The organism is Anaerosolibacter carboniphilus, from assembly GCF_014205875.1.
In the GTDB taxonomy this organism is placed as follows: domain Bacteria; phylum Bacillota; class Clostridia; order Peptostreptococcales; family Thermotaleaceae; genus Anaerosolibacter; species Anaerosolibacter carboniphilus.
Window position 1 is genome coordinate 1 of the sequence record NZ_JACHEN010000016.1, and the last position, 57,671, is coordinate 57,671.

Below are 57,671 nucleotides of genomic sequence, written 5' to 3' on the forward strand. Positions count from 1 at the left end.
CTGCACTTTTATTATACTGAAAGAGACGTGTAAGAGTAACATCCATAGGATTGAATTTAGTCTTACAAACTGGAATTTAGTCTTTCACTTTACCTACCGTATTTTTTATGCCTTTACACAGAACGTATGTTCTGGTGAGATAAAGAAAAATATTCGTTAAAAGGTGATCTAATGTGATTGACAAAGACAGAATTCATTTCTGTCTTAAGGGATTAAATGAATCTTCAACAAGCAAAGTATAGACCAATACTTGAATATTCTTTTAATGATATTGTTCTTCAATATGGATTCTTTACCTTTATATAGAGATTTATTATACTAGAACGATGTAATTTTGCGAGATTGCTTTGGCATATAATAATGTAGCTGAAGGAGGGGAGATTCTTGAAACGATGGATATCATGGATAATTATATACATTACCTGCATATCAGTACTATTAAGTCTAGGTTTTTCTTTCAATATTAAGAATAAGTTAGCCAATGGATGTAGTCCTATAAATGTTTTTAAAAATATTGAGTACATAAGCTGGGAAGAAAAAAAGATGAGAGAAAATCCAGATTATGATAATCTATCAATTTTCATTGACATAAATGCTAAAACCTTAGAACTAATCAATCTAGATGACAATAGCGTTCTAAAAAGATATCTAATAGCTAATGGAAAAGAATAAACGCCTTCTCCTATTGGAAACTGGACTATAATTGAGAAGTCCAAGTGGGGTAAGGGATTTGGAACAAGATGGATGGGATTAAACGTTCCATGGGGTAGGTATGGTATACATGGTACAAATAATCCAAGTTCAATAGGAAGATCAGCTTCCCATGGATGCATTCGAATGAGAAATAAAGATGTAGAGGATCTATATCGTTATATTAAAATTGATACTCCCGTAACGATCTGGGGTGGAATTTTTGGTCCGTTTGGAAATGGTTTTCGAATTTTGATACCTGGGGATCGGGGCGCTGATGTTTTTGAAGTTCAAAAACGGATGAAAAGAATGGGCTATTACCTAGGTTATATAGATGGCATATATGGAGAGGAAATGAAATACTATGTAATTAAATATCGTAAGGATAATAACTTGACATTGACGCATGATATTGACTTGGAATTTTATAAAGCATTGAACATACAATTATTTGAATAGATTTCTACATAATAAAACACTAAGAACCATCAACTAGCTCTCAGTGTTTTCAAGGTAGAGTGAATATTATTTTTACAAGGATTTATTCTGTAAAGTATTCTTTTAGTGTTCAAACTGCTTGTTTTCTAAAATTACAATTGTAGATGAATCTGTTTGTGCCTCGGCTTTAGTGGTTTCAACAAGTTTGACTATATCTTTATATGCTTCCTGGGAACCCCTAATAAGTAAAGGAACTCCAATAAAATCAATTTTGAGCCACCTAGAAAACAAGCCACCAAAAGTCATGGCAAGGGGAACTGTGGGAGACGTGTTTGAAAAGATAACTCTATCTCCAATTAGATCATTTTTATCGAGCATGGAAGCAAGATTAAATAGACCAGGAATCAATACTTTTGAACGTCCTCGTCCAATGACATAAACCCTGTTTCCATCCTCATCAAACCCATGGAAAAATAATTCTCCGCGATTTCCGTATACCAAAGTGTTAAAGTCTTTTAAATTTAAGATTTCTTCTTTTGTAGGCTCATGGGTCTCATCCAGAATTTTCAAGTGATATGCAGCTGCCAATACTGACGAATGAGTTCCACCGTAACAGTTATATATGTAAATCATACATGCATCCATCCAATCCCGTAGTTTCTAATTTGTTCATTATAGTAAGCTTGAACAAATTCTCCTACAATTTCTAAATCAGGAGCTTTTCCTAATTCTTGTAGTTCCCATACCTTTGCTCAATAGTGATACAATATTTGTTCTATCTCTACTGGAGTAGCCTCAAGTTCTCTCAACTTAAGTGTAAGTTTATTTTCAAGTGTAATGATCTCCATCATCAGCATCAATCGCCTTTCTCAGTCTTTTAAATATAGTTTATCCGAATTCCAGTTTTCTATAGGTAGTAAAATATTTCTATGCTTATTTTAGACTTGTCATTTCATGGGTGCGTAATGAGTTGAACAATAAAAAATCAGGCTGGAATAATCCTAGCCTGTCGTTATTTTTTCCTTGGTAGACTATCGAAACATTGATAGCATGATGGAAGAGATTAAGAGCAAGAATAATGTATGAGGTATATCTTCTAATTGATGCTATAATAAGTGCCCTATTTCAATAACAGAAAAGAACTGGGATAACCCAGTTCTTTTATTATGTTCTTGGTACAGTTCTTCTGAACATTTCCTCAATCTCATTAATAAACCCAGAAATCGGTCTTCCTCCTCTAATATCTTGTATATATCCTCTAAATCGCCCAACAACATCAATATCCGACGAGACATATACTGTTCTAACGGAAGTATCTACAGACTTAACTTTTGCAATTGCATCATCTTTGATAGTAATCGTTCTTGCAGACTCAATATTTGGGTCTAAGCCAAGACCAACATATGCAGTACTATCATTGGTTAGTACATAGGCATTTTGAACGCCATTGATTTTTTCTAACTCTGTGGCAATTCTTTCATCTCTTTCTGTTGTATTAGCTCTATTATCTACTCTATTAGGTGTTTCTGTTGTTCGCGGAGCTGGGGTTGTGATAGGGGTTCTCATGGTAGTATTTGGCTGGTTATTATTTTCTACTATTGGTCTTCTTGCTGGCGTACATCCTATAATTAGTACCGAGAATACCAGGAGTACGGTCAAAATAGTACTAAATAATTTGGAGTGCTTTAAATATTTCATAAATATTCTCCCTTCTTTATTGTATAAGTATTTTTTACTATGTATATCTTGTGTCATAGAAGAGTATTTAGCCTGTGTAAGATTTAGAAATAAAGTAAATTCTTACTAGATATAATACGATTTTTAAATATTGAAATTTATGAAAAGAACAAAGTTGAAAGCTATTAATCATATTGAAAATCCCTGTATTGTACAAGACCCTATTAGATTACTCTCATGTATGTCACTATAGGTAATGATCTACCTGTTTGAGATAGCCAATAAAAGCATTAAAAGCACATTATTAAGAATGTTTTATCTAACAATATTTAAATTCAGATTATAGGTACAAGATGCATACCCGTTGGATTTGAATATTATTATAGTGGAGTAAATGTTCAGTTTTTTTATAAAATAAGGGGGAAACTTGAATGAACAATAATATGCCATACATGGGTTGCATGCTACCTACTTCCTATAAAACGCTAACGGAAGCCTTGGCATTGGTAAAAGATGCTGCTCAAGGGGAGAGAGAAGATGAGCTATTCTATGATTATCTCATTTCCGTAGCTCCAACTAAGGAAGAGAAAGATATTATTGCAACAATCCGTGATGATGAAAGAAAACACAATAAAATGTTTAGACAGATCTATAGATACTTTACAGGTCAGGAAATTCCTCCTGCTAAAGATGAAGAATTTGAAAAGCCAAACTCTTATATTTATGGTGTTACAAAAGCACTATTTGGTGAACTAGCTGCAATGGAAAGATATCGAATTATCCGAGCCGGCATGCCCGATCGATACCATAGGGACATGGTCTTTGAAATCCTTACTGATGAAATGAAGCATGCAGATAAGTATAACTATATCTTAAATAAAAATGTTGGTAAGTCAACAATTGATAAGTCTATGAATAGAGATTCTAAATCAATACAGAAAACAAAGTTCACCAAAGAAGAAGCGGCACAGATCGCAATGCAGCTTGGTATAGATTTTAGTAAAGAAAGATTCGATCTTGAGCAGTTTTGGATGGGAGTAAATACAGAACTGGAACATGGATTAAAATATGGGCCGACAAATGTTACCGCGGACAATCCTATATTAACAGGAAAAATTGCCTATGCTCATTTGAGGGAGTTTCCAGATTACTATACAAGGCTCAAGAAGCTTGAAGAAGAAGCAAAAGCCTATTGGGAAAAGATGCCCGGGGAGCTATTTCGTAATGAAAAGATGGACTATTCGCCCGATGAATGGGTTACGTATATCGATCCATTGGTGAGAAGAGCACTAGCAGAATCAGAAGAAGGTATAAACATGACACATTTATTCCAGGAATTCATACTTTCAGGTGTCCTTGTAGGTAAGGGCATGACACCCCAAGAAGCCATTGAACAAGTTGAACATTGGGAGAAGTCAGGGGAATCTAAGCTTTTATAAGCTAGTAAAATGAAGAAATAAATATTAGATTGCTAAACCATTTTTATTATATTAATTGTTAATCACAATTCTAAAAGGCCTCTAGAGGAGCCTAGAGGACTTTTTACCCAAAACAAATCAAACGTCGGCTATAGGTTTATGAATTTGATTATTTCTTTGGTCAGGGTAATTTTTACTAAGGTTTATATAATCGACCGTGTAAGAATCAATGATGCGCTTAATGAATAAAACCTCTGGATCGCTTAAATTATAGTTAGTCTCTACAAGTACATCTTGCAATATATTTTGTAAGCTTTTGATATCTGAAAGAATATCATCTATTTTACACATAAAATGTCCCTCCCGGTATTATTCTATGAGTAAAACTCTGTAAGGTGCTAGATGAAGAAACTAAAGTAGGTCAAATGAGCATTTTATTGAGTTAACAAATTCCGGTATTTCCTATTAAATATATTTATGAAATGGAGAATACGAAATGAGAATTTCCAGTTATTTTTATACCTGCCCATTTTTGAATCATAGTTACTACACACCGTATTACTTGTCTATGAGAAGTTTACCACAGAATAACCCTATCTCTGTCACTACAAAGCGAATTGCATATCAAACACCAGCATTAATTACAGACTTACGTATACCTATATTACAAGGTATTAAAAATATCTCTGTACAGAATGCTATTAACAATTCTGTTAATGAAGATGCTTCAGAATTCAAACGAGAAATGGAAACAGCAGCCCAAGATTATGCTGATAAAGCTAGGCAGGAAGGAAAGCCAATTAAACCCTATGTTATTTCATCAATTTATGAGGTCCCATATAATAGAAATAACATAATAAGCATTGCCATGGTATACCACGAAAATATAGGAGGGAATAACAGTTATATTAAAGTACCCTATAACTTTAATCTTATAACAGGAAAAGCATTAGCTCTTGAAGATATTTTTCAACCAGGTATTAACTATAAAGCCCTCATAGATAGGGAGATAAGAAAACAAATATCTGCTCACCGAGAAAGCTATGCTCCAGGAACCCTAGAAAGATTTAAAGGAGTCGCAGCGGATCAACCGTTTTACCTAGAAAATGGTAACTTAGTTGTTTTCTTTGGATTTAATGAAATTGCGCCGACAGAACCACAAATCCCAGTATTCAAGATACCATTATCATCTTTTGGAAATGCTGTAAAACCAACAGTTCTGCGTTCAATATGAAATTTAAAAAATCTTGTATTTTTATGTTCACTATAAACCATTAAAATACGAGATTTTTATTTATTTATAACGTGTATGATAACTGGTTTGTGGTAATATGAGGCCATAAAAAAAGGCTATGCTAGATTCATTACTCAATTACCAAAACCGATATAAAAAGCAGGAGAATAATCCTCCTGCTTACAATTTCACATAAATTTGCAGATAGATAAATAATTTTCTCTTGTAGGACTCAATTGTTCTTTTTCCCAGCGTACAATCGTTTTTCTATGTACACCGATAATTGCTCCAAAGGCATGTTGAGTAAGCTTGTTTTTCTTTCTAATATTTTTAATTTTATTTCCAAAACTAGAAGAAATAAAAGCTAAATACTCATCATATATAAGATTTGGATCTATTCCTATGGTTTTAGCAATCTTATAGCAAAGCTCTAGGGAATGATTGAGCTGATTATTTTCATACCTTATAATAGTAGTACGATCAATTCCTGATTTATGAGATAGTTCTTCTTGGGAAAGTCCATTAAGCAATCGATAGTAGCGTATCCTGCCGCAAATAGTAGATAAGTCAGATGTATATTCTAACATAGAGGTGTTTTGAGTATGATAAAATGTTTCCGTAATGAGTGTATAGCAAATTCTATTATGACAAAAAGACAACCGCGAGGACTAAGTCAACATCAACTTAATATCCACCTTCTCTCCGTCCCATATAATCTTATCAACAATTGCTTTGATAAGGTTTCTTTTTTGTGAATAAGGAACATGATCAATCTCACCAATAAATCTAGCAACTGATTCATAAAATAAATCGATATTGAGAAGCTCCATTCTATCATCCGCAATGTCAAGTTTGGCTTCCAATTCATTGTTTTCTTTTTCAATTTTCTCCATCTCCGTAATCAGATATTTAGCAATCGTGCTGTTCTGATTTTGTGCAACCTGCTTTACCAGGTTCTCTATAGCTTGTTTGTTTGCATTCATTCGGCTTTGAATCTGCTTGTTTTTTTCCGACCTATCTAACAACTTAGTTTTATTTAGTTCAATCTTCTTAATGATGTCACCGCTCACTAGCATTTTGAGATTTTCAATTATCAAATGATCTGTTCTTTCTCCGTGAAGGTTAGGGCATTTGCACCGGGAACCACCAGATAAATCTTTTGCGCTGCATACATAATAAAAATGTCTTTCATTAGAATTCAATCTCTTCTGGCCATATTTAATTTTGATAAATGCACCGCATTGACCACATCTTATAAGCCCAGAAAGCATAGCAAATGTTGATGTACCTTGTCTTGGAGCCTTATCTTTATTATTCTTTAAAGTTTCTTGAACAAAGATCCAATCTTTCCCGGGGACAATGCCTTTATGCATACCAATAGCACATATCCATTCTGTCATATCCTTCGGCTTAACCGATCTGCCTTTTTTTACACTGTTTTTGTTGTAAACCATAATACCACTAGATCCATCAAATTCATCCTTCGTATTAGCTACCTGAACGCCATTCGCAACAAAATAATCATATATATACTCATCAGCTATAACGTATACGGGATTTGCTAGAATGAACCGAAGAGAAAACTTGTGAAAGTCACCATTCTTTTTTGTTTGGAGGTTATTTTTCAAACAATATTTTTCTAATTGAGATAAAGATTGAAATTCTATATATTTATCAAACAACTCTTTAACGAGTAATAATTCTTCTTCGATGGGAGAGAGTCTAAACATAGTTTTTTCTTTCAAATTATCATCAAAATATGTAATAGGCTCTGATTCAAAACCAGTAGGTGTATTACCGCCCAACCATCGCCCTGTACGGGCCAGCTGCATCATGTTGTCTCGAATACGCTCTGCAATGGTCTCTCGTTCCAATTGAGCAAATACAGAGGCTATATACATCATAGCACGCCCCATAGGAGTAGAGGTGTCAAATTGTTCACGCAGTGATATAAAAGCAATGTCATTTTCCTGGAGTAACTCAATGGTATCTGCAAAGTCTGCAATATTTCTACTAATACGATCCAACCGATAACACATCAATATATTGAACTTGCCTTTTCTAGCTTCCCTCATCATTTTTTGGTATTGTGGCCGATCAATGTTTCCACCGCTGAATCCCTCATCTTCAAAAACCATGAATTCTTCAACATTGAAATGTTTATTAGCATATTCTTTACATAACTCGATTTGATTCTGTGTTGATTCCCCAGAACCAGTAAATTTGGATTTTCTTGAATATATGGCAATTTTCATAATATCATCCTTATCTTTTCTGGTGTCATATTATTATATTTATGTTTATAGCAAAAAAGAAAAGATGTTGAAAAATACAAAAAATTTACAAAATAATACTTTTTTCTCATTTTTTAAGCGACATGTCGTGTTATAATGAAATTACTAAAGCAAATCTTCGGGCTAGAAGGTGGTGAAACATTGCAGAAATTAACACTCAGTGATGTAAAGCTAAAAACCCCCCAGCAGCAAGTAAAAGAAGCCATATTGGAGAAATACCAGACGACTGAAGAATTTGCGAACGCCATAGGGCTGTATCCTGAATCGGTTAAGGTTTATCTGCGAGATAAAAATATTGGATCAGACAAGTTTAAGATAAAACTCGTAAATGCCTTGGATAAGGGATACGACGAGATTGTCATAAGCTATAAGGAACAAATTTCTAGAATGGTTCAGACTATTTATAGGGATTGTAAAGAATATAAATCTGAAAATGATCTGCTAACAATGCGCAGGCTCAGAGAATTGTGTATTGAGTACAATCTGGATATCGAATCCATGAAAATGGATCGAGCGATGGCAATATATCATTTTTATAAAAGCGAATTTTTTAAATCAATCGAACTCCTTGAAATGGCCCTTGCAAAAGCAAGATCCTTAGAGGATAAAAGTTTCGAGGTAATGTTTTTATCTGATTTAGCCTCAATATATTACTCAAATCATAGATATAAGCGATCTTTAGAAATATTCAATCATGCGGAAAAGTTGATAGAGTTATCAGCTATAAAAGATGATGCTCTATTTAATTTCAATTACTTATTTGGTATTTTGCTGAACGATACGGGATACCATGAAAAAGCTCGAGAAAAGTTTCTTAAAGCGAGTAAATTGGCAAGCGGCAAAGTAGACAAGGGAAGGGCCATCATGAATATTGGGCTGTCCTATAAAAAACAAGGTGAGTACCAGACTGCGGTTGAGCATTATACAAAAGCCTTACAGTACACTAAGTCTAATGCGGAAAAACAGAGCGTCATCTACAATAATTTAGCAGAATTATATAAGGTCGTCGGCGATTATGATAGGGCGCTGAAATATATACAAAGATCGTTTGAGCTCCTCGATTATGACAATCAAAACTATTATTTTGTCACATTCCAAACCTATGCACAAATCAAAGCGTTGAGGGGCGAATTGAGGGATGTATTAGAACAATTATTTGAAATCATAATAGAGAGACAGAATGCATTTACGCACAAGTCATTCATGATCAAAGGCATAGAAACGGTAATTCAGTTGGCATATCAGGAGAGGAACACTGCAATTTTAAAAAAAATTGAATTGTTTTTGATTGAATCCTTTGATACAATCGGAACCAACAATGCTGAGTATGCTTCAGAGCTTGAACGTTGTCTCGGAAAAATTCTACGATGTTATAACAACAGGTTTGAAATATAAACGAATTATATAAAGGGGGTGAAAAAAGATGAAGAAAAAACTATTGGCTCTTATGTTAGTTTTAGTACTGTCATTATCATCAACAATGTTCGTATTTGCTACAGATAATCCAGATCTATCCATAGTTAGACCTACTACAGATAATCCAGATATGTAAACCTACTAAGGACAACCTGGATCCACATTAAAAGTAATACATATTATTAAGAAACTTGGCATATGCCAAGTTTCTTTTCATTTTAAGGATAAGAAAGTAAATAATATTTAAATAAATAATGGCTCAAATTTACAGCATTAACTGCATGAAATAATTAAAAATTACATACCAAAGATTAGCAGATTTTATCTGCTTATTTTTTAACACATATCTCGTTATATCGACGAGCTTTGACAATATGCACATAAGTTTTTTTCATAATCTTTAAATCAATCTAAATAATAGAAAAAAGCACAAGTAAACGTGTAAGGAAATTGTAAATAAATGTAAAATCATGAATTTGCTCTAATTTAAAATCCATATTAAAATATTTATAAATTGAATTCGACGGAAAATTGTGTAGAAGAAAACGATTAAATGTATATCTGATAAAACAATTGTCATTTCATTCTATATTACAGTCAGAAGGGAGAATTAGTGTGAGAAATGATTTTGATAAGCTGAACCAACATACTAACAAGAATAAGTTTATAGAGCATTCTGGAAAGTCGATGAGCAGCGATGATAATTGTTTAGATTATCATAAATTTATTGAAAAAATAAATATTATAAAATTAGAAATATCAAATTATAAAAAAGATATAAATGCACTGGACAGGGAAACTTTATTTAAGATTTCAAACATTTTAGATGAACTAATCTATACAATTTATAGTTAAAATATTAAACAGCTGTGTTAAATTTGATTATTGACATAAGAAACATCTGCATGTCTAAATGCCTTTTTAAGTTATTGATTACTTTTAAATCTGTCACAACGATCAAACGAATAGGTAGAGATAATGGGCATTGTTCATTTAAACAACACCTCCAATATTATTATGTTCATAGTACAATCTAGTTTTTTCATAGTATGTAGTGGGGGTGGTGATGTGAAAGAGATAAAAGTTGTAATTTCTGTAGGTGATGTAAATTTCTATGACTTACCAATAGCGCAGCAGGAAGAACATATAAAGAGAGTCTCAGATCAAATAGCTAAAGTTATAAGTAATCGCGTAAACGACATGATTGCCAAGGGCAAAAGCCAAGACGAAATATTAAGCTATGTTGCTGGGGTCAAAAAATTCTTAGATCTCAACTAGAAAGAGAATTATAAAATCATAAATGACATACTCTCTTTATGTATGGTCTACGCTATGCATGAAAATGACTACTCAGCAGCAACTGCATGAGTAGTCTGTAATAAAAAATACAAGTTATCCGTATTATATCAAATTTACTCTATTTTATTCAAGGGGAGATGTACTAAATGTAAATTAACCCACAAAAAATACTTTGGGCCCTCAAAACATATGAGAGCCCTATATGAAAAGGGGAAAATTTGCTGGAGGTATGCTAGCCCCTATAGACTTATTATAATAGTTAAATATTAAGAAAATATGAACAAAGTGTGAAGAATTATGAAAGTTTCCGAGGAAGCTACATACAACATAAATCTAAGTCTCTTTGCATGAACTCGGCAGGACAAAAGGCCAATGATATGTCTAACATCGTAGAAATTGCAAATGTGCCTAAAAAAAGGAAAGATGTGAGATAGCTCTGATTCAGGAGCTATCTTATTATTTTGCTGAAATCCATACTAAAGTAACAATACAGGAGGTATAGTATCCTCTCCTAGCAAACACATTTTTCGTAGTATATTTTTAAAGGCATAAAGGGAGTTGAGAGATAAGGAGGAATTTTCTGATTTTTTATACTGGATAATACTACTAATTAAAGAAAGGTATAATCTTGTGCAGAAATTACATTTAATGATTCTTCGAAAAATTAGGACTATAGTCATATCAAGTTTTTAGATATTATTAAAGCAAATTTTAATTTAAAATGGTATGATTATAAGGAATAAATTAACAGAAATAAAGTCACTATGACTTGACTGTGTAATCTGTTTACCATGAACATGGAAAAAATTAAGATGGAGGTACAACATGTTACTCGATAAAAAAACATATTTTGTGAAAGAACAAGTAGAACTAATGAAGCTTGCGGGAACCTATGATATTTATGATGCTGAAACAAATATTCAAGTAGGCATCGCAAAAGAAGAACCAGGTACGATGATTAAGTTCTTAAGGTTACTAGTGAATAAATCAATTTTGCCTAATCGAATCAATGTCTATGACAGTGAAAATCAAAGTTTAGTATTTTATATCCAGAAGCCGATGAGTTTTTTACGGTCAAAAGTATTCGTTTATAACAGTAATGGAGATCATATTGGATATTTTAAAGGAAAGATATTGACCATTGGGGGCGGTTTTTTTGTTTATGATTCCAATGAGCGAGAAGTAGCAGAGATTATTGGTGATTGGAAAGGGTGGAATTTTAGATTTGTAAACTCGCAAGAAAAGGAGATAGGGACTGTTACTAAAAAGTGGGCTGGGATTGGAAAAGAATTATTTACATCCGCTGACAACTACGTGATTTCCCTCAATGATGCTGCAGAATCCGAATCAGAACACAACAAGCTTTTATTAGCGGCTGGACTTGCTATAGATACTGTTTATAAAGAACATAAGTAAGATAGAATAGAAAAAATAGGTATACTAATTTTATAAATATTAGCTTAGCAATTATATGCAGCAGAAAATAGACATTTAATGATAAAAGAGTAGGCCGAGCCTACTCTTTTAAGACTTTCTGCATAGATACTATTCGTAAGATTAATATCTTGAAATTCGTATAATTGCATGCAGGAAATCTTTATTATTGAGCGAATTATTATTATGTTCAAGTTATTATTTTAACATTTGTAATATTAAAGGGGGATGGATGCATGAGTGATGAAATGTTAAAGGTTGAAGAGGATCTAAGATTACTCTGTATTCAAGCAATAGAGATACTTGATAAAGCGTGGGAACGGGGAATATTAAGTGAAGAAGAATATCTTGAGCATGTAAAGTTAAAAAGAGCTTTTTTAGAGAAAACACCTAGTGAGGTTCTGTGACGTATTGAATATACATTTTGCGATCCTGGATAGAATTAGATTCTATGCATTAAATGTTGAAGAAACGAAAAATGAATGAGTCGTCTTTTTGTAAGAATAGCAAATGAAATTTTGATGACCATTCGGTCTAGCAAGAAAACAAAAAGTGAAGTATCCCTTCAAGATCCGATTGGAGTTGACAAAGAAGGCAATGAATTGCCTTCTTTGAATTATCAACCTATTCCAATTCCTTAGGTAACTTTGGATAAAGAATCAATGTGAACTGATCGTCACGATGACGCTTATCTTTGTGATAAATACAATGGCTCAAAATAGATTTTAAAAATCTATTTTTTTTCTCTGGATTTTGGCATTGAAGGTATACATCGAGAAGCGTGCTAATTTCCATGGATGTAGAGGCTTCTACAGAATCCTTCAGTTTCTGAAATTCGATCCGCGCTGTAAAAAGTTTCTTTTCAAGCGCATGGATTCTTGCTGTAAGATAATCTACACGGCTAGTAAATGTTTCAACGTCATAGATTTGCTTTTCTAGCAGGTCATATATATTCTCTTTTTGGTTTCGTAAATCCCTTAAATTTCCTTCGATGGTTTTCATAATATTATTATGTAAATCTATTGTATTCTGTGAATGATCGCTCATCCCATTTATTCGATTCCACTGGAAAGGGTATTCGCTTAACCAAAGCCTTAAAGCCTCTATAAGGTGATGCTCTACGTATATAAATTTACTGCTTTTATTGTTGCAATGATTATAACACATCAACTGGGAATCTTTATTTTTATAGGTGCGCAGGATCATAGATGTACCGCATACACCACACCGAATTAAACCAGCCAGCGGATTCACAAGCTGATGATTGTCTGAAAATGGGGCATGTGTTCGACCTTTTAATATGCTCTGTGCCCTTTCAAACGTTTCTTTGGATACTAAAGGTGGATGCCGACCTTCTGCTATAAGCCAGTCATCCTTCAGTCTAAGCCTTGAATCTTTCTTTTTTCCTTGCTTTGTGGATTTCTTAATCTCCCTTTTCTTCCAAGTGATCTGACCAATGTAAATGGGATTTTTCAAGATGTTGAGAACAGCAGATGGAGACCAAGTCTTTCCTGTGCTGGTTTGATAACCAAATTCGGATAGTCTAGCAGCAATCTTATTGGCCCCGATCTGTAGATTGGTATACCAATCAAAGATGATTTTCACCACCAACGCCTGTTCCTCATTGGGCATAAGGCTTCTATATTTATCTCTATAGTGAATATCGTAGCCATAAGGGGGAACGGGAGATAAATAGTTGCCTTCCTCAATGGATCGTAATCTGCCACGCTGCAGACGTCTATTGATAATTTTTAACTCCTTTCGGGCCATAAAGGCCTCAAATTCGCTATATTCCTCGTCAAACTCATTCTGAAGATCGTAGACTTTTCGGGGAGTGATAATCTTCGTGGCCGATTTTTTGAAGGTGTCCAGAATCAGCCCCTGTTCCTGCATATTACCTCTGCCCAAACGATCCATGTCCATGCACAAAACTGCTTCATATTTTCCGGCTTCTACCTCTTGAAGTAATGCCAACATCTCTGGTCTATGGACAAGACTTTCACCAGATACGATCTCTTCCTTAATCTCTATGATATCTAGCTTTTTCTCTTGTGCAAACCTGATAAGGTATTGTCTGTGTTTTCTCAGTGTTTCACCTTCACCTCTAGTTTCAGCCTCAATATCAGCTCTAGATTTTCTTAAATATATGCATACTTTTTCCATAAATCCCTCCTCAAGCCCTGCACTAACTTATGCTTATTAAAAGGAAAAGCAAAATATGCATGATATTGTCTTACATATCCAAGTTTGGTACAATATTCAATATTGGTACAGAATTCATCAACACATTATGGGAGGAATCATTTTGCCTTTTGTACGAATGATCTTTTTTATTCTTGTTGCTTCTTCTTTGTACTTCGGATTGCATTATTATATCTATTGGAGTATTGTAAGAAGTATTGCGCTCTCCACTGCTGTGAAGACATTTATAAAAATTTGCATGATCCTTGGAGGACTAAGCTTTTTCTCAGGGGAATTCTTACGACGAAGAAGTGGCCTAGAATTTCTCATTTATGGAGGGTATATTTGGCTAGGGATGATTTCAATTAGCTTCACGATCTTTTTCTTTAAGGATATATTATCAATTTTTTTGCCAGAATACCGAAAAATACTAACCTATGCCAGTATGGTTGTCTCTATTGTTGCTATTAGTTTTGCCATTCTTCAGGTAAAGCAGCCTCCAATGCTAAAGGAAATCCAAATCCCTATGCCTAGGCTAGCCATTGAAAAGTCTGGCTTTAGAATCATTCATTTATCTGATATTCACATCAATCACTTTACATCAAAAGAGTGGATTGAGACTCTTGTTGAACACGTAAACCTTCAAAACCCTGATCTTATTTTGATCACAGGAGACGTGATTGACGATCATTTGGATAGAATTAAGGAATTTCCACCGTTGCTCCGCCAACTAAAAAGCAAGCATGGTGTTTATGTGGTATCAGGTAACCATGAATATTATGGTGGGATTCAGCATTTTGAAGAATTTTCTGCCCTTTCAAATTTCCACGTTTTAAATAATGAGGCCATCACCATTGATAATTGCCTGCATGTGGTAGGTATTCCCGATGATACGGCGTCTAGTTTTTCGTTGCCAGGTCCCGATCTGACAAAAGCCATGGCAAATATTCAAGATAATCAGCCTGTTATCCTGTTGTCCCATAAGCCAGTTGGCTTTCCTGAGGCAGTACAAAAAGGTGTTAGTCTCCAATTGTCTGGCCATACCCATAGAGGTCAGATTTTACCCTTAAATCTATTGGTGCCATTAACCTTTAAGTACTCCTATGGACTTTATGAACTAGATACATCCTATATTTATACCACATCAGGTACGGGTCTATGGGGTCCACCCATGCGCATTTTCACAAGCTCCGAGATCGTATCCATTGATTTAATTTCTAAATAATATAGAATAAGCCGCTCCAAGGAGCGGCTTATTCTATATTATTTTTACGGGTCTTCTTTTGCTGAGTGGTAGAAATAAATTTTGTAGAATCCCCCAGCTGTAACAGACGGATGGTATTATCGTAGGAAAGTCTTGCCCTATACTGAGATTCCTTTGATGACAAATGGAATTCTTCAAAGCTCTCCAAAGCTTCAGGCAGTGGAAGGATCTCAAAGACCCGTTTGCTTCCATCGATATATTTATGTACCCATGTAGGTTGATAGCTTACATTTGAAATATGAACGCTATTATTGACCATATCCTTCATGATTTTAACATGCACCAGCATGCCGTCTTCAGTGTAGCGATTCTTTAAAATCTCATATCTTTGATTGGAAAGAAAATTTCCAAGGGAATATACGACTAAGGTTTGATTGCCATATTTAGGGTGCTCCATCCATTCCATAGGCTGGAGTACATGGGGGTGGCTGCCAAGGATGATATCTACACCATAAGTATTTAAGACTTGGGCAATCAGCTTTTGATAATCATTGGGTTCACGCTGAAACTCTTCTCCCCAATGCAAATAAAAGACGATGATTTCAGCACCAGCTTCTCTCATGTCATCGATGGTAGATTTCATTTGAATCAAATCTTCCTCTAATCGATCGTATCGAAAGGAGTTGATCAAAGGCTCGAGGTTCGATGGCAGTATAAGGGAATTAATCGTTTTGTTCTTGCCATAGGCAGGTGTTTCATAAGTATAAGCTGTAATACCAATCTTTATTCCTTTTATGTTCTCAATCAAAAATCTGCTCTCCTTATGGGATTTCCTTGTACCTACGGTTTTTAACTTTTTTTCATGCAGTACATCCAAGGTTCGTAACACACCGTCCATACCTGTATCAATCGTGTGATTGTTGGCAGCCACAGCCACATCAAATCCTGCAGTCTGAAGGGCTTCTGCCAAAGAATCGGGACTATTGAAGCGCGGAAAACTAGAATACCCTTTGTCTTCACCAGCAAAGGTCGTCTCTAGATTGAAAAGAGCAAGGTCGGCATTTTCAACATAGGGCTTGATAAAATGGAAATTGTTATGGAAATCGAATTGGTCAGAAATCTTATTATACTGAGCCTTGAGCTGAGGTCCATGGACCATGATATCTCCGACAGCTGTAAGCTGAATCTCGATAGGAGCAGGAGGCTTCACGGGGCTAGTATCCTCTTTAATTGTATTTGGGGCGTCACTCATATTCATAGCAGGAGCCGCTTGTAAATGGGTAGAATTCGTACAGGAGGGCAAAAGAGCTACACATAAAAAAAGCATGGATATCCATTTTGTTCTCATCCAATCACCTTCATTCGTTCATCATAGATTACCATAATAAGGTAATCTATCTATGCACTTAGTCTAATAGATATTCCGAAATATTTCAATTGTTTATTTCAGGACATGGAATCACAAAAACAAAAATAAAATTTTGGAAAATTTACTCATTTTGTGAAACAAAAAGTAGGATATATACGTCTAAAATATAGGAAGAAGTTTTTTGGGGGTGCTAAGATGCAAATGAAGAGGAATAGGATAATTTTTTTGACTTGCTTTTTGATAACATATATTTTATCTGGTTTTGTATACACGGGATATACGACACCTTCAGAATGGGCCCAAGAAAGTATTACGATTCTATCGTTAAATAGCCTGCTGACGGAGAGCCTAATGGAAAATGAAAAATACCAGGATCCTATTACCAGGGAAGAATTTACCGAACTAGCATTAGGTATTTATATCAAGGCAAAGGGTACTTCTTTGGAAGAAATTGATGATACCCACCCATTTCTCGATACCTCTAATCCAAACATCGGTAGGGCCTATAATCTCGGTATCATCAGGGGAATCAGTAACCGAAGGTTTGCACCAAAAAAAGAAATCACTCGTCAGGAAATCGCCACAATTTTGTGGAGACAGATAAATATGATGGGTATTACCACAGAACCGCATAAGACTGCAGATTTTAGTGATATGTTTAGGGTATCAAAATGGGCAAAAGAGGCTATTTCATTTTGTTGGCAGGAAGGCCTCATGACGGGCATCGGAAACAACCGTATAGCCCCCAGTGAAAATACAACCAGAGAGCAAGCTATGGTGTTACTTGCAAACGCGGGAAAAAAGTACGGATGGTTAAATCCCTATAAAACCACCAAAGATTTTGAAACCTTAGAAAACGGATATCTCATTCCAAATAAAACAGATTTACTGATTCGTATGAATGAAGCTACAAAGCTCCATCTCCAGCTCATAACAGACCCGTATGGTCCAAAAGAGCACCTTCCTTCTGACATGGAGGAAATATTGGCCACCCTGAGAATAAATAAAATTTCAGAAAACGTGGTGTTGAAGCTAAAACAAAAGATTCAAGACAGCTGGCATGAAGCCTACAATGCGCCTGTTTTGGAGAATTCGTATATTATTGATTTAGATGATGGTAGGAGAGTGGAACTACGATGCGATAAAGGAATAGATATATCCATTTACACGCCTCTCTTTCATGACAATGCTTCTCGGGCCATCAATGCCGCAAAATTTGAACAGCTATCTAACGGGTACTATGTACCAAAGGAATCTACCCTTTTTGTACAATCTGATGATGAACGGGGCATACGATTAAACATTCTAACACATAGTAGTGCTACTGGCGTAGATATCCATAATCAAATTCATCAGATGCTTGATATTTTAAAAATGAATGAGATACCTCAGGAAACTATTATGGAGATAGAGAGAAAGGTATCTTCTAGCTGGAACCATATCGAAAACAAGCCTGGTAAGATAGAAATAACTTATCGGGAGTTACCTAGTGGTGATCGTCTTGTGTATTCCAGTGATTCCTACATGCAAATAAAGATATTCCATATGGATCTATAAAATAAATCCTAGGTGCATCAGCGCATCTAGGATTTATTTTTGCCATGAATAGTACAAACCTGTCTCAACATAAGGATGATATTGGGAGGGGAAGAAGGAATGGAATATGATCAAACATATACAATTGGCAAGAGCATCATCCATATCTCAGGGCCAGAGAACCCGTCGAAAAACCAGATAGAAGCAATACTTGATGAATGTCATATCATTGCTAGAGAAATCATCCAGGAGATCGCTGAGAACACCAATGAAAAATGCGATGGACAAGAATAGAATATAAGGGACAGACATGCTTGTTCAGGAAAAGAAAGAAATACTCTATCAAAACATATTTCCAGCAAAAGGCAAAATAATAATAAACTGATAGAATTAGAAACACGGATTAGAATTTACAAGGAATTTGAAATGGTGTATGATTAAACCCTAAAGCAATTTAACCCCGTTCATTTAGGAGGACGTTCATGAAAAAATATCTAAAAATGGTTGGAAATATATTGCTATATACGCTAATCTATTTTTTTCTACAACTAGCTACAGGACTAATCATGGGAATTGGTTATACCATGAAGTATATCGGAACCCTTACAGAGATGGAGGTTCAAGACAAGCTTAGTCAGGATATTTATATTGGCATCGCCTTTGCAGCCATATGTGCCACAACTATCTATATACTGCTTCTAAGGAAAAAAGAGGAAACCTTTCTCCAAAAGTGTAGATTTCAAAAAGAAGGTCTTGAAAAATCATTATATGTCCTTTTAACATCGATTGGATTATCTGCCGTATCCAGCAGCTTTGTGCTTCTGAGCTATGAAAAGTTTGAAAGCTATGAGGAAGTATCACAAAATATAAACGATGGTTTAAGTACTTTTATTGGGATGATGTGTATCATCATTTTAATTCCTATCTTTGAAGAGATATTATTTAGAGGCTTAGTGATGAGCGAGCTTAAAAAACAAATACCCGTATCTTTGTCCATCATCATTCAGGCAGTTATTTTCGCCATCTATCATGGCAACCCATTGCAAGGGATCTATACCTTTGTTCTGGGAATCGCTTTAGGTGCTATTTATCAGTGGTCTAATAATCTTTGGCTGCCGATTTTACTCCATGTGACATACAATCTTCTAGGAACCCTCATATTTCCAGTGCTTTTATACTACACAGAACCCTATGCCTGGGCCTATATGATTGGAGGGCTCATCCTTTTGATTCTGTCCATGACTTTTTTATACAAAAAAAGAAAGCTTTCGCTACCCATTGAAGTTCCTATAGAATAAAAAATGTCTTTATAAGGCTGACTAAGGCGTAAAATGTTGAAATTTCACTATTTCCAAGGAAATATCCGTTGATAAACTGCTAAAGGTAATGAAATATCACTCATTGATATCCTAGGCACTGAAGCTGATGAAGTCTTGGATGAGGTGGAATTAAAGATTCAGGTGAAAAAGTTATATCAAAAAATGGCAAAAATCTTAAAGAATAGAGAACGAACAGTTTTAGAGTTGAGATATGGTTTAGCCAATGGTGGCAGCAAAACCCAGAGAGAAATCGCTAAGCTTTTGGGTATATCTCGCTCCTATGTATCCAGAATCGAGAAGAGAGCCATCAAAAAGCTTAGCAAAGCATTTAATGCCAATGTAAAGATCGATATTGATGACGAAGACGATGAAGAATAAATACAAAAATGATTATGGGGTAGTATGGTAAAAACTTTTTGATTGTCTCTACCACTTTTCGGATATATAATGCATAAATGAAAGTTCTTCTTTTTACAGATAATAATACAAATACCAAATATATTTCGGGAGTGGAAAACATGCTAGAGAGATTAAAACCTAAGCTATATGTGGATTCGATTTTCTATCTAGATCTAGAGCAGTTGAAAAAATTAAATGTCAAAGGCTTCATCATAGACATAGACAATACCCTAGTGGAATGGGAAGAAAAAACCGCCAGCGAGCGCGTAAAAACCTGGCTGAGAAATCTCGAAATAGAAGGATTTAAGGTCTGCTTGGTATCAAATAACACAGAGGACAGGGTGGTAAAGTTTAACGAGGAACTAAAACTGCCAGCCATCCATCGAGCTGTCAAACCTAGAGTCAGTGCTTTTAACAAAGCAATGGAGCTCATGGGTACCACACCAGAGACCACGGCTGTCATTGGAGATCAATTGTTCACAGATGTTTTAGGTGGCAATCGCCTGGACTTGTTTACCATTCTGGTCATCCCTTTGGGCAATCAGGAGCTTACATGGACAAAGTTTGTCAGAAAAATTGAAAAGGTTGTATTAAAAAGAGTACTACATTAAGACGTGCTAAATGCTAGCACGTCTTTCCTTATATAAGGCATAATACCTATATAAAATGTATGGGATCAATAAAATATCTGGTATTTATTCTTCGACAAAAAGCAGGACTTTTGGACTATTTTGTAGAATAGTTTATTCAAATATAATAAAAATTTATGGTTGTTTAGCATGACTATTATGGGGTCAGAAGATCAAAATTTAAATTTGTATCACACGAATTCATAGCTTTGGAAGAGGGATCGCAATGAGTGAAAAAATTAAGAGGTTGGGTGACTTATTAATAGATGCAGGACTTATATCCAAAGCCCAGTTGGATAAAGTTCTACAACTTCAGAAAATAACTGGAAAGAAATTAGGAGAGTTGTTAATTGATGAAGGTATTGTAGAAGAAAAGCAAATCATCGAGGTCCTTGAATTTCAGTTAGGAATTCCTCATTTAGATTTGTCAAAATATTTTATTGCTCCGGAAATACCGAGACTTATTAGCGAACGTCTTGCCCGAAGACATACGTTAATTCCTATTAAGAAGGATCGAGACAAACTGATTGTTGCCATGGCTGACCCTCTAAATATATTTGCCATCGATGATGTGAAAATTGCAACAGGGTTGATTGTTAGTCCTGCTATTTCTACAAAACAAAATATTCTATATGCCATTGAACGATATTATGGAAAAGAAACAGCTGAGAAAGCTGTAGAAGATTTTAGAAAAGAAAATGAAATTGAGACGATTGAAGAATTTGAAAATCAAACCCTAGATGATGTGAACAACGCGCCCATGGTTAGATTGGTAAACTCCCTCATTAAGCAAGCTGTGCAGTTGAAGGCCAGTGATATTCACATTGAACCTTCTGATAAGACGATGCGTATTCGGTTTCGAATAGATGGGGAGCTTCAAGAGATAATGAACATTGCAAAATCAGCTCATTTACCTACCGTGTCTAGAATAAAGATTATCGGAAAGATGGATATCGCCGAGAAGAGAATCCCTCAAGATGGTCGTGTAGAGATGGTTGTTGATGGCCGAGATATCGATATGCGTATATCTATATTACCTACAGTTTATGGTGAGAAGGTCGTAATTCGTTTGCTAGACCGAAGCAATTCTATCTTTTCGATGGGTGAGCTTGGTTTTTCTGAGAACAATCTTAAAATTTTCGAAAGAATTATTAAGAATCCTTATGGCATTATCCTTGTAACAGGACCTACTGGTAGTGGAAAGACCACCACTTTGTATGCAGCACTGCGGGAATTGAATCAGATCAGCCGAAATATCATTACCATTGAGGACCCAGTAGAATACCGTTTAGAAGGTATTAGCCAAGTACAAGTAAATAATAAAGCCGGCATGACTTTTGCCAGTGGATTGAGATCCATTCTAAGACAAGATCCGGATATTATTATGGTTGGAGAAATCCGTGATGCTGAAACGGCTCAGATTGCTGTTCGAGCAGCAATCACAGGACACTTGGTATTAAGTACCATGCATACAAACGATACGGCTTCCACGGTAACCCGTTTGGTCGATATGGGTATCGAGCCTTATCTGGTTTCTTCTGCCATCGTAGGCATCGTGGCCCAGCGCCTCATAAAACGAATTTGTCCAAGCTGTAAGACTTCCTATGATGCAGGTCCATTTGAGAAGAGCACCCTGGGCATAAATCAAGAACTGCGTTTATATAAGGGAAAAGGATGTAATGCATGTAACTATACAGGCTACAAAGGCAGACAAGCTGTCCATGAGGTGATGGGGGTAAATGAAAACATACGAATTCTGATTGATGAGAAATCTAGTCTTGATAAAATAAGGAAGGCAAGTTATGAGCAAGGAATGACATCATTGCGTGAGAGCTGCAAACAATTGGTTCTTGATGGTAAAACAACATTTGATGAGTTGATTCGCGTTGCTTATAGCTTGGATTAGGTGAGTTACAATGAATATAAATAGTTTATTATTAACTACCATTGAGCGAAAGGCTTCAGATTTGCACATCACTGTAGCAGTTCCTCCAATGATCAGAATAAATGGTAATCTTGAAGCAATAAACGAGGCACCTCTAACACCCAGTGATACGGAGGCACTCGTAAAGGAAATATTAACAGAAGCTCAATTCGATCAATTAAACAACCAAGGGGAATTAGATATGTCCTTTTCCCAACATGGATTGGGCCGATTCAGAGTAAATTTATTTAAACAAAGAGGAACCTACAGCATGGTCCTTCGTACCGTCCCATTAAAGGTACCTACCATCGATGAACTAAAGTTGCCTCCAGTCGTCAAAGAATTATCTCGAAAGCAAAGGGGGCTCATATTGGTAACAGGGCCCACAGGCAGTGGTAAGTCTACTACGTTGGCTGCCATGATTGATTCCATTAATCGAGAGCGACAATGTCATGTATTAACGCTAGAAGACCCTATAGAGTATTTGCATAAGCATCAGAAAAGTATTGTGAATCAAAGGGAAATTGGCAACGATTCATATAGCTTTGTCAATGCATTAAGAGCTGCATTACGCCAGGATCCTGATGTAATATTGGTGGGTGAAATGCGGGACTTGGAAACCATTAGTATTGCCATCACCGCTGCGGAAACTGGCCACTTGGTATTGTCAACACTACACACCTTGGGAGCTGTTAAAACTATTGATCGTATCATCGATGTTTTTCCACCCCATCAACAGCAGCAGGTGAGGGTACAATTATCTTCCATACTGGAGGGGGTAATCTCTCAACAGCTTCTGCCACGAGTGGATGGTAACGGCCGGGTTGGTGCCTTTGAAGTGATGACAGCCACTTCTGCAATAAAAAACTTGATCCGTGAAGGGAAAACCCATCAGATTCAGACTTCTATTCAGACAGGTATCAAATTCGGTATGCAGACCATGGATGGAGCGCTGATAGACCTGTACAGAAGTGGTATGATATCCCAAGAAATTCTATTAACACAGAGCTATGATCAAGAAGTAATAAAGCGTCAGTTGGGCTTCTAAGAAGAAGGAACGAATAAAGAGGTGAATCTATGCCTGTGTTTTATTATAAAGCGTTAACCATCCAAGGACAAAGCGTAGAAGGATCTTATACAGCCAGTTCTAAGGATGAAATTATCGCAATGCTTCATCAAAATATGTACTATCCGGTAAAGATCGTGGAGAAAGGGGAAGAGGTAAGAGAATTAAAGTTCTCCCTTTTCAATAGATTAAAACTATCAGACCTTTCCATATTTTGCCGGCAGTTTTATACCATGCTCAATGCAGGAGTACCCATCATCAGTTGCCTTGGGGTATTATGTGTCCAAACACGGAACAAGCATTTGAAAGAAGTACTTGAATCAGCGCATAGTGAAATACAGAGAGGATCTACTTTTTCAGATGCTCTAAGACATCACAAAAGAACAATTCCCGAGCTGCTGATCAATATGGTGGAAGCAGGAGAAATCAGTGGAAATCTAGATATAATTATGGAACGTATGGCGGTCCATTATGAAAAGGAAAACAAAATTACCACAAAAATTAGAAATGCTATGATATACCCATCTATCCTCATGGGGGTTTCCATCTTGGTGATCATCTTTTTATTAACCTTTGTTATGCCGACCTTCATTGGTATGTTTCAAGATTCAGGTGTTGAACTGCCAGGGCCGACGAAGATACTGCTTTCCATCAGTGGAAACCTAAGCCGTTATTGGTATATTCATATGACGTCACTCGTCGTTCTTTTTGCTGGAATCAGCCAAGCCATCCACGCTGAAAAAGGAAGGCTCTTTTTGGATCGATTAAAGCTTAAAATACCAGTCGTCAGCGGTATGATTCAAAAGGTAATTACCACACGCTTTTGTAGAACATTGTCAACCTTGTTGTCCAGTGGTATTCCTTTGATTCAAGCCCTAGAGAGCGTTGGGCGCGTCGTCGGAAATAAGGTAGTGGCAGATGGCATAAAAAGTTCTATTGATGAAATCATGAAGGGAGCTACCTTGGCAGCGACCATGAAACGAATCGAGTTTTTTCCGCCCATGGTCATCTCCATGATTCAAATAGGAGAAGAATCGGGTGCATTGGATGCAATTTTGGAGAAAACAGCTAACTTCTATGATGAAGAAACCGAGAGTGCCCTTCAAAAAATGATTGCTTTGTTGGAGCCATTGATGATTGTCATCATGGCTGTTGTGATTGGATTTATCGTCATTGCAATGATTTTACCTATGTTTGACATGCTAAACACAGTGGGCGTCTAATAGGTAAAATTGTTTATATATGAAATCTGAGTATTGTCGGGGGGATGCACAGAAATTTTTTAGACTTTTTAATGTAAACATATTTATGAACAAGGGGGAAATGAAAATGTTAAGTAAACTGAACAAAATGTTAAGAAACAAGAAAGGTTTTACACTCATTGAACTGATTGTAGTTATTGCAATTTTAGGTATTTTGGCTGCAATTGCGGTGCCAAAATTGGGAGGATTTACCAAGTCGGCTAGAAATAGAGCTGATGAAGTCACTGCGCATACAATTGAAAATGGTATTAAGATGCATATAGCAAATGGTGGATCTTTTTCCGATGCTTCAAACCATGATGGAAAATTTTCAAGCGTAACTGGACTAGAGGATATTTTAGGAGATGTAGGTAAACCTCAAACTGGTACAGGCTGGAATATAGATGTTGAGGGCGACGATATCACAGTTACAGTCAATAAAAGTTCTAATTAATTAGAGATATTCTTGCCCCATTGTGTTTAAGCTAATAATGACCGTTCGTAAAGTCAATAGGGACGTTTCTTTTTGACTCGCGATTCATAAGTAGATAGATATAACTTTTTATTTCAAAATATAAATGAAAATAAGAGTCAATCCATCGGACTGACTCTTATTTTTAAAACTTACTGAAAGGCGACGTGAGTATGATTCAAAAGATCAAAGATAAGAAGCTGAACACAGCAGGTTTTACCCTCATTGAGCTGATTATTGTGATCGCAATTTTGGGCATATTATCTGCTATTGCTATACCGAGATTCAGTGGTTTTAGCATCTCGGCTAAAAATAGAGTAGATGAAGCAAATGCAAAATTACTGACAAAAGTTGCCCAGGCAATTAATGCAAATGAAGGAAGTTTTCCTGCTACACTGGATGATTTAAATAAGGTAGGAGATTATTTAAATAAAGAAATAGAAGTACAAAATTCAGACAGTACGTTTACATACGATAACACAACGGGGATTGTTTCTGTTATCAATTCAAGCAGTGGTGGCATATCCTCAGATGCACTATTAGAAAGCCTTACACTGAGTACAGGTACATTATCACCAGCTTTTAGTTCTTCAGTAACAGCATATACGGTAACACTACCATATGGAACAACTACTGCACCAACAGTTAGTGCCACCGGAAAAGATGGTGCAACGGTAACGAGTATAACACAAGCAGATACTCCAAATGGAACGGCAACTGTGAATGTTAGGTCTGCTGATGGTTCTGAGACGAATTCTTATACAGTTACCTTTACTGTCCTGGCACCATCACAACCTAATCCACCTCAAATCGATGACAATGGTATTCACATAACTGTGAGTGGGGCAGAAACAGGGGCATTAATAAAACTATACAAAGATGGTAGCGTAATTAAACAACAACAATTAACAGGTAGTGACACATCCCATAAATTTGATCATATAACACAAGATAACCCTGGTACCTATTTTGCTACTCAGACAGTAAATGGTATAGAGAGTACTCCCTCAAATACAATCACGATTTCAGCATCTCCCTTGATAGCCGAATCAGTGTATGGCTCTACGAATCAATTTACATTGAGATTTAACAAACCCATTGAAAAGATTCTGACTGAGCCAAGTGGAACAAGTGATAGTACAATCATTGGTAAGGATGTCAGAATAACAGGTCATAGTAATTTCGCTGAAAATACAGTTTACAGCGTTACTGTTAGGGATAAAGACGGTCTAGTGATGACTGTCAATTTAAAAAGAACAGGCTCATCAAATTGGTTTATACAATAGAGCTATTCCATAGATTATGAGGGAGATAGAAATACAAAACATGTAGATAGGTATACACAATCATTTCACTTAATAACTTATTAGAGTCAAAGAGTCAATCTTGCAAAAGATTGGCTTTTTTTCATACTCTAAAATAGATGGAAATAGATAAAAGTTAAAGATAGGTTTTGAGTCATAGGCAGGTGTAATTGGCAGACTAGTTAAAAGTCAAAATGACTTACATAATAATTATAATTGGTATAATTACTACGACTTCTGTCTATACATGAAAATATAAAATACAAATTCATCGAGATAAATGGATCATTACTTCGCTTTATTTAGAAAGGGGCAAAGATATGGGAATGAGATCACGGAAAAGGAAAAGAAGAATAGACGGTTATACCTTCATTGAATTGATTCTTGTCGTTGCACTGTTGGGTGTATTCAGTGGGATCCTTATACCGAATTTTTTAGACTATAAAATATCTGCACAGGATCGAGTAGATGAAGTGAATGCAAAGCTACTTACAAATATAGCCCATAGAATTAATGCAGAAAATGGTTGTTTTCCTTCATGGCCTGAGGCCTTTACAAATCTTCAAGCAAATACATTCCCATATTTTGAAAAAGATGTAACCATACAAAATTCTAAAAATAGTTTTTACTATGACTCTTCTAAGGGAACTGTTACGGTAAAAACATCTAAAGGAGACATTACAAATCCAAACATAGATAAAATCGTTGAGAAGGATTCCTTTTAACATAAGCTTGATAAAGGACAAGAGCCGATTTCAGAAGCGAAGCACACGTAGTGTGCCTTTTTTATGAAGAAAAAGGCAGAATAATTGAAAAAAAACATATTTCCTGCTGTAGGTCGCCATACATCCATGGTATAATCTAGATAAGTCTGCTGTGAAATAAAATTTGATTTATTAGGGAGAAAGACTTTTATGAAGTTCAATAATGATAGAGGTTCTACACTTTCTTTTGTGATTGTTATCATTGCAGTTCTCACAGTTCTTGGTGGAGCACTGCTTTCTGCCGCTGTGGCAGAAGCAAAGCAGGTTGGTCATGAAGAGAAAAAAATAAAGGCCTACTATATCGCGCGATCTGGTGCCGACGCAACGGCCCAATACATTATTTCTAACCAATCTAACGAAGATAAGCTAGAAGGCATTATAGGTCATACTGGCACCGGGAATCTCGCCGGATACACATTTGATGTAGATGTTTCCGATAATCCAGCAGAGGAAACGATAACGATTAAGGCAACTGCATCTGTTGGAGAGATTAAAAATACCGCCCAATTGATCTTATTTTATGTAAAAAAAGTGGTAAATAATGAGGAAATTATCGAATACAGAAGGGGGCCATGGCAGTAATGGGTGAGTTAGATGAAATCAAAATGGGGCAGTAATGGATTTACTTTAGTGGAGATTATGATTACCTTGGCTATTTTAGGCATATTGGTTGTTTCCTTTACCAGTCTTTTTGCCAATGGAATGATTCATATATTTACTTTTGGTCAGAAAAGTCAGGCCATCCATGTTGCCCAGACGAAAATGGAAAATACCCTGGCTGGGGAACAAACCCTGACAGAGGGACAAACCGATTCAACTTCATTAACGATTCATTTCTCTAGCGGCAAAGAGATAACGGTTCAAGGAAAAAAAGTAACTGTGGATGCTCCATATAAGAACGGATCGGTCTCTCTTACATCTTTTATTCCTAATCGATAATTCATCATGTAATCTATTGTCTGTCTATTATATATTGAAGCAGATGGAGGGATCTAGACCATGTTGGTCCAACGGATAAAGATATTAAAAAGGCTCAGGCACAATGGCGGCTTTACCCTTGTGGAAGTACTGGTTGTATTGGCACTCATGGGTATGGTCATGTCTTTAGGCTATTCCCTTAATCTTTTTGGTGTCCGTGTATTTCATCAAGGCACGGCTCAAGCCAATGTACAGGCCAATGTACGGTTGGCATCAGACTTTATCACGAAAGAGACGAGAAATGCTACGGAAATGACCATCCTGAATGCTTCAGAATCAATTCCTGAAGCCAACGCAATTGGAGAGGATATATACTATATTCTATTAAATGGAAATTCTATCGAATACAGATATAAAGACCACTCGAAACTCCTTGCTGAGTCTATTACAGAATTGGAATTCAAAAAAAGTTCATCTAGAACTTTGAATTACATAATTACAGGAAATGATGGCAATCAAAATTATAGTGTAACATCGAATATATTTATTTCAAACTTAAATCTTACAGATTCCTTCATTGTTGAAGATACTTCGGGTGGACAAGCTGTAGCGCTACGATTTAAGAAAAATTCCATAGAGCTGCCTGATGATCCTGGGGGTGGTAACCCTGGCGGTGGAGAACCTGGTCCTAGTGATCCGAAACCGGAGGAGAGAGATAGTCCATGGGTTGATCATAATGACAATGGCATTTATGATGGCGGGGACGAAATCTTAAAAAAGAATGATCTTGATGGATACTACAAGACAACAGGGCGGCTCATCATTCCTTCCAAAACAAAGAAAATAAATGGTGGTGGACGTGAAGTAAAGTATGAAGCTGATAAGGGCATCTATATCAGTAAAGATGTGGAGATAGAAAATCATTCATATCAAAGCATTATTTTTGAAACAAAAAACGGAAATATTATTCTAGAGGCAGGCGTTAGTTTAACATCTTCAAAGGATATCCTATTAAATGCTCCAAAAGGAAATATACAAGCAAATGGTGCGTCTATGAAATCAAGCAGCAATGGAGATATTTCTATATCGGCAGGAGTTGATGTAAGCTTAAATACTGCTATTATCCAATCCTCATCGGACATATTGATTACTGGGGCCGGTAGTATCAGTGGCAAAAGTGCAACGCTAAAATCAGACAGCTACGGAGGAATCATAATATCTGGAAAAGGCACTGGTGACTTTCGACAAGCACAAATTACTTCCTCCAACAATATTAAGATATCTACGCAAGGAAACCTGGATGTAAGCAACGGTATATTAAAATCTGCATCCAATGGGCCCATTATTTTGGCGACAACAGGAACGTTCGATATGACATTGGAGAGTACAGTCATCCAGTCGTCTGGACGTGTTGAACTAACAAGTGGAAAATCCCTTTATGCTGCCAATAGTTCCATTGTATCCACATCCAATGGCGGGACTTATTTGAAAGCTCAAGGAGAGATTTATGCCTCTGACAGTCAGATGCCTGCATCGGGAGCATTAAATATCACCGCAATAACTGGAGATATTACTGTCAGATCTGCCGCGATGAAATCCACAGGGTATACTGACATTTGGGTCAAGTCAGGTGGTAATATTCATGTTGAATCGACAGATTTTGATGCTAGTAGAGATTTGATATTAGAAGCAGGCTCAAAAGACAACACCATATATATTTCAAATGCAAAAATCAAAGATAGCAACTCCACAGCTGAGGCAAGACCCGATGGTGTTCCCATTGATGGCAAGCCGTATTCGGGCAAAATCTGCAATGGAACTGTTACAATTACAGCACTGTAATATAATAATCCTATACCTGTATTTTTCTTAATCAAAAATACAGGTATTTTTATGAATTATATCAAAAAAAGAAGGAAAATTTCCCATTTTGTTGAAAAATACAATGAATTATTTATTTTCAAATGAGCAAGGACGTGATGTATTTATGCTTATAATTGTCGGTCTATTTGGTCTTATCATAGGGTCTTTTTTAAATGTTTGTATCTGGAGAATTCCAAGGGGCGAATCTATTGCATTTCCTTCATCCCACTGTCCCCAATGTAATACATTCCTAAAACCGGTTGACTTGATACCTGTCGCGAGCTTTATTCTCTTTCGAGGGAAATGTCGATATTGTGGAGAAAAAATATCATTACAGTATCCCATGATAGAGGCGTTAAACGGACTTATCTATGTCTTATTGTATACTCGCTTCGGCTATTCATTGGATTTTATTCAATATGCTGCGTTGTCAAGTCTTCTCCTTACTATAAGTCTTATTGACATTCAACATCAGATTATACCTGATCATTTGACTTTCATTGGATTGATGTTGGCTCTAGGATTTGGCATGAGCACCTTTATCGAGGTCGAGGGCACTTTGGGCGCCCATCTGCTTGGTCTTCTCATAGGAGGAGGTTTTCTTTTACTGGTTGCCTTCGTTACGAATGGTGCCATGGGTGGCGGCGATATCAAACTCATGGGGATGTTAGGTCTTTGGCTTGGGTGGAAATGGACATTGTTGACCATGTTGCTATCTTTTGTTATTGGAGCATGTGTTTCATTACTATTATTGGTTGCAAAGATCAAGACAAGGAAAGATGCTATTCCTTTTGGCCCATTTATTGCTATTGCAGCGTTAATGACAGTTTTATACGGAAATGATATAATAAACTATTATGTGACAAATTTCTTATAATTTTATAGATCAATGCTATGGTGAATAAGGAGTGCATGTGATGATGCTACAACAGCGATTAATGTCAATCGATATAGGAACTGATCGGATAAAGATAGTGGTTGGGAAATTTTCAAATAATAGGATATCCATTGACCATGCTGTTTCAGTACAGACACCTCCAAATGCTATTCAAGATGGGCAAGTAACGGATATTTCCAAGTTAAAGGATATCATTGGTAGCGTATTGCGTGAACACCATATCCAAACAAAAAAAGTAGTCGTTACTTTAGAGAGTACCTCTATTATTACCCGAGAGTTATATTTGCCTGCTGTCAAGCCTAAAGAAGTTTTAGCCATGTTAGGCTATGAAATACAGCAGTATTTTCCAACGACCTTGGACGAATACGTTATTCAGCACAAGGAATTGGAAATTGTTGAAGAAGGCAATTTAAAGAAAATACGAATTGCTGTGGCTGCCTTACCGAAGATGATCGTTCAAAATTATCTGGAGCTTATCAAATCCTTAGGATTAAAGCCGATTGCGCTAGATATTCACTCTAATGCAATTTCTAAGCTATTTGATGAAAATATCATGATAAACAGTAAAACGATTCAAGAGCATCAAACGATTGCACTCATAGATATAGGTTATGCAAACATCAATGTCAATATTATGGACAAGGGTATTCCTCAATTTAATAGACTTTTAACCATAGGTGGGAAAGACATTCCTGATATGTTTAACGCTGATTTGATGGATATGGTAGAGAAAAAGATGGGTTTATCTCATTTTTCCGATGAGCATGGGCCTTTATCCGACCTTGCGAAAGACTTAACCAAAGCTGCTATTGATGGGTGGCTTGAGGAAATTCAGCGTATTTTTAAATACTATACTAGTCGAAATCCAGGAAATAAAGTGGACAAGATATTATTATTTGGAGGATATTCTAACCTAGATGGGATTCGTGAGATTATGGAAAACTATTTTAATATTCCTGCTTCAAAGATCGAATCTATAGGGAAATTAAGAATCAACAACAGAATTACAAACTTTCAATTAGAAAATAACCTAAATGCAATAGGTGCTATTATTCGAAGAAAAGCGAGCGTATGATATGAGAGATTATAATTTTTTCGAGCCCTATATAACAAAAAAAAGATCGATAGGTCTAACGAAAGCAAGTGTTACAAAGCTCATCATAGGCATTGCATTTGTTTTAGTCATACTGCCCCTTGTCAATCTTTATCTTATTCATAGATTGGAGAACGAAGCAGCCCATGTAAATCAACTGGCTTATTCAACACCAGACTATCAACAGCGCAAGGAAATTGAAGCAAAAGAAAATACAACAAAACAAAAGCAAATATACTTAGAAAAATTAAAAGATTTGGATAGGAACATGACAAACATGGATATCATAAACGATTTACTGCTTTATGCTATGAATGACGCTGTTCCAGAGGGTTTGTTTTTTCAATCGATCTCCTTAGATATGGAAAAAGTTCAGATTCAAGGGATTGCTGAGAGTAGAGTTGCTATCGCAGAGTTTCAACATAATCTTAAAAAGACACCGAATTTCCAAGAGGTTTTTGTTTCCACTATTTCTTTTGATTCTGGCGTGTATTCTTTTGATATCAGTTTTTTAATTAAGGATGTGAGCAAACGTGAAACTAACTAAAAGAGAAAAAACATTGCTAGGTATTCTATTTGGGACTGTTTTTTTCTATGGTTATTTTTATTTTCTGCTTGGTCCACAAATAGAAAGGATTACATCTCTAAAGAATAATACTGCGACTTATCAATCAGAGATAGAGAAAACAGAATTACTGCAACAGGCTGTTGAGCAAATCGAAATGGAACATCAGCAGGTAAATAAGGACATTCATAATGTTGCGAAAGACTATTTTCCATCTATACACCAAGAAGATCTAATTCTTTTATTGAATCAGTTTATTAATAATTCTAAGGTTCATGTTGAAAAAATTGGGTTTTCACCCTTAGCGACTGAAACAATTGGAGACTACGAGCTAAATGTCTCAACGGTTACCTTACCTTTTCAAGGAGATTATCCTTCGATCGTAAATCTGTTGAAATCTTTGAGGGAATATGAAAAAAAAATCATTGTGAAAAATCTTAGCATTAGTGATTCGGACGATGGTTTATTAACTGGCAGTATCATTATTGATATCTACAGTATTCCAGATAATCCAATATCCTTTATTCCTCTACTCGAAGAAAAAGACCAAAATTATGATGTAGAAAATCCCTTTGATCCCTTTGCAGGATATATAAATTTGAAGCTTAATTCTTCAAAGAGTCAAGGCTTAAATTGGAACGAAGAGATAGCTCTGCCTTTGTTGACTGAAGTAGCAGAGAACGCAGTCCAAGAAAATTTAAATTTTCCTAATCCAGAAGAAATGATGGACTATGAAGTACAAAAAGGTGATACAATCTTTAGTATCTGTAAAAAATTATATGGAGATTATTCTAAAAGAAATTTGATCTTAGAATATAATAATATTACGAGCCCCAATGACATTAGAGTCGGACAAATCTTGATTGTGCCAAAACCATAGTTTGATCTCTTAACAGCCCTTTGTTATAACGCAAATGGGCTGTTTTTAAATGTTCTATTATTTTTTGCTGCAAAAACTATAAAAAGTTCTAAAAGCGAGAGGAAATATGAATTTTGTCGAGAAATACTGAAATAAATAGTAAAATTTTACATTTATTTCTAAGAAAAAGGTGAATATCGAATGGCCGATACCGATTTGATGGAAAATAGAAAAGGATTCACCCTTATGGAGGTGTTAATTGTCATATCTATCTTAGGCATCTTGTCTACCATGCTTTTGCCTACATATTCCAAACTATATGAAACATACATCTTACGAACCACAGCTATAAAGGTAAAGGGCTTGCTAAATCTAGGACAAGAACTTAGCATCGATGAGTCTAGAAGATATTGCATTGAAATTATTAATGATAAATTTCGCCTGCGAGAACAGGACATATTGGGAAAAACCATTGATACAATTATACTAGATAAAAGAATAAAAATTCTTCCTGGTTCTGATTACGAAGTTGTTTATAACAGGGATGGGACAAGCAGCTTTGCACGGTTCATTTTGGGAAATACCCATGGAGAAAGAACTGATATTGAGGTATCTATCGGAACAGGTAGGGTAAGGATTATTAATCGATATTAGAGAGGATTATGCATATGGAGACCGATAATAAAGGGTTTACCCTAATAGAAATTCTCATTACACTATGCATATTGTCTATTTTTATTATTGCAACTACTTCCGTCAATACCCATATTTTAAGATATATGAGCAGAAATAGCGTAGTGTTTTCCATGGCAAAAACTGCCCAAGGTCTTATGGAGGAGTTAAAGGCCTCCAACGAAATTCTGATCGGGAATAAGATATATACACTTAATGAATTAATGAATCAAACCAATACATTATATACTGAACATGAAACATTATATCTTAAACTTTATCCTGAAGCGCTAGAACATAGGCTTTATGTGGCCGAACTCTTGATTATAGACAAAGCGACTAATATTTCATATAGTCTATCGGCTCATGTAAATTATTTCAAGAATCATCATATGTATACTGATATCTATGAGGAACTTCCTATAAGGCAATAACAACAATCTAATGATTGATTTTAATGTAGTTTTTAAATTTCTAAAGTACTGAAAGAGGGTGTATTCTTTGGAAAACAAAACAAGACATTATAGTCAAAAAGGATTTACGTTAATTGAAACCATCCTATCATTAACATTATTATCAATTATTATATTGGCTTTAGGGATGTTTTTAAGCAATTCGATAAGGCAACATATAAAGCTGATTGAGATAGCAGAAGCCCAACGTAAATCACGCTTAGCTCTTAACTATATAGAAAAACGTATGATGGAATGTAACCAATTACAATTCACCTTTGATCCTAAGACGAATACCTTCACGAGCAAAGATTATCAAAATAATGAGGTTTGGATTGATTTGAGCGGCAACAAGAGGTTTACGAACAATACTCTAATCTATTTTTATAAAGTGCTAGGAGAGCTTCGGGTAAATAAAAAGGGTGAACATAATGTGTTAATCGATGGTATAAAGGATATTAAAATCATTGAGATTCTCCCAGGAAAACTTATTGAAATCGAAATTCATGCTGAAAATCTTAACCATTCTATAAAATCTAGAATGAATATTTGTTATAGGTAGCAGTATGGATAAGATATTGAGAAATACCCGAGGCTCTGTTATTTATCCAAGTTTCATGGTGGGGCTATTTTCTTTACTACTATTTATCTCTATCTTGGCACTAATTGCTAACGAATCCCTTGCCGTACAATCTTATACCAATAGTATAAAGGCCTATTATCTTGCAGAAACGGGCATGGAAACAACCCTTTATGGTCTTGAAAATGCAATGGATAAAATTATTTTTGAGTATTTATCCGATTTGAGAGAATACAAGCGTAACTACCTACTAGAATCTGCCGATAACTCCAATAAGTCGTTAAAGTTTTCCCCGCCCCAGCTTGATACCTATTTGAAAAGAAGTCTTCGTAGCGAGATGAGTCTATTTCCATTGGTCTACAAAAATCACGTTTCGACGTATAAACAGGAACATTCATGTAGAATAAGTATCGATTATAATTTTAAAACTTGTATTATCACCGTAGAAAGTATTGGAGAATATGATCGAGCAAGGAAGTTTTTAATTACTACATTACTATTACCAACAGAACAACCCGATGGATTAGATAGCTTTGATTTGCCGAGAATCAAGATACAACCTTTTCAAATTTTGTCATATTACCAGAGCCTTGGATTATAAACCAATCAATCTGTTTACCTGAACTATGTAGAAGGAGTTTGAAGAACTTTGTTGAATTCAAATAATAATACGATTAGGGAGGTTGATTTTGTGCTAAAGAACTATATGGAAATTGTTGTGGATCATGTATTGCCCTCTATGTTGAAAGTATTTCCAAACATATGTCAATGTCAACAATGCCTTGATGATATTAGAGCTATTGCCCTGAACCATTTGAAGCCCCACTATGTTGTGACAGAGAAAGGTGAACTCTACTCAAGGGTCAATGAAATGAATATTCAGTTTGAGACCGATGTGATGAAGGCTCTCATAGACGCCATTGTCATCGTATCAAAGAACCCAAGGCATAATTAATTGTGCAAATTGTAAAAAAGATGCAAATAATGGTTATAATATTGTAAGAATCATGAAAAATTCTATCCAAATATATAAAATTGTGTTATCATATTAAAGGATTGGGATTAGGTATGGTTTGGCATTTATGGAAACTTATAAACAGTAAATATATTAGTGGGGGGTATCTGCGATGATTGCACGGCTTACTCGTTTTAGGGAGCTATTGCGAGAAAAAAACATAGATGGAGCCATCATATATAAACTGGAAAACAGAAGATACCTAAGTGGTTTTACAGGAAGTTCCGGGTATGTGGTGATTACTTTGAATAGTGCTTATTTTATCACTGATTTTCGTTATGTGGAGCAGGCTTCTAGACAATGCGCAGGTTTTGAGGTTCTTGAGCATACAAATCAAAAACCGTTACATACTATTTTGACAGGCTTCAATATAAACACAATGGGCTTTGAGGATGATTTTGTAACCTATGCCCAGTATAAGGAGTTTTCTGACAAACTAGAGCACACGAAGATGGTGCCATTGGAAGGCGCACTAAATAATCTCAGAAAAATTAAGTATGAGGAAGAGATAGCCAAGATTGAAAGAGCTGCCCAAATTGCCGATAGTGCCTTTGATCATATCTTGAAATTTATCAAAATTGGCATGAAAGAAACTGAAGTTGCCTTAGAATTAGAAAACTTCATGAAAAAGCAAGGGGCTAGCGGTCTATCCTTCGATAGCATTGTTGCATCTGGCATCCGTTCATCCTTACCTCATGGAGTAGCATCTGATAAAATTATTGAAGAAGGCGACTTTGTGACCTTAGACTTTGGGTGTATCTATGAAGGTTATTGCTCTGATATGACAAGAACCATTGTGATCGGAAAAGCCAGTGAAAAACAGAAGGAGATATATTCTATAGTCCTAGACGCCCAATTAAAGGCCTTGGAAGCCATCAAACCAGGAGTGACTGGTGTTGAGGTAGATAAGATCGCAAGGGATATCATTACTGAAAAGGGCTATGGTGATTACTTTGGTCATGGCTTAGGTCATGGGGTTGGATTAGAGATCCATGAATCGCCAAGGCTATCACCCCTGGGGCATGATACATTGAAGCCAGGAATGATCGTCACCGATGAACCTGGTATATACTTGCCAGGATTTGGCGGAGTGCGAATCGAGGACCTTGTGGTGGTAACTGAAACAGGGTATAGAACGCTATCTAAATCGCCAAAGGGGCTTATTGAGTTATAGAATGTATACAACTACTGGCAATACACGAATACTACCAGTAGATAAAATAAATGATTTTATATTTTTATAATTAATGGAGGGATACGAATGATTTCAGCATCAGATTTTAGAAAAGGTGTTACTTTTGAAATAAATGGTGAACCTTTTGTAGTAGTGGATTTCCAACACGTTAAGCCTGGTAAGGGAGCTGCTTTCGTTAGAACAAAATACAAGAGTGTTACCACTGGTTCTATCCGTGAAGAAGCTTTCAACCCAAATGACAAATTCCCAAAAGCTCATATCGAAACAAAGCAAATGCAATACTTATATAATGATGGCGACCTTTATTACTTTATGGATAATGAAACGTTTGAGCAATTGCCATTGTCTAAAGAGCAGGTTGAGGATGCCATCATTTATCTAAGAGAAAATGATTCAGCTACAGTTAAGTTCTTTAAGGGGAAAGCTTTCCAGGTGGATCCACCAAACTTCGTTGAGTTACTTGTCACTTATACTGAGCCAGGCGTGAAAGGTGATACTGCCACAAATGTGACAAAGCCTGCAACAGTAGAAACAGGTGCGATTATTCACGTACCTATTTTCATCAATGAAGGGGATAGAATTAAAATTGATACTCGAACTGGTGACTATTTATCAAGAGCTTAGGCAATAATACTAAGGTATATTAAATAAAAGGAGGGTTTCACCATGAATTATCTTTATGAAAGAGTGGCTTATTTGAGAGGGCTTGCTGAGGGTTCTGAGCTTACCGAGGAGACGAGAGAAGGTAAGATTCTTCTAAATATAATTGATATATTAGAAGATTTTGCTGATTCTATGGAAGAGCTGAAGCGCGAAGTTGAAGATTTAGATGAGTATGTAGAGGCACTGGATGAGGATTTAGCTGTTGTTGAGGATGATGTATATGGTGAAATGGATGACGACGATTTCGATGACGAAGATGAGGAAGATGAAGAAGCTATCGATTTCGTTGAATTAGAATGTCCCAACTGCCACGAAATGATATACCTTGATGAAGATATGGTATATGATGCCGATGATGATACAGAAGTTGTTTGTCCAAGCTGCCACGAAAAAATATATTTTGAAGATGCATGTGACGAAGAAGGCGGATGCTGCGGCCATCATCACCATCATGAATAATCATAAAGATAACCTGATACATTGTGTATCAGGTTTTTTTATTGTGTAAAGAAATTTTAATCATAATATTGTCCTTTACAAAATACATATTTATATAAAGGAGGGACAGGTTATGGATGAATCAGGGAATATCAATTTTTTAAAGAAAACCTCTGCAGAATATTTTCCCAGGAAGGAAATTCTAGATGCCCTTCCTGTACATCTTAGGCAACTCATTCAAGGGCTTCCTTCAGCACTATGGGATAGCATGGAGGAAATACGGCTACGAACCAACCAACCATTGCTGGTCCAAAGTTTAAATAGAGATATATTCATTTATGTCAATGGAGAGACAGGAACTGAGACTTCAAAAGCTTATGTGACTTCAAAGGCGGATTTAGAAAAGACCTTCCAGCTTGTCACAGATTATTCTGTATATGCTTTGGAGGAGGACATCAAGAAAGGATTTATTACTATCCGTGGTGGTCATCGGGTAGGTATCAGTGGTCATACCGTCATGAACGGGCCAGCGATTAAAACGATCAAGGATATCAGCGGTTTAAATATTCGAATTTCTAGACAGAAAATCGGTATTTCCGATGCTTATATGGAATACATCACAACAAGTCCCAACAACTTTAAAAATACATTGATCATTTCGCCACCCCAATGTGGGAAAACAACCCTTTTACGGGATATGATTCGAAATCTGAGCAATGGCATGATACGAAAGGGGTTTCAAGGATTTAAAGTAGGCGTCGTAGATGAACGCTCCGAAATTTGTGGATCCTATCAGGGGATACCTCAAAATGACGTGGGTATCAGAACCGATATATTGGATGCCTGTCCAAAGGCCGAAGGGATTATGATGTTGATACGTTCCATGTCCCCCCAGATTATTGCCACTGATGAGATCGGTAAAATAGAGGACGTCATAGCCATAGAGGAAGCTTTAAATGCAGGTGTAAAGGTTTTAACCACGGTTCATGGGCATAGTTTAGAAGAAGTATGTCGACGACCAAATCTAAAACCTTTGATGGAACAAAACATATTTGAGAGAATAATCATCCTATCCAATCATCCAAGGGTAGGCACGGTTCAATCGATCCTAGATGGTAGAACCAGGGTCTCTTTGTTACATCCAACAGGCATCAGCAGGAGGTGTGAATCCATTGGTTAAAGCAGTACTTTCTATTATCATCATTCTCAGTGCATCTTTTATCGGTTATATTCTTGCTTATAAATATGTGCAGAGGCCACGGCAAATTAAACATCTTCTGTTATCCTTACAGCTATTGGAAACAGAAATCCTATATCTATTAACACCATTGCCCCAGGCGCTGAAAAAGGTAGCTGGAAAGTCCTCTGGCGAGCTAAAAAGGCTCTTCGCTGAAGCCAGTGTACTGCTGGAAAAAAAGGACGGCTTCAGCATCGAAGATGCATGGCGTCAATCAGTGGAAAGCAATTACCAATTCACTTCCTTGACCGAGGAAGACAAAGAGGCACTCATCGATTTTGGTATGAGCTTGGGCACTGTGGACAGAGACCATCAATTAAAGAATTTTCATTTTATCTATGCGCAACTCAAAAAACAACAACAGTCTGCTGAAGAACTGCGATCAAAAAATGAGCGGATGTATAGAAGCTTGGGGATTCTATTGGGTGTAGCTATCGTAATTCTATTTCTATAAATGAAAGACAAAATAAGGGGGATTTTAAATGGGTATGAATGTAGATTTAATTTTTAAAATTGCAGGAATAGGAATTCTGTTAGCAGTATTGCATCAAGTGTTGACCCGGTCAGGAAGAGATGAAATGGCAACTATGACAACCTTAGCAGGCATTATCGTTGTACTATTCATGGTAATACAACTTGTCAATAATCTTTTTACAACAGTCAGAACCATGTTCCAACTGTACTAATATAAAAGGTGTGATTTCAATGGAGATATTTAAAATCGTAGGCTTAGGCTTAATTGCAGCCATTCTTTCGGTGGTCTTAAGAAGCCAAAAACCAGAGATTTCATTACAGATTAGCATTGTAACAGGGTTGATTATCTTTCTATTTATTGCAACAAGACTCAGCTATGTCATTGAGGTTCTGAATCTGGTTGCCCAAAAAATCGATATTGATCTAATTTATATTACCACCATCTTTAAAATCGTGGGTATTGCCTATATTTCTGAATTTGGTGCCCAGGTATGTCGAGACGCAGGAGAAGGAGCCATCGCATCTAAGATTGAGTTTGCAGGTAAGGTGTTGATTATGGTTCTTGCAGTACCTATATTGGTTGCCCTGTTAAATCTACTTGTAAAACTAATGCCATAGGATGTGAAATAGATGAAAAAAATCGTATGCCTGGTTATTTTCATAAGCATTTTCTTTCCTCAAACCTCTTTTGCTATGGAATCCAGCCCTGAGGATAGTTTAGTTACCGACGAACTCATCATGGAACAATTTGATAAGATGGATACCCATGATCTCAATCAAATCATTGAAAGTATCAATCGGGATCTGGATCAGTATTTGCCCACCCTACACCTAAAATCTCTGGTACAGTCCATCGTGAGGGGAGAAAGCGTATTTTCTATCAAAGATCTTCTCAATGGGCTTTTAAAATATCTATTTAAAGAAGTTATTGCAAATTCCATGCTCTTGGTAAAGCTCATCGTCATTGCAGTATTATGTGCTTTCCTCAATAACCTTTCCAACGCCTTTGAAAGTGATGCCGTAGGAAAATTGGCTTATAGCACCTGTTATATCGTCATTATTGCCATTGCCATACAGAGCTTTTCCATAGCAACTAAAATAGGGGTAGAGGCCATTGATGAAATGGTCATGTTTGTGCAAGCACTGCTGCCAATTTTATTAACACTTTTGATGACCATGGGAGGTATTACAGCTTCAGCACTATTCCAACCCGTTATTATTGCTTCGGTTGGGATCATCAGCACCCTCATGAAAACCATCGTCATCCCGCTGATCTTTTTTTCTGTAATTTTATCAATTGTCAATTATTTATCCTCTAAAATCCATGTTTCGAAGCTAGCATCACTGTTGAAACAGGTCTGCGTCATCCTTTTAGGCCTGATGCTAACGGTTTTCATCGGTATCATCACCATTCAAGGGGTGGCTGCTTCTGCAACAGACGGTGTCACCATACGGACGGCTAAGTTTGCCGTAGGATTAATCCCTGTAGTTGGCGGATTCATATCCGATGCTGCCGACGCAATCCTTGGTTGTTCTCTTATATTAAAAAATGCCATTGGTGGCGTTGGTCTCTTTATATTAGCTTTCATTGTTTTGATGCCACTATTGAAAATTTTGGCATTGATTCTGATCTATAAGTTAGCAAGCGCTTTGATTGAGCCCATTGTAGACAGTGACTTGCCGGATTGCTTGAATGATTTGAGCAATGCTTTGGTCATGTTATTTGGCACGGTGCTTTCTGTAGCGATTATGTTTTTTATGGCAGTGACGATGATTATTGGCGCAGGTAACATAAGCGCCATGATGCGATAAATGAGGTGAACGTATGATGGCCTTTTTAAGAACCTGGACCTTGAATATTGTAATGGTAGTCATTTTCATTTCTTTTGTGGAGCTTTTACTCCCCAGTAGCAGCATGAAAAAATACATAAAAATGGTAGTAGGGCTACTGGTCATTCTTGTGATTCTAAATCCAATCATTGAACTTCTATATGGGGATATCAATGTGCAGGATGAAATCTTTAAATCCACTGTTATGATTGAAAAAGAAGCTCTTTCCAAGGATGCCGTAGAGTTTCAAGGGGCACGCAATCAGCAAATGATCTCTATGTACAAAGAAAAAATTGCAGAACATCTCCGAGATAAAATTGGTTATGAATATGATGTTCGCCTGGAAAACGTACGTATTGAGATTGAGGAAGATATGAGCAACAAGGATTTTGGAAAAATCAAAGAGATTTCCCTTGTAATTGCCAAAGGTGAGAAAAAATCTGATAGTCAAATCACCATAGGGAGTGTTGACCAGATTTCAGTTGAAGTAAATAGTTCTCCTGAAAAAGTAATGTCCAACAGAGAAGAAGACTCATATTTCATTTCTGATATAAAAAATAACATTTCTAAGTTCTACGATATCGAAGAAGATAATATTAATATTAGTATGAATAAGACAAGTCATTAAGAATCAGGGGGGATAGGGACCATGAAGGGTTTTGAAAAATACAAAGAGATGATTAATAACACCAATTATAAAAAAATAATATATAATCTAGTAGCCATCATCATCGTTTGTGTCATCGCATTACTATCTTGGGATACTTTTTTTCCTAGCAATAAAAACAATTCAGAAACAAAACTTGTTGGAACTGTGAAGGAAAAAGATGATATCCAAGCATCAGATTATAAAGATAGCCTAGAACAACAGCTTAAACATATTCTAGGTCAGATCAAAGGAGTTGGGGCAGTCGAAGTAATGGTCACATATGAAAGTACTGCCGAAGTTGTACCCGCTCTTAACAAAACCCAGTCCAATCAAATCACAGAAGAAAAGGATGCTCAAGGAGGAACGCGAACGACGAAGCAAGATGATCAGAGCGAAAGCATCATTACTTCATCTAATGGAACAGGTCAACTGATTGTGCTAAAGGAAATTAAACCGCAGATCAGAGGCGTTGTAGTTGTAGCTGAGGGTGCTGGGGATATCCAAGTGAAAACAGAATTGATAGAAGCAGTAAAAACCATCTTTCAAGTACCAGCCCATAAAGTCATGGTTTATGAAAAAGAATAGGATAGGGAGGAAAAGCTATGTATAGATTTAAGCGAAGAAATTATTTGGTACTATCACTGGTGGCAGTCCTATGTTTTATCAGCTACTTGAATTATGCAATCAATAAGTACTCTCTGTTAGAAACATCCTCAGAGTTTGCTCGATATGAGGAAATCAAATTGACAGAAGTGGATTTGACAGATTCTGAATTGCCTCAGGCGGAAACCACCGACGAAAATCCTTCATTAGGAGACGCACAAAAACCAGAAAATGATATTTCTTTGGTAGATAGCACGGAAAATAAGGTTGAGGATATGGTATCTGAGGCAAGTACAACCATTGCCAGCTCAATTACAAATAGTAAAACTATAAAAAGATCAAACTATTTTATTGAATCTAGGCTCAATACCACCATTGAACGGGATAAAATCGTCGGACTGCTCAATGAAATGATAAACAACGAAATGACCGATGAAAATAATCGAAAAGCAGCCAATGATCAAAAGCTAAAGCTGATTGATATCATGAATAAAGAAAAAATAATAGAGAATTTGATCAAAGCCAAAGGTTTTGAAGAAGCACTTGTATTTATCACAGATAATTCTGTAAATGTTATCGTAGAAGCAGAGAAGCTAACAGACTCTGATATGGCTAAAATTTTAGATATTGTGATGAGAGAAACAAAGGTACCCTTTGATAATATAAAAATCTTAAATAAATTTTAGTTAGATTTGTAAATCCAGTATGCATTTGGTATAATATTCTTTAGAGATTTCCATCTATAGATGCTGGGGGTGTACCAATGGTCATTAATAATCTAGATAATTCTGATTATGGTCAAATAAAAATTGCCGACGAGGTCGTGGGAGTAATTGCAGGATTAGCTGCAACAGAAGTCCCTGGCGTTGCAGGTATGAGTGGTGGTATTGCAGGCGGAATTGCTGAAATGCTGGGACGAAAAAACCTGTCCAAAGGTGTAAAGGTAGAGGTAGGAGAAAAAGAGGCCGCTGTAGATATGTTCATTATCGTTGAATATGGTGTGAAAATTCCTGATGTTTCTTGGCAAATTCAAGAAAGTGTCAAAAAAGCCGTCGAAACGATGACTGGTCTTAAGGTTATTGAAGTCAACATTCATGTTCAAGGTGTCAATATCGATAAAGAGAATAAAGAAGAAGAAAACATCCAAAGAGTAAAATAAAACCTTTAACTAACCCTCTGACAACTCAGAGGGTTAGTTTACATGTCTTTAGGGAGGAGATTTTATGAATATTATTGATCGTGTTTTCTTAGCTTTATATAGCTTGTTTATTGGTTTATTTTCTTTAATTCTTCTATTTGTCCCCTTTTATGAGGAAGCCTATTGGTGGACAAGCCATGTTTTTGACATATATCGTTTCGACTGGCAGTATGTACTGATCCCTGGGTTCTTTTTCATCATAAGCATTCGATTTCTTATGACTGGGCTAAAAAGCCATGCTTCAAAAAATAGGAGCATTGTGAAACATACATCCTATGGTGAAATCAGTATTTCGCTAAATACTTTGGAAGGGATGGCACAAAAATCTGCCCGAGAAATCAATGGACTCCGTGAAATTAGGGCTACGGTGCACCCTTTGGCGGAAGGAATACTTATTCATATCAATGCCCTTACTGTACCAGATGCAAATATACCTGAAACAACCGTTAAGGTGCAACAAAGCATTAAAGAATATATTGAGCAATATTCAGGTATTGAGGTCAGAGAGGTTAAAGTAAGCATAGAAAATATTGCTTCCATCAGCAAAGGAAGGGTAGAGTAATATATGAGAAATATGTTTATTGATAAAGAAAAGCTTATGGAAATATTCAATCATCATAGAGGAAAAATCATAGGAATGTTTATTGGGTTATTTTTTAGTATTTTTGTCATTTTAATAGGCATCATTAAAACCCTGTTTATTGCCCTTTGTGTATACCTAGGCTTTTTTATCGGTAAGAAGATTGATGATAAAGAGGATTTGTTAATGCTCTTGGATAAAATATTACCCCCGGGAAAATTTTAATAGGCTTTACATACATATCCTATTTTGAGTTACAATATTGAAAAGAATAAAAATTAAATAGAAAGTTTGATATAACTAGGAGGAAATATATGAGTAGAAAATTTGCTAGGGAAATGGCCATGAAATTAATCTATCAAATGGATATGCATGGAGATTTTTCAGATACAATGATAGATCGTTTTGTTAATGAACTTCCCGAGGACAAAGAAGAAAATGACTATATCAAAAATATTGTGAGCATATACATAACACATAAAAGCGCAATTGATGAGATTATTGAAGAACATGCCATTGATTGGAAATTAGACCGAATGCCAAAGGTAGATGCAGCAATTCTCCGGCTTGCCATCGCAGAAATTCAATATCGCAAAGATATACCTGAAAGTGTATCTATCAATGAAGCCGTCGAACTGGCAAAACAATATAGCACAGACCATTCAGGTGGTTTTATCAATGGTATATTAGGAAGCTTTGTGGAAAAGAAGTGATGTAGTATGGCACAATATTACTTAGGAATAGATACCAGCAATTATACAACTTCTATGGCTGTGGTAGATGCAGCTGGCTTATTGATTTATGAAAAAAGAAAATTATTAGAAGTAAAAAAAGGAGAGAGGGGATTAAGACAATCGGATGCCCTCTTTCAGCATGTTTTGACGATGCCTGAATTGTTTGAAGATTTTACTCTGCATGTAGATTCAGGACAAATTAAAAAGGTTATTGTCAGCAGTAGACCCCGTCCTGTAGAGAACTCTTATATGCCAGTCTTTCGGGCAGGTCAATCCTACGGGAAAGTCTTGGCTTCCACCTTAAATTGCGGCTACCAAGAATTCAGTCATCAGGAAAATCATATTAAAGCAGCGGAATGGTCAGCTGGGGCAAACCTAGGCGATCAATTTATCGCAATTCATATTTCTGGTGGCACCACTGAAATCTTAAAGATTATAAAAAAACAGAATGCTGGCTATGACATTGTCCAAATCGGTGGTACGAAGGATATTAGCATTGGTCAATTGATAGATCGTATCGGTGTAAGCCTAGGTTTAGATTTTCCAGCTGGAAAAGCATTGGATCGTATGGCCGTTAACAGCGAATCCTTTGATTTTAAGCTTCCTGCCTCGGTAAAGGGTACCTTTATGAATTTATCTGGGCCTGAGACTAAGGCAATGAGAGCTATCGCCCAAGGCGGAGATTCCCATGGGATTGCATGGGCTACATTCCAATGCATATCCAAATCCTTAGAAGCCGCTATCTTAAATGCATGCCAGGATACAGCTTTGCACCAGGTGATAATTGTTGGAGGAGTAGCTTCCAGCTCTTATATCAGAGATTTTCTTAGCCATTCCCATAAATTAGAAGGAATTGATATTCATTATGGGGACGCAAAGTATTGTACAGATCACGCTGTAGGGACAGCTTTATTAGGTATAGACTAATTATTGTAAAGGAAGGATGATTCTATGACCGCAAAGGTGCTAGATGGAAAAAAGTTTGCAAAGGAAATCAAAGAAAATCTGGCAAAAGAAATCAAAGAGCTCTATGACAGTAAAGGAATCGTTCCAGGTCTAGCCGTGGTTCTTGCTGGAGATGACGACGCTTCCCAAGTATATGTGGACATGAAAGAAAAAGCATGTGCAAGCATCGGCATGTATTCCAAGTCCTTTAGGCTTCCTTCGACCGTAGCTCAGTCAGAGCTCCTAGACATCATTGATCAACTAAATCGTGATGATAAAATTCATGGTATATTGATTCAATTGCCACTACCAGAAGCTATTGATGAAAAAGTTGTAAGTAATAGGATCCATCCCGAAAAGGACATAGACGGCTTTCATCCCATCAATAACGGAAGACTTTTACTAGGTGAGGGCGACTTGGCGCCTTGTACTCCTTTGGGGATTATTGAATTGATTAAATCTACAGGAATAGAAATTTCAGGAAAGCATGCTGTAGTGATTGGCAGAAGCAATATTGTAGGAAAGCCAACTGGAATGCTGCTCTTGAAAGAAAATGCTACTGTTACCATCTGTCATTCAAAAACAAAAGATTTAGCTTTACAATTAAAGGAAGCAGATATTATTGTATCGGCTGTGGGTATTCCAAATCTTGTTAGGGGCTATATGGTAAAAGAAGGAGCCATTGTGATTGATGCAGGCACAAGGGTCGTTGACAATAAATTGGTAGGTGATGTAAACTACACTGAGGTGGAAAAGATCGCTTCATGGATTACACCTGTACCAGGTGGTGTTGGTCCCATGACCATCGCGATGCTTCTAAGGAATACATTTAAGGCGGCTCTTAAGCGATGAAGCTGCGAGCATTGAGTGTTTCTGAACTTAATAAATATATCAAAAGAATCATTGGCTCTGATCCTATTTTGAATAACATTCATCTAAAGGGTGAAGTATCTAATTTTAAGATTCATAGTAGTGGCCATGCTTATTTTTCTTTAAAGGATGATAAAAGTAAAATTAATTGTATTATGTTTAGAGATGATGTTAGCAAAGTGAAATATAGAATTACAGAAGGCTTGAATGTAATTGTTAAGGGATATGTTTCAACCTATGAACGGGATGGCCTATATCAGCTTTACGTTCATGAAATTGAGCCAGAAGGCCTCGGTTCCCTTTACCTAGCCCTGCAGCAGCTAAAAGAAAAGTTAGAAGAAGAAGGTCTGTTTGACAGAATGTACAAAAAAAACATTCCTTCTTTTCCGAAAAAAATAGCTGTGATCACATCCCTAACTGGGGCTGCGATTCGGGATATTTTATCGATTATTCAGCGTAGAAATCCCACAATTCATGTGGTTATCATCCCTGTAACAGTTCAGGGTGAAGCAGCAGGCGCAGAAATTTCTCATGCCATTGGAATGGTGAATCATCGTGATGATATCGATGTCATCATTTTAGGAAGGGGTGGGGGCTCCATCGAAGAGTTATGGGCTTTCAACGAAGAGGTCGTGGCACGAAGTATCTTTTCTTCTCAGATCCCTATTATATCAGCAGTAGGCCATGAAACAGATTATACGATCAGCGATCTTGTGGCAGATCTAAGAGCACCTACCCCTTCGGCTGCAGCTGAATTGGCGGTGCCTATGTATAGGGATATTAAGAATCATTTAGACATGTATATGCAGTATATGCATATTTCCCTAAATAAATTTTTAAAGGAAAAAAGAAGCTGTTTAGAGAAATGTGATGAGCTTCAATTGGAGCGTAGGCTTCGAAACAAGCTTCGTGAAGAAAAACAACACCTAGATATAACTTTTAGCAATTTACAGATTCAATCAAAACGAATGATCGATAAAAGCAGAAGCGCATTGACAGGCTATGGACATAAACTAGATGTGCTAAATCCCTTTGCCACTTTAAGGAGGGGTTATTCTATCACTTTGGATCATAGCAATCGTAAAGTCATAACATCTATAGAAAAGATCAAGGTAGGCGACGATATTAATATTATGTTGACCAATGGTGAGGTTTTATGTAAAGTAACCGATGTAGTTAGGGAGGAAATTAATTTTGAAAACACAGAAGCAAAACAATGACAAAACAGACTTATCCTTTGAGGAAGCGATGACGCGTTTGGACGAAATCGTAAAAATATTGGATGAAGGTAAGCTTTCTCTAGATGATACTTTGATTTTATATGAGGAAGGAATAAATCTTTATAGATGCTGCAGTAATTTGTTGGACAAAACTGAACAGAGAATTACGATATTAGGTAAAAACAATTCAAACGAATATGAGGAATTTGATTATAAAGAGCTTGGGGTGGACAAAAATGGATTTTAAGAATCTGATGGATAAACAGATACAGCTTATTGATCGGTCTTTAGATCAAGTACTCCCGAAGGAGAAAGATTATCAGGATATCATTTTTGAGTCCATGCGTTACAGCGTTTTTGCTGGTGGAAAACGCCTTCGCCCGATTCTCATGCTTGCCGCCTGCGAATTTGTAGGTGGTCACGAAAAGGATGTGCTTCCTTTTTGTTGCGCCATTGAAATGATTCACACCTACTCTTTAATCCATGATGATCTACCTGCCATGGATAACGATGACTTTCGCAGAGGAAAGCCTACAAATCATAAGGTTTATGGAGAAGGGATTGCAGTACTTGCTGGTGACGGCCTGCTAAACTATGCCTATGAAATTATGTTAAAATCCCTTCTTCAGGATGCAGGAGATCCTAAACGGAAAATCCAGGCCATGGAAGAGATCGCCAGAGCAGCTGGTATTTACGGGATGATTGGTGGTCAAGTAGTGGATTTAGCCTCTGAGAATAAACAGATTGATGGAGATGCTCTGGACTATATTCATAATCATAAAACGGCAGCTTTGATTGTTGCAGCCATAAGAGCGGGTGCTATCATTGGCGGTGCAGATGATCAGGCATTGAATCGCTTAACAGAGTATGGAAAGTGTATTGGTTTAGGCTTTCAGATCACGGATGACTTATTAGATATTCTCGGCGATGAGAAAAAACTTGGTAAAAAGGTTGGAAGTGATATCGAAAATCACAAATCTACCTATCCGTCCATCCATGGCATTGATCAGTCCATTGCTAAGGTTCAAGAACTATTTCATAAGAGTTTGGCTGCATTACAAGGATATGATAATAAGTCCGCATTTTTTGTAAACCTAGCTGACTATTTGGTAAAACGAGAGTATTAGGTAAAGGAGGGAGACAAGTGCACTTTTTTGAACAAATCGCGAAAAATGATGTTTTCATCGTTGGCCTCATCGCTTGGTTTATTGCCCAGGCTTTAAAGGTGATTCACAGCTTAATAACAGATAAGAAATTGAATCTTTATCGATTTGTTGGTTCTGGCGGTATGCCTAGTTCTCATTCTTCCCTGGTGATGGGTCTATCTACTGCAGTAGGCATTAAAAGTGGCTGGGACTCCGCTGATTATGCCATTGCGTTATCCTTTGCTCTCATCATTATGTATGATGCCTCAGGTGTAAGAAGGGCTGTGGGTAAACAAGCGATTATTTTGAATAAAATAATTGAGGATCGCCATCATCATAAGCCTATTGGAGAACAACGTTTAAAAGAATTAATTGGTCATACACCTGTTGAAGTCTTTGCTGGAGCCCTTCTAGGTATTATTGTTGCAAATCTACTCATTTGAATTGGTGCTTAAACTGTGCTATAATATTTTCTAGCTTTAAGTGGCGCAGTATTCTAGTCAGTACTACTATTTCTGAAGGCGGGGCTAAAAATCCGTTGAAGGGCACATCGATGAAGTTCCTGGTTTCGGCTGCTGACGCCCAGTCGGGGGTCGGTGCTGGGAGTAAGGTGATGGGGGCGATCCACAATGGCATGTGGGCGATGACCCTCTTACCGTGGAGACCAAAGAACTGACCATAGGTCAAGTCTTTGGATAAACCTGCATAGTGGTTCCAATGCATTTTGGTTGTGGGCTACATGCAGCGTAGCCTGCCTTGAGTGGGATTTGGCGGATAATAGGTAACAGGCATTATACTTATCGGCCAATAGGTATGATGTTATTGCTATTCGAAACCTTTTCTGCAAAAGAGGCTAAGAATTAGTTTGACTGTTGAGGAAAACTCCTAGACTGTTCCTTTGGAGGTATATTGGGGATTACAGTGCGGACTAAGTGGTAATCTAGTCTTACCTATGGTGACAAGGTAGAAATAGATTTGAAGGGGAACCGCTGATTTGGCGACAAACCAGTATCTATTTGGGAAAGCCTACTGGACCTAAGCCGCAAAATTTACTCATTATACTGCCACTTGATATTCTAAATGGACGGGCTGATAGCATTTGCTATCAGCCTTTATAAAGATTTATAAATCTAATGCGCGGGTGAATATAACTATGAAAGAACAGCCTGGGGAAGTACACCATCGAAAAAAAGAAATGGGTAAGTCTTGGATTCGTTTATATAACTCAAAATGGGTAATACTCATAACTGTATGGACTTTTTTTCTAGCGATGGGTATGAGTTTTATTTCTGATACCATACTGAGAAATGTAAATCTACTTGTTGCATTTATGATACTAGTTATTATCATATTTATAGGTATCTTTTTTGACCTTATTGGTATTGCTGTGGCCTCTGCTAGGGAAACGCCTTTTCATTCCATGGCTGCAAATAGGATTGCTGGTGCCAAATATGCTGTGAAGTTAGTAAGAAATGCTGGATCCGTAGCTAATTTTTGCAATGATGTCATTGGTGACATTTGCGGCATTGTTAGTGGTGCTGCTGGAGCTATTCTAATATTAAAATTGAATGCTATTAGTCAAATCAATATATCCTTTCTTTCCATACTTCTAAGTGGAGCTGTAGCAGCTATCACCGTTGGTGGAAAAGCCATCGCCAAGGAAATCGCTCTAAGGAAATCAAAGGAAATCGTGTTTTCGGCGGGAAAAGTGCTATATTTTATTCATTCAAAATTCAATATTAACATTTTGCCCGACAAAAGACGAAGTGCAAAACATGAGAGAAAGAGAGATGAGTAATTTGAATGACTTGATCTCAAAAATTGATTCACCTACAGATATAAAAAAAATGAGTAATTCTGAACTACAGGAGCTTGGGAAAGAGGTAAGAAACTTTCTTATTGAAAGTGTTGCCAAAACAGGTGGGCACCTGGCTTCAAACCTAGGCGTGGTGGAACTAACCATTGCCATTCATCGTGTCTTTAATAGCCCTAAGGATAAAATTATTTGGGATGTTGGGCATCAAGCCTATGTACATAAGCTTTTTACTGGAAGAAAGCATCTGTTTCATACATTGAGAAAGCATAAGGGTATGAGCGGATTTCCAAAACGTTGTGAGAGCGAGCACGATGTCTTTGAAACAGGTCATAGCAGCACCTCTATCTCTGCTGGCTTAGGAATGGCAAAGGCGAGGGATATTTTAGGAGAAAAGCATGCAGTTGTTTCAATAATTGGTGATGGTGCCCTAACTGGAGGCATGGCCTTTGAAGCATTAAACCACGCTGGCCATTCAAATACAGATTTTATTGTGATTCTTAATGATAATGCGATGTCTATTTCTCAAAACGTAGGTGGTCTTTCTAAGTATTTAAATCGTCTAAGATCTGACCCCACCTATTTTAAAGTTAAAAACGATGTAGAAAACTTATTAAATAAAATTCCTGCTGTGGGCAAAGCTATGTTTAAGACAGCAGAAAAAGCAAAAGATAGTCTTAAGTATTTCCTTGTACCTGGTGTTATTTTTGAAGAACTTGGTTTTACTTACCTAGGACCTGTTAACGGCCACGATTTAAAAGAATTGACCATTGTTCTAAATCGGGCCAAGAATATTAACGGGCCGGTTTTCATCCATGTTTTAACGAAAAAAGGTAAAGGATATGATTTTGCTGAGAAAAATCCTGATAAATTCCATGGTGTAAATCCTTTTAAGGTTGAAACAGGAAAAGCCGTATCTGTTCATTCTAGTGAAAGTTATTCCGCTGTTTTTGGACAAACTCTTTGCAAACTGGCACAAAAAAATCGGCAAATTGTGGGGATTACCGCAGCAATGCCTTCAGGAACTGGTTTGAGCGAATTTGCCAATAAATATCCAGAACGTTTTTTTGATGTGGGCATAGCAGAGCAGCATGCGGTTACCTTTGCGGCTGGTTTGGCTGCCAAGGGTCTTAGACCGGTATTCGCGGTTTATTCAACCTTCTTACAAAGAGCCTACGACCAAATTATCCATGATGTCTGTCTTCAGAATCTATCAGTCTTATTCTGCATTGACCGTGGAGGTCTGGTAGGGAATGATGGTGAAACCCATCATGGCGTTTTTGATTTATCCTTTTTGTCCCATATTCCTAATATGATGATCATGGCTCCAAAGGATGGCAAGGAGCTTAAAAGCATGATGGAATTTGCTTTTACCCATGAGGGTCCTATTGCTATCCGCTATCCTAGAGGAGAAAGTGATGATTTTTCTGGAGTATCCTCAGATTATAATGTAGCATCCTTGCAAGCTGAGATTTTAATGAAGGGTAATGATATCTGTATATTTGCCATAGGAAATATGGTTCGAACTGCCTATGAAGCCGCCCTGCGACTCAAGGCAGAAAATATAAATTGTACTGTGGTTAATGCAAGGTTTGCAAAGCCTCTGGATGAAGCCAGGATCTTATCTGAAGCTTCTGCTTGTCCCCATGTTATCACCCTAGAAGATAATCTGATCAAGGGGGGCTTTGGAAGTCAGGTATTAGATCTGTTGAATAAAAAGAATGTTTATAAAAATATCAAGTTGTTAGGTCTACCAGATCAATTCATCGAGCATGGAGACAATGATGACTTATTCAAGCTCTATGGTTTGGACGTGGATGGCGTTGTCAGTCATGCTTACGAGATGCTTGGAAAATAGGAGAGAAATATAATGGGCGAAAAAAATAGAATTGATGTTGTACTCGTTGAAAAAGGCATATTTGATTCCCGAGAAAAGGCAAGAACATCTATTATGGCGGGTCTTGTATTTGTTGATCACCAGCGGATAGATAAGTGTGGTACAAAAATTGATACTGATGCGGTAATTGAAGTGAAAGGAAAGGCAATCCCGTATGTGAGCAGAGGAGGATTGAAGCTGGAGAAAGCCATTCAACAGTTTAACATTGTTCTTATGGATAAGGTTGCTTTAGACATTGGCGCCTCTACAGGTGGTTTTACGGATTGTATGCTTCAAAATAGTGCAAAGAAGGTGTATGCTATCGATGTAGGCTATGGTCAACTTGCTTGGGAACTAAGACAAGATCCCCGAGTTGTTGTCATGGAGCGTACGAATATTCGTCATGTGAGTAAAGAGAGTTTTCTAGAGATCATTGACTTTGCATCCATTGATGTTTCTTTTATCTCTTTGCGGCTCGTCTTGCCCGTAGTTAAGGAACTTCTAAAATCTGAAGGAGAAGTTGTATGCTTAATCAAGCCTCAATTTGAAGCTGGAAGAGAAAAAGTTGGAAAGAAAGGTGTAGTAAAGGACATTAATGTTCATAAGGAAGTTATTTTCAAGGTATTAACCTTTGCAAAGGAAAATAACTTTTTTGTAAAGGGGTTATCCTACTCACCTATCAAGGGACCTGAAGGAAATATTGAATATCTTGCCTATTTAATTAATGAAAAGGCTGCATCAGAAACTTCCGATAATTTTGATCAACTTATTGAACAGGTTGTTATCCAATCACATAGTCAACTTTAATAAAGATAGCCATATCGGTTATCTTTTATTATCTGAAAGAAAGTAAATAATAATGAAATGTATAAAAAATTTTTTTGGTGAATAAAGGATAAAATAGAACCATGTAGAATAATGTTAATATGTGCTATTTATGTAGGATCTTATGAATTGTTTTATTTATATAATGAAAATTTAATACTTTAGGAGGTTTAGCATGAAATATTCTAGGCATGCGAAAATACTTGAAATCATCGAAAATAATGAAATCGAAACCCAAGAAGATCTGGCAGAGTTCTTAAAAAAGGGTGGTATCAATGTTACCCAGGCAACTGTTTCTAGAGACATCAAGGAATTGCGTCTAATCAAAGTTCTTGCTAAAAGTGGCCGCTATAAATATGCTTCTTTAAAGCAACAGGAAAGCGCTATCTCAGATCGCTTGGTGAAAATTTTTAAGGATTCCATATTATCCATTGATAGCGCTGCTAATTTTGTTGTGTTGAAGACCCTTTCTGGAGCAGCCAATGCCGCTGCTGCTGCTGTAGATGCATTGGATATCAAGGAGATTGTAGGAACAATTGCTGGAGATGACACAATTTTTATTCTGATTCGTGATCAAGAGTACTCGAGTATTGTCGTTGATAAATTTAAGAAGCTTATAAAGTAACCGGAGGTATTGGAATGCTCTTAGATTTATATATAGAAAATTTTGCTTTGATAGAAAAGATGCGCGTAAGTTTTACCAATGGACTAAATATTTTAACAGGTGAAACTGGAGCTGGTAAATCTATATTAATTGATGCAGTAAACATGGCGATAGGATTAAGAGCAGACAAGAACTTTATTCGAACTGGCAGTGAGAAATCAATCATTCAACTAATTTTTGAATGTAATCAAACATCGTTAAGTGATTTATTAAAGAATCATGGTATCGAATTAGAAAACGATCAAATACTAATACTAACTCGGGAATTATATAGCAATGGCAGGAGTGTTTCACGGATCAATGACAAGATAGTTACAGTTTCTTTGGTAAGAGAGATCAGCAAATATCTTATCGATATCCACGGACAACATGAACATCAATCCCTTTTGTATTCAGAGAATCATATAGATATCGTAGATTCTTTCGCTGAAAAGGACATTCATACGCTGAAGGTTGAAATAGAGAATAAATTTCAGCTCTTAAAGAGACAAGAACGGAAGCTTGCCAGTCTATATGGAAATGAAATCGAAAGAGAAAGAAAAATTGATTTATTGAAATTCCAAGTAAATGAAATCGATGAATGTAAGTTAATGAACAACGAAGAAGAGACTCTGTTGGCAGAGCGAAATTTACTGGCCAATAGCGAAAGAATTCATGATGTTGTATCACGATCTTATGAAGATTTGTTTCATGGAATGGATCATAATAAGTCGCTACTTGATACATTGGGACATATCGTCAATGATTTTAATCATATAAAAGAATACGATCCACTCTTAGCGAACATTAGTCAAGGGTTATATGAAGCTTTATACAAGCTTGAGGATATTACTAGAGATATTCGCTTATATAGAGATCGCATAGAATATGACCCCAATACACTAGATCAAATTGAAAAAAGGTTAGATACCATCAATAGCTTGAAGAGAAAGTATGGTAAGACCATCGATGATATTTTAAGTTATCGTAACCGCATTTTTTGCGAATTAGAAGAAATTCTAAATAGTGAAGAAATCATTAAAGATTTAAAAAAGAGCATAGATGAATTAAGTGGGGAACTTTTGTTACTCAGTCAAAACCTTAGTGATAAGCGAAAGGCAATTTCTCTTGAACTAGAGAACAAAGTAATGAAGGAATTATCAAGCTTGAACATGAAAAATGTTTCTTTTAAAGTTGATTTTTCTGTCCAGCTTGATAAAGATCATCGTCCTATGTTAACATCTAAAGGAATAGATCATATTGAATTTTTAATCTCTACAAATTCTGGTGAACCATTAAAGCCTTTAACAAAAATTGTTTCCGGTGGTGAAATGTCTAGAATTATGTTGGCATTTAAGACAATTCTAGCTGCCGTAGACAACATTCCAACTCTTATTTTTGATGAAATTGATACTGGTATTAGCGGTCGAACTGCAACGATTGTTGGTGAAAAGTTAGCATTGATTTCCTCAACCCACCAAATTCTCTGTATAACCCATTTGCCACAAATTGCGTTGATGGCGGATAACCATTTCCATATTATAAAAACTAGTATTGAAGGTCATACGAAAACAACTGTAGAAAGATTGAAAGATAATGAGCGCATTGATGAATTAGCACGTTTATTGGGTGGTGTTTCTTTAACTCAGTTAACCATAGAACATGCTAAGGAAATGCTTGAACAAGGAAAAATCTTTAAAAACAATTTGAAGAAAAAATAAAAAAATAGGTTGATTACCACCTATTTTTTTATTTTGGAAAGTTTTACTTTAATAGTGATACTTTAATATTTAAGCAAGATATTATTTTTCTTAAGAAATGTTCAATGAAACGAAAACTCGATTGAAGTCTGGTCCTAATAACATTTTTTATGAAGCATAATAGACTTCAAAACAGGCTAATCTAAATATAGAAGTAAAAAACTTTTAGTGGAGGTGAAGAAAAAATATAAGGGGAAAAGAGGAGTGTGATCTTTATTGGATAAGGGCAAAAAAAGGCGCCTCATTTCGCTTTTCGTAGTTGCAGTTTTCATGACTGCATTTTACGTTTTTGTCTTGAATGAAATCATTCAATTTCCAAATGAACTTAAAATATTTGAAGGCGAAAACCAGTCTTTAGATGTAAAGTTTCCTTTAAAGGCTGAGAACAAAAAAGACCCGAATAACATTATTCGTCTTGTTAATCAAGAAGTAGATAAAAACAATCGTTCAATCTCCTTAAATCCACTAAAGTTAGGTAAAACAGATATACAGCTTAAATTACTAGGCGTGTTGCCCATTAAAACATTATCTGTTGAAGTAATACCTAAAGTTAAGGTAATTCCTGGTGGTCAATCTATTGGCGTCAAGTTAAATACAAAAGGTGTATTAATTGTAGGCTTAGAGGAAATTGAAAGTATAGATGGAAGAAAATACAATCCTGGCTATACTGCAGGGTTAAATATTGGAGACAGCATTCTCCAAATTAACGATGAGAAGGTCAGGGATGCTGAACATGTGACTGATCTTATA

Annotated in this window: 69 protein-coding genes (1 of these 69 running past the window's edge); 62 read left to right on the forward strand and 7 right to left on the reverse strand. The window is 36.4% G+C overall.

Annotation, left to right across the window (positions count from 1 at the left end; translation table 11 throughout):
• Positions 1-384 precede the first annotated feature (384 nt).
• Together HNQ80_RS25615 and HNQ80_RS13045 are read left to right on the forward strand one after the other, a co-directional pair.
• Entirely contained in the window at positions 385-672 is a 288-nt protein-coding gene (locus tag HNQ80_RS25615; protein WP_207727006.1) for a hypothetical protein, read from the forward strand.
• A gap of 12 nt (positions 673-684) precedes the next feature.
• A complete protein-coding gene (locus HNQ80_RS13045; protein WP_330602875.1) occupies positions 685-1,149 on the forward strand; it encodes a L,D-transpeptidase family protein in 465 nt (154 codons plus the stop codon).
• Positions 1,150-1,251: 102 nt separating this feature from the next.
• On the opposite strand, the gene HNQ80_RS13050 is transcribed toward HNQ80_RS13045, so the two are convergent.
• On the reverse strand, positions 1,252-1,761 hold the full coding sequence (locus HNQ80_RS13050) for a DUF3189 family protein (protein ID WP_184311107.1): 510 nt from the start codon (positions 1,759-1,761) through the stop codon (positions 1,252-1,254).
• A 531-nt stretch (positions 1,762-2,292) separates the two neighbouring features.
• Entirely contained in the window at positions 2,293-2,826 is a 534-nt protein-coding gene (locus tag HNQ80_RS13055) for a YhcN/YlaJ family sporulation lipoprotein (RefSeq protein WP_184311108.1), read from the reverse strand.
• A 410-nt stretch (positions 2,827-3,236) separates the two neighbouring features.
• Here HNQ80_RS13055 and HNQ80_RS25950 point away from each other — a divergent pair, with 410 nt between their 5' ends.
• Entirely contained in the window at positions 3,237-4,244 is a 1,008-nt protein-coding gene (locus HNQ80_RS25950) for a DUF5661 family protein (protein ID WP_243183242.1), read from the forward strand.
• Positions 4,245-4,361: 117 nt separating this feature from the next.
• Here the strand turns inward: HNQ80_RS25950 and HNQ80_RS13070 are convergent, their stop codons facing one another.
• Positions 4,362-4,574: a hypothetical protein gene (locus HNQ80_RS13070; protein ID WP_184311109.1), complete on the reverse strand. Its 213-nt coding sequence runs from the start codon at positions 4,572-4,574 to the stop codon at positions 4,362-4,364.
• Between the two features lie 145 nt (positions 4,575-4,719).
• On the opposite strand from HNQ80_RS13070, the gene HNQ80_RS13075 reads away from it, so the two are divergent.
• The gene (locus tag HNQ80_RS13075) at positions 4,720-5,457 is read left to right on the forward strand and encodes a DUF3298 and DUF4163 domain-containing protein (protein WP_184311110.1); all 738 of its coding nucleotides are present in this window, start codon (positions 4,720-4,722) and stop codon (positions 5,455-5,457) included.
• 188 nt (positions 5,458-5,645) lie between these two features.
• On the opposite strand, the gene HNQ80_RS13080 is transcribed toward HNQ80_RS13075, so the two are convergent.
• Positions 5,646-6,044, reverse strand: a complete 399-nt coding sequence (locus tag HNQ80_RS13080; protein WP_184311111.1) for a helix-turn-helix transcriptional regulator — start codon at positions 6,042-6,044, stop codon at positions 5,646-5,648.
• An 81-nt stretch (positions 6,045-6,125) separates the two neighbouring features.
• A complete protein-coding gene (locus tag HNQ80_RS13085) occupies positions 6,126-7,712 on the reverse strand; it encodes a recombinase family protein (protein ID WP_184311112.1) in 1,587 nt (528 codons plus the stop codon).
• Between the two features lie 180 nt (positions 7,713-7,892).
• Here HNQ80_RS13085 and HNQ80_RS13090 point away from each other — a divergent pair, with 180 nt between their 5' ends.
• The 7 genes from HNQ80_RS13090 (at position 7,893) to HNQ80_RS25620 (ending at position 12,541) form a co-directional block, all read left to right on the forward strand.
• Positions 7,893-9,146: a tetratricopeptide repeat protein gene (locus HNQ80_RS13090; protein ID WP_184311113.1), complete on the forward strand. Its 1,254-nt coding sequence runs from the start codon at positions 7,893-7,895 to the stop codon at positions 9,144-9,146.
• Positions 9,147-9,174: 28 nt separating this feature from the next.
• A complete protein-coding gene (locus HNQ80_RS26270) occupies positions 9,175-9,303 on the forward strand; it encodes a hypothetical protein (protein WP_279288995.1) in 129 nt (42 codons plus the stop codon).
• A gap of 479 nt (positions 9,304-9,782) precedes the next feature.
• Entirely contained in the window at positions 9,783-10,022 is a 240-nt protein-coding gene (locus HNQ80_RS13095) for a hypothetical protein (RefSeq protein WP_184311114.1), read from the forward strand.
• A 213-nt stretch (positions 10,023-10,235) separates the two neighbouring features.
• Positions 10,236-10,445 carry a hypothetical protein gene (locus HNQ80_RS13100; RefSeq protein ID WP_184311115.1) on the forward strand — a complete coding sequence of 70 codons (210 nt, stop codon included), beginning with the start codon at positions 10,236-10,238 and terminating at the stop codon, positions 10,443-10,445.
• A gap of 846 nt (positions 10,446-11,291) precedes the next feature.
• Positions 11,292-11,882 carry a phospholipid scramblase-related protein gene (locus tag HNQ80_RS13105; RefSeq protein ID WP_184311116.1) on the forward strand — a complete coding sequence of 197 codons (591 nt, stop codon included), beginning with the start codon at positions 11,292-11,294 and terminating at the stop codon, positions 11,880-11,882.
• Between the two features lie 254 nt (positions 11,883-12,136).
• On the forward strand, positions 12,137-12,307 hold the full coding sequence (locus HNQ80_RS13110; protein WP_184311117.1) for a hypothetical protein: 171 nt from the start codon (positions 12,137-12,139) through the stop codon (positions 12,305-12,307).
• A gap of 75 nt (positions 12,308-12,382) precedes the next feature.
• Positions 12,383-12,541, forward strand: coding sequence for a hypothetical protein (locus HNQ80_RS25620; RefSeq protein ID WP_207727008.1), 159 nt, complete (start codon positions 12,383-12,385; stop codon positions 12,539-12,541).
• Here the strand turns inward: HNQ80_RS25620 and HNQ80_RS13115 are convergent.
• Complete coding sequence (locus tag HNQ80_RS13115; protein WP_184311118.1) at positions 12,525-14,063, reverse strand: recombinase family protein; 1,539 nt, start codon at positions 14,061-14,063, stop codon at positions 12,525-12,527. The two genes, HNQ80_RS25620 and HNQ80_RS13115, sit on opposite strands and share 17 nt — an antisense overlap.
• A 142-nt stretch (positions 14,064-14,205) precedes the next feature.
• Between HNQ80_RS13115 and HNQ80_RS13120 the strand changes: the two genes are divergently transcribed.
• Positions 14,206-15,306 (forward strand): metallophosphoesterase, encoded by a 1,101-nt coding sequence (locus HNQ80_RS13120; RefSeq protein WP_184311119.1) that lies wholly within the window; start codon positions 14,206-14,208, stop codon positions 15,304-15,306.
• A gap of 28 nt (positions 15,307-15,334) precedes the next feature.
• On the opposite strand, the gene HNQ80_RS13125 is transcribed toward HNQ80_RS13120, so the two are convergent.
• Complete coding sequence (locus HNQ80_RS13125; RefSeq protein WP_184311120.1) at positions 15,335-16,633, reverse strand: CapA family protein; 1,299 nt, start codon at positions 16,631-16,633, stop codon at positions 15,335-15,337.
• 258 nt (positions 16,634-16,891) lie between these two features.
• Between HNQ80_RS13125 and HNQ80_RS13130 the strand changes: the two genes are divergently transcribed.
• The 50 genes from HNQ80_RS13130 to spoIVB all read left to right on the forward strand — a co-directional run.
• Entirely contained in the window at positions 16,892-18,211 is a 1,320-nt protein-coding gene (locus tag HNQ80_RS13130) for an S-layer homology domain-containing protein (protein ID WP_207727009.1), read from the forward strand.
• 99 nt (positions 18,212-18,310) lie between these two features.
• The gene (locus tag HNQ80_RS13135) at positions 18,311-18,484 is read left to right on the forward strand and encodes a hypothetical protein (RefSeq protein ID WP_184311122.1); all 174 of its coding nucleotides are present in this window, start codon (positions 18,311-18,313) and stop codon (positions 18,482-18,484) included.
• A 188-nt stretch (positions 18,485-18,672) separates the two neighbouring features.
• A complete protein-coding gene (locus tag HNQ80_RS13140; RefSeq protein ID WP_184311123.1) occupies positions 18,673-19,488 on the forward strand; it encodes a CPBP family intramembrane glutamic endopeptidase in 816 nt (271 codons plus the stop codon).
• A 108-nt stretch (positions 19,489-19,596) separates the two neighbouring features.
• On the forward strand, positions 19,597-19,887 hold the full coding sequence (locus HNQ80_RS13145; RefSeq protein ID WP_330602876.1) for a sigma-70 family RNA polymerase sigma factor: 291 nt from the start codon (positions 19,597-19,599) through the stop codon (positions 19,885-19,887).
• Between the two features lie 140 nt (positions 19,888-20,027).
• Positions 20,028-20,519, forward strand: a complete 492-nt coding sequence (locus tag HNQ80_RS13150) for a YqeG family HAD IIIA-type phosphatase (protein ID WP_184311124.1) — start codon at positions 20,028-20,030, stop codon at positions 20,517-20,519.
• 244 nt (positions 20,520-20,763) lie between these two features.
• Positions 20,764-22,443: a GspE/PulE family protein gene (locus tag HNQ80_RS13155; protein WP_184311125.1), complete on the forward strand. Its 1,680-nt coding sequence runs from the start codon at positions 20,764-20,766 to the stop codon at positions 22,441-22,443.
• A 10-nt stretch (positions 22,444-22,453) separates the two neighbouring features.
• Positions 22,454-23,509 (forward strand): type IV pilus twitching motility protein PilT, encoded by a 1,056-nt coding sequence (locus HNQ80_RS13160; protein ID WP_184311126.1) that lies wholly within the window; start codon positions 22,454-22,456, stop codon positions 23,507-23,509.
• A 29-nt stretch (positions 23,510-23,538) separates the two neighbouring features.
• A complete protein-coding gene (locus HNQ80_RS13165; RefSeq protein WP_184311127.1) occupies positions 23,539-24,750 on the forward strand; it encodes a type II secretion system F family protein in 1,212 nt (403 codons plus the stop codon).
• Between the two features lie 106 nt (positions 24,751-24,856).
• Positions 24,857-25,222: a type II secretion system protein gene (locus HNQ80_RS26275; protein ID WP_184311128.1), complete on the forward strand. Its 366-nt coding sequence runs from the start codon at positions 24,857-24,859 to the stop codon at positions 25,220-25,222.
• A gap of 191 nt (positions 25,223-25,413) precedes the next feature.
• Positions 25,414-26,526 carry a prepilin-type N-terminal cleavage/methylation domain-containing protein gene (locus HNQ80_RS26280; RefSeq protein WP_279288996.1) on the forward strand — a complete coding sequence of 371 codons (1,113 nt, stop codon included), beginning with the start codon at positions 25,414-25,416 and terminating at the stop codon, positions 26,524-26,526.
• A 338-nt stretch (positions 26,527-26,864) separates the two neighbouring features.
• Entirely contained in the window at positions 26,865-27,269 is a 405-nt protein-coding gene (locus HNQ80_RS13180) for a type II secretion system protein (RefSeq protein WP_184311129.1), read from the forward strand.
• 189 nt (positions 27,270-27,458) lie between these two features.
• A complete protein-coding gene (locus tag HNQ80_RS13185) occupies positions 27,459-27,890 on the forward strand; it encodes a pilus assembly PilX N-terminal domain-containing protein (protein ID WP_184311130.1) in 432 nt (143 codons plus the stop codon).
• Between the two features lie 12 nt (positions 27,891-27,902).
• Positions 27,903-28,247 carry a type IV pilus modification PilV family protein gene (locus HNQ80_RS13190; protein WP_184311131.1) on the forward strand — a complete coding sequence of 115 codons (345 nt, stop codon included), beginning with the start codon at positions 27,903-27,905 and terminating at the stop codon, positions 28,245-28,247.
• Between the two features lie 60 nt (positions 28,248-28,307).
• On the forward strand, positions 28,308-30,068 hold the full coding sequence (locus HNQ80_RS13195; RefSeq protein ID WP_184311132.1) for a prepilin-type N-terminal cleavage/methylation domain-containing protein: 1,761 nt from the start codon (positions 28,308-28,310) through the stop codon (positions 30,066-30,068).
• A 145-nt stretch (positions 30,069-30,213) separates the two neighbouring features.
• Positions 30,214-30,966, forward strand: coding sequence for a prepilin peptidase (locus HNQ80_RS13200; RefSeq protein WP_243183244.1), 753 nt, complete (start codon positions 30,214-30,216; stop codon positions 30,964-30,966).
• Positions 30,967-31,006: 40 nt separating this feature from the next.
• On the forward strand, positions 31,007-32,062 hold the full coding sequence (gene pilM / locus HNQ80_RS13205; protein WP_184311133.1) for a type IV pilus assembly protein PilM: 1,056 nt from the start codon (positions 31,007-31,009) through the stop codon (positions 32,060-32,062).
• A gap of 1 nt (position 32,063) precedes the next feature.
• Entirely contained in the window at positions 32,064-32,627 is a 564-nt protein-coding gene (locus HNQ80_RS13210; protein WP_184311134.1) for a PilN domain-containing protein, read from the forward strand.
• Complete coding sequence (locus HNQ80_RS26490; protein WP_184311135.1) at positions 32,614-33,525, forward strand: LysM peptidoglycan-binding domain-containing protein; 912 nt, start codon at positions 32,614-32,616, stop codon at positions 33,523-33,525. Before HNQ80_RS13210 ends, HNQ80_RS26490 begins: the two co-directional genes overlap by 14 nt.
• A gap of 180 nt (positions 33,526-33,705) precedes the next feature.
• Complete coding sequence (locus HNQ80_RS13220) at positions 33,706-34,158, forward strand: type II secretion system protein (protein WP_243183246.1); 453 nt, start codon at positions 33,706-33,708, stop codon at positions 34,156-34,158.
• A gap of 14 nt (positions 34,159-34,172) precedes the next feature.
• Positions 34,173-34,610 (forward strand): type IV pilus modification PilV family protein, encoded by a 438-nt coding sequence (locus tag HNQ80_RS13225; RefSeq protein ID WP_184311136.1) that lies wholly within the window; start codon positions 34,173-34,175, stop codon positions 34,608-34,610.
• A 67-nt stretch (positions 34,611-34,677) separates the two neighbouring features.
• A complete protein-coding gene (locus tag HNQ80_RS13230) occupies positions 34,678-35,190 on the forward strand; it encodes a PilW family protein (protein ID WP_184311137.1) in 513 nt (170 codons plus the stop codon).
• A 4-nt stretch (positions 35,191-35,194) separates the two neighbouring features.
• Positions 35,195-35,809: a hypothetical protein gene (locus HNQ80_RS13235; RefSeq protein WP_184311138.1), complete on the forward strand. Its 615-nt coding sequence runs from the start codon at positions 35,195-35,197 to the stop codon at positions 35,807-35,809.
• 90 nt (positions 35,810-35,899) lie between these two features.
• Entirely contained in the window at positions 35,900-36,163 is a 264-nt protein-coding gene (locus HNQ80_RS13240; protein WP_330602868.1) for a late competence development ComFB family protein, read from the forward strand.
• A 172-nt stretch (positions 36,164-36,335) separates the two neighbouring features.
• Positions 36,336-37,397 (forward strand): M24 family metallopeptidase, encoded by a 1,062-nt coding sequence (locus HNQ80_RS13245; RefSeq protein WP_184311139.1) that lies wholly within the window; start codon positions 36,336-36,338, stop codon positions 37,395-37,397.
• A gap of 87 nt (positions 37,398-37,484) precedes the next feature.
• A complete protein-coding gene (gene efp, locus HNQ80_RS13250) occupies positions 37,485-38,042 on the forward strand; it encodes an elongation factor P (RefSeq protein ID WP_184311140.1) in 558 nt (185 codons plus the stop codon).
• Between the two features lie 42 nt (positions 38,043-38,084).
• Positions 38,085-38,540, forward strand: coding sequence for a CD1247 N-terminal domain-containing protein (locus HNQ80_RS13255; RefSeq protein WP_184311141.1), 456 nt, complete (start codon positions 38,085-38,087; stop codon positions 38,538-38,540).
• 112 nt (positions 38,541-38,652) lie between these two features.
• Positions 38,653-39,699, forward strand: a complete 1,047-nt coding sequence (spoIIIAA, locus tag HNQ80_RS13260) for a stage III sporulation protein AA (RefSeq protein WP_184311142.1) — start codon at positions 38,653-38,655, stop codon at positions 39,697-39,699.
• On the forward strand, positions 39,692-40,210 hold the full coding sequence (gene spoIIIAB / locus HNQ80_RS13265) for a stage III sporulation protein SpoIIIAB (RefSeq protein ID WP_184311143.1): 519 nt from the start codon (positions 39,692-39,694) through the stop codon (positions 40,208-40,210). The genes spoIIIAA and spoIIIAB overlap by 8 nt, the downstream gene beginning before the upstream one ends.
• A 28-nt stretch (positions 40,211-40,238) precedes the next feature.
• A complete protein-coding gene (spoIIIAC, locus tag HNQ80_RS13270; RefSeq protein WP_330602869.1) occupies positions 40,239-40,442 on the forward strand; it encodes a stage III sporulation protein AC in 204 nt (67 codons plus the stop codon).
• A 19-nt stretch (positions 40,443-40,461) separates the two neighbouring features.
• Positions 40,462-40,848, forward strand: coding sequence for a stage III sporulation protein AD (gene spoIIIAD / locus HNQ80_RS13275; protein WP_184311144.1), 387 nt, complete (start codon positions 40,462-40,464; stop codon positions 40,846-40,848).
• A 12-nt stretch (positions 40,849-40,860) separates the two neighbouring features.
• Positions 40,861-42,042, forward strand: coding sequence for a stage III sporulation protein AE (gene spoIIIAE, locus HNQ80_RS13280; RefSeq protein ID WP_184311145.1), 1,182 nt, complete (start codon positions 40,861-40,863; stop codon positions 42,040-42,042).
• 13 nt (positions 42,043-42,055) lie between these two features.
• The gene (gene spoIIIAF, locus HNQ80_RS13285) at positions 42,056-42,688 is read left to right on the forward strand and encodes a stage III sporulation protein AF (protein ID WP_184311146.1); all 633 of its coding nucleotides are present in this window, start codon (positions 42,056-42,058) and stop codon (positions 42,686-42,688) included.
• A gap of 21 nt (positions 42,689-42,709) precedes the next feature.
• Positions 42,710-43,294 carry a stage III sporulation protein AG gene (spoIIIAG, locus tag HNQ80_RS13290; RefSeq protein WP_184311147.1) on the forward strand — a complete coding sequence of 195 codons (585 nt, stop codon included), beginning with the start codon at positions 42,710-42,712 and terminating at the stop codon, positions 43,292-43,294.
• A 17-nt stretch (positions 43,295-43,311) separates the two neighbouring features.
• Positions 43,312-43,998, forward strand: coding sequence for a SpoIIIAH-like family protein (locus HNQ80_RS13295; RefSeq protein WP_184311148.1), 687 nt, complete (start codon positions 43,312-43,314; stop codon positions 43,996-43,998).
• Between the two features lie 77 nt (positions 43,999-44,075).
• Positions 44,076-44,471, forward strand: coding sequence for an Asp23/Gls24 family envelope stress response protein (locus HNQ80_RS13300; protein ID WP_184311149.1), 396 nt, complete (start codon positions 44,076-44,078; stop codon positions 44,469-44,471).
• Between the two features lie 64 nt (positions 44,472-44,535).
• Positions 44,536-45,072, forward strand: coding sequence for an alkaline shock response membrane anchor protein AmaP (amaP, locus tag HNQ80_RS13305; RefSeq protein ID WP_184311150.1), 537 nt, complete (start codon positions 44,536-44,538; stop codon positions 45,070-45,072).
• A 3-nt stretch (positions 45,073-45,075) separates the two neighbouring features.
• Complete coding sequence (locus HNQ80_RS13310) at positions 45,076-45,315, forward strand: DUF2273 domain-containing protein (protein WP_243183247.1); 240 nt, start codon at positions 45,076-45,078, stop codon at positions 45,313-45,315.
• Between the two features lie 89 nt (positions 45,316-45,404).
• The gene (nusB, locus tag HNQ80_RS13315) at positions 45,405-45,803 is read left to right on the forward strand and encodes a transcription antitermination factor NusB (protein ID WP_184311151.1); all 399 of its coding nucleotides are present in this window, start codon (positions 45,405-45,407) and stop codon (positions 45,801-45,803) included.
• A 6-nt stretch (positions 45,804-45,809) separates the two neighbouring features.
• Positions 45,810-46,751, forward strand: coding sequence for an O-sialoglycoprotein endopeptidase (locus HNQ80_RS13320; RefSeq protein WP_184311152.1), 942 nt, complete (start codon positions 45,810-45,812; stop codon positions 46,749-46,751).
• A gap of 24 nt (positions 46,752-46,775) precedes the next feature.
• Positions 46,776-47,621, forward strand: a complete 846-nt coding sequence (gene folD / locus HNQ80_RS13325; RefSeq protein ID WP_184311153.1) for a bifunctional methylenetetrahydrofolate dehydrogenase/methenyltetrahydrofolate cyclohydrolase FolD — start codon at positions 46,776-46,778, stop codon at positions 47,619-47,621.
• Positions 47,618-48,859, forward strand: coding sequence for an exodeoxyribonuclease VII large subunit (xseA, locus tag HNQ80_RS13330; RefSeq protein WP_184311154.1), 1,242 nt, complete (start codon positions 47,618-47,620; stop codon positions 48,857-48,859). The genes folD and xseA overlap by 4 nt, the downstream gene beginning before the upstream one ends.
• Complete coding sequence (xseB, locus tag HNQ80_RS13335; RefSeq protein ID WP_207727011.1) at positions 48,834-49,106, forward strand: exodeoxyribonuclease VII small subunit; 273 nt, start codon at positions 48,834-48,836, stop codon at positions 49,104-49,106. The genes xseA and xseB overlap by 26 nt, the downstream gene beginning before the upstream one ends.
• The gene (locus HNQ80_RS13340) at positions 49,096-49,986 is read left to right on the forward strand and encodes a polyprenyl synthetase family protein (protein WP_184311155.1); all 891 of its coding nucleotides are present in this window, start codon (positions 49,096-49,098) and stop codon (positions 49,984-49,986) included. The genes xseB and HNQ80_RS13340 overlap by 11 nt, the downstream gene beginning before the upstream one ends.
• A 17-nt stretch (positions 49,987-50,003) precedes the next feature.
• Positions 50,004-50,447 carry a divergent PAP2 family protein gene (locus HNQ80_RS13345; RefSeq protein WP_184311156.1) on the forward strand — a complete coding sequence of 148 codons (444 nt, stop codon included), beginning with the start codon at positions 50,004-50,006 and terminating at the stop codon, positions 50,445-50,447.
• A 710-nt stretch (positions 50,448-51,157) separates the two neighbouring features.
• Entirely contained in the window at positions 51,158-51,802 is a 645-nt protein-coding gene (locus tag HNQ80_RS13350) for a hypothetical protein (RefSeq protein ID WP_243183249.1), read from the forward strand.
• Positions 51,795-53,675, forward strand: a complete 1,881-nt coding sequence (gene dxs, locus HNQ80_RS13355) for a 1-deoxy-D-xylulose-5-phosphate synthase (protein ID WP_207727012.1) — start codon at positions 51,795-51,797, stop codon at positions 53,673-53,675. The genes HNQ80_RS13350 and dxs overlap by 8 nt, the downstream gene beginning before the upstream one ends.
• A gap of 12 nt (positions 53,676-53,687) precedes the next feature.
• Positions 53,688-54,500, forward strand: coding sequence for a TlyA family RNA methyltransferase (locus tag HNQ80_RS13360; protein ID WP_207727013.1), 813 nt, complete (start codon positions 53,688-53,690; stop codon positions 54,498-54,500).
• 193 nt (positions 54,501-54,693) lie between these two features.
• Entirely contained in the window at positions 54,694-55,143 is a 450-nt protein-coding gene (locus HNQ80_RS13365; RefSeq protein ID WP_184311157.1) for an arginine repressor, read from the forward strand.
• Between the two features lie 14 nt (positions 55,144-55,157).
• The gene (recN, locus tag HNQ80_RS13370) at positions 55,158-56,882 is read left to right on the forward strand and encodes a DNA repair protein RecN (RefSeq protein WP_184311158.1); all 1,725 of its coding nucleotides are present in this window, start codon (positions 55,158-55,160) and stop codon (positions 56,880-56,882) included.
• 255 nt (positions 56,883-57,137) lie between these two features.
• Positions 57,138-57,671: the beginning of a SpoIVB peptidase gene (gene spoIVB / locus HNQ80_RS13375; protein ID WP_184311159.1), read on the forward strand. It continues 780 nt past the right edge of the window; only the first 534 of its 1,314 coding nucleotides appear in the window; the start codon lies at positions 57,138-57,140; its stop codon lies off the right edge, out of view.

What these genes read in the sequence shown, in the direction of transcription:
- HNQ80_RS13140 (WP_184311123.1), top strand. Translation starts at nt 18,673, where the DNA reads ATGAAAAAATATCTAAAAATGGTTGGAAATATATTGCTATATACGCTA.
- nusB (WP_184311151.1), top strand. Translation starts at nt 45,405, where the DNA reads ATGAGTAGAAAATTTGCTAGGGAAATGGCCATGAAATTAATCTATCAA.
- pilM (WP_184311133.1), top strand. Translation starts at nt 31,007, where the DNA reads ATGATGCTACAACAGCGATTAATGTCAATCGATATAGGAACTGATCGG.
- HNQ80_RS13340 (WP_184311155.1), top strand. Translation starts at nt 49,096, where the DNA reads ATGGATTTTAAGAATCTGATGGATAAACAGATACAGCTTATTGATCGG.
- HNQ80_RS13245 (WP_184311139.1), top strand. Translation starts at nt 36,336, where the DNA reads ATGATTGCACGGCTTACTCGTTTTAGGGAGCTATTGCGAGAAAAAAAC.
- HNQ80_RS13185 (WP_184311130.1), top strand. Translation starts at nt 27,459, where the DNA reads ATGAAGTTCAATAATGATAGAGGTTCTACACTTTCTTTTGTGATTGTT.
- spoIIIAD (WP_184311144.1), top strand. Translation starts at nt 40,462, where the DNA reads ATGGAGATATTTAAAATCGTAGGCTTAGGCTTAATTGCAGCCATTCTT.
- HNQ80_RS13225 (WP_184311136.1), top strand. Translation starts at nt 34,173, where the DNA reads ATGGAGACCGATAATAAAGGGTTTACCCTAATAGAAATTCTCATTACA.
- HNQ80_RS13070 (WP_184311109.1), bottom strand. Translation starts at nt 4,574, where the DNA reads ATGTGTAAAATAGATGATATTCTTTCAGATATCAAAAGCTTACAAAAT.
- HNQ80_RS13350 (WP_243183249.1), top strand. Translation starts at nt 51,158, where the DNA reads ATGAAAGAACAGCCTGGGGAAGTACACCATCGAAAAAAAGAAATGGGT.
- HNQ80_RS13105 (WP_184311116.1), top strand. Translation starts at nt 11,292, where the DNA reads ATGTTACTCGATAAAAAAACATATTTTGTGAAAGAACAAGTAGAACTA.
- xseA (WP_184311154.1), top strand. Translation starts at nt 47,618, where the DNA reads ATGAAGCTGCGAGCATTGAGTGTTTCTGAACTTAATAAATATATCAAA.
- HNQ80_RS13210 (WP_184311134.1), top strand. Translation starts at nt 32,064, where the DNA reads ATGAGAGATTATAATTTTTTCGAGCCCTATATAACAAAAAAAAGATCG.
- HNQ80_RS13080 (WP_184311111.1), bottom strand. Translation starts at nt 6,044, where the DNA reads ATGTTAGAATATACATCTGACTTATCTACTATTTGCGGCAGGATACGC.
- spoIIIAG (WP_184311147.1), top strand. Translation starts at nt 42,710, where the DNA reads ATGAAGGGTTTTGAAAAATACAAAGAGATGATTAATAACACCAATTAT.
- HNQ80_RS13110 (WP_184311117.1), top strand. Translation starts at nt 12,137, where the DNA reads ATGAGTGATGAAATGTTAAAGGTTGAAGAGGATCTAAGATTACTCTGT.
- recN (WP_184311158.1), top strand. Translation starts at nt 55,158, where the DNA reads ATGCTCTTAGATTTATATATAGAAAATTTTGCTTTGATAGAAAAGATG.
- HNQ80_RS25620 (WP_207727008.1), top strand. Translation starts at nt 12,383, where the DNA reads ATGAGTCGTCTTTTTGTAAGAATAGCAAATGAAATTTTGATGACCATT.
- spoIIIAA (WP_184311142.1), top strand. Translation starts at nt 38,653, where the DNA reads ATGGATGAATCAGGGAATATCAATTTTTTAAAGAAAACCTCTGCAGAA.
- HNQ80_RS13200 (WP_243183244.1), top strand. Translation starts at nt 30,214, where the DNA reads ATGCTTATAATTGTCGGTCTATTTGGTCTTATCATAGGGTCTTTTTTA.
- HNQ80_RS13180 (WP_184311129.1), top strand. Translation starts at nt 26,865, where the DNA reads ATGGGAATGAGATCACGGAAAAGGAAAAGAAGAATAGACGGTTATACC.
- HNQ80_RS13155 (WP_184311125.1), top strand. Translation starts at nt 20,764, where the DNA reads ATGAGTGAAAAAATTAAGAGGTTGGGTGACTTATTAATAGATGCAGGA.
- HNQ80_RS13115 (WP_184311118.1), bottom strand. Translation starts at nt 14,063, where the DNA reads ATGGAAAAAGTATGCATATATTTAAGAAAATCTAGAGCTGATATTGAG.
- HNQ80_RS13195 (WP_184311132.1), top strand. Translation starts at nt 28,308, where the DNA reads ATGTTGGTCCAACGGATAAAGATATTAAAAAGGCTCAGGCACAATGGC.
- HNQ80_RS13055 (WP_184311108.1), bottom strand. Translation starts at nt 2,826, where the DNA reads ATGAAATATTTAAAGCACTCCAAATTATTTAGTACTATTTTGACCGTA.
- spoIIIAF (WP_184311146.1), top strand. Translation starts at nt 42,056, where the DNA reads ATGATGGCCTTTTTAAGAACCTGGACCTTGAATATTGTAATGGTAGTC.
- HNQ80_RS13150 (WP_184311124.1), top strand. Translation starts at nt 20,028, where the DNA reads ATGCTAGAGAGATTAAAACCTAAGCTATATGTGGATTCGATTTTCTAT.
- HNQ80_RS13050 (WP_184311107.1), bottom strand. Translation starts at nt 1,761, where the DNA reads ATGATTTACATATATAACTGTTACGGTGGAACTCATTCGTCAGTATTG.
- efp (WP_184311140.1), top strand. Translation starts at nt 37,485, where the DNA reads ATGATTTCAGCATCAGATTTTAGAAAAGGTGTTACTTTTGAAATAAAT.
- HNQ80_RS13135 (WP_184311122.1), top strand. Translation starts at nt 18,311, where the DNA reads ATGGAATATGATCAAACATATACAATTGGCAAGAGCATCATCCATATC.
- HNQ80_RS13165 (WP_184311127.1), top strand. Translation starts at nt 23,539, where the DNA reads ATGCCTGTGTTTTATTATAAAGCGTTAACCATCCAAGGACAAAGCGTA.
- HNQ80_RS25950 (WP_243183242.1), top strand. Translation starts at nt 3,237, where the DNA reads ATGAACAATAATATGCCATACATGGGTTGCATGCTACCTACTTCCTAT.
- HNQ80_RS13365 (WP_184311157.1), top strand. Translation starts at nt 54,694, where the DNA reads ATGAAATATTCTAGGCATGCGAAAATACTTGAAATCATCGAAAATAAT.
- HNQ80_RS13360 (WP_207727013.1), top strand. Translation starts at nt 53,688, where the DNA reads ATGGGCGAAAAAAATAGAATTGATGTTGTACTCGTTGAAAAAGGCATA.
- spoIIIAC (WP_330602869.1), top strand. Translation starts at nt 40,239, where the DNA reads ATGGGTATGAATGTAGATTTAATTTTTAAAATTGCAGGAATAGGAATT.
- HNQ80_RS13190 (WP_184311131.1), top strand. Translation starts at nt 27,903, where the DNA reads ATGAAATCAAAATGGGGCAGTAATGGATTTACTTTAGTGGAGATTATG.
- HNQ80_RS26275 (WP_184311128.1), top strand. Translation starts at nt 24,857, where the DNA reads ATGTTAAGTAAACTGAACAAAATGTTAAGAAACAAGAAAGGTTTTACA.
- HNQ80_RS13235 (WP_184311138.1), top strand. Translation starts at nt 35,195, where the DNA reads ATGGATAAGATATTGAGAAATACCCGAGGCTCTGTTATTTATCCAAGT.
- HNQ80_RS13255 (WP_184311141.1), top strand. Translation starts at nt 38,085, where the DNA reads ATGAATTATCTTTATGAAAGAGTGGCTTATTTGAGAGGGCTTGCTGAG.
- dxs (WP_207727012.1), top strand. Translation starts at nt 51,795, where the DNA reads ATGAGTAATTTGAATGACTTGATCTCAAAAATTGATTCACCTACAGAT.
- amaP (WP_184311150.1), top strand. Translation starts at nt 44,536, where the DNA reads ATGAATATTATTGATCGTGTTTTCTTAGCTTTATATAGCTTGTTTATT.
- HNQ80_RS13310 (WP_243183247.1), top strand. Translation starts at nt 45,076, where the DNA reads ATGAGAAATATGTTTATTGATAAAGAAAAGCTTATGGAAATATTCAAT.
- HNQ80_RS13220 (WP_243183246.1), top strand. Translation starts at nt 33,706, where the DNA reads ATGGCCGATACCGATTTGATGGAAAATAGAAAAGGATTCACCCTTATG.
- HNQ80_RS26270 (WP_279288995.1), top strand. Translation starts at nt 9,175, where the DNA reads ATGAAGAAAAAACTATTGGCTCTTATGTTAGTTTTAGTACTGTCATTA.
- HNQ80_RS26280 (WP_279288996.1), top strand. Translation starts at nt 25,414, where the DNA reads ATGATTCAAAAGATCAAAGATAAGAAGCTGAACACAGCAGGTTTTACC.
- HNQ80_RS13295 (WP_184311148.1), top strand. Translation starts at nt 43,312, where the DNA reads ATGTATAGATTTAAGCGAAGAAATTATTTGGTACTATCACTGGTGGCA.
- HNQ80_RS13125 (WP_184311120.1), bottom strand. Translation starts at nt 16,633, where the DNA reads ATGAGAACAAAATGGATATCCATGCTTTTTTTATGTGTAGCTCTTTTG.
- HNQ80_RS13300 (WP_184311149.1), top strand. Translation starts at nt 44,076, where the DNA reads ATGGTCATTAATAATCTAGATAATTCTGATTATGGTCAAATAAAAATT.
- spoIIIAE (WP_184311145.1), top strand. Translation starts at nt 40,861, where the DNA reads ATGAAAAAAATCGTATGCCTGGTTATTTTCATAAGCATTTTCTTTCCT.
- folD (WP_184311153.1), top strand. Translation starts at nt 46,776, where the DNA reads ATGACCGCAAAGGTGCTAGATGGAAAAAAGTTTGCAAAGGAAATCAAA.
- HNQ80_RS13160 (WP_184311126.1), top strand. Translation starts at nt 22,454, where the DNA reads ATGAATATAAATAGTTTATTATTAACTACCATTGAGCGAAAGGCTTCA.
- HNQ80_RS13085 (WP_184311112.1), bottom strand. Translation starts at nt 7,712, where the DNA reads ATGAAAATTGCCATATATTCAAGAAAATCCAAATTTACTGGTTCTGGG.
- HNQ80_RS13320 (WP_184311152.1), top strand. Translation starts at nt 45,810, where the DNA reads ATGGCACAATATTACTTAGGAATAGATACCAGCAATTATACAACTTCT.
- HNQ80_RS13075 (WP_184311110.1), top strand. Translation starts at nt 4,720, where the DNA reads ATGAGAATTTCCAGTTATTTTTATACCTGCCCATTTTTGAATCATAGT.